This window comes from Nonomuraea sp. NPDC049750 (genome assembly GCF_040659625.1).
Classification (GTDB): Bacteria; Actinomycetota; Actinomycetes; order Streptosporangiales; family Streptosporangiaceae; genus Nonomuraea.
In genome coordinates this window covers 57672-114502 of record NZ_JBFANB010000035.1, presented here as the reverse complement: position 1 = coordinate 114502, position 56831 = coordinate 57672, and the positions used below count along the sequence as shown (strand labels likewise).

Sequence of the window (56831 nt, the reverse complement as noted above, 5' to 3'; positions counted from 1 at the left end):
GCGTGGTGTGCCCGCTTCCACGGCCACGCTGGTGCGGCGGTCCACGCGCCGAACCTGGCACGACGGCTGGAGCTCGCCGGCGCGGCCATGCTCCGCGAGCGCGCCTGGGCGGCGGGCCGGGCCCCCTGGCCGGAGTACGCGGACTACCTGGCGAACGGCCTGCTCACGATCCTCTATCCCACCTGGTGGGCCGCCGCCCTGGCGATCCGCGGTCCCGTCCCCGCCGAGGCCGCCCACTGGGCGTCGATCGAGCCGGCCACCCATCTCGGCGCGGCCTGCATGCGGCTGGCCAACGACATCAGGACGTTCGAGCGGGAAAAGGCCGAGGGTAAGCCCAACTCCATCAGCATCCTGGAGAACGCGGGCACAGGCACGGCGCGAGCGGTCACGCGGGTCTCCGAGCACATCGGCGAGCTCGACGCGGAGTTCAGAGCCGCGCTCGCCGACCTGCCCGCCGACCTGGCGGATATCGCGGAGGGGCAGCGCAGGAGCGTGTCGTTCAACGGCCGCTGGTACCTGGCCAGGGACACGCACGCGTACACCGTCCACGAACTGGCCGGAGATCTGGAGTCCCATGAGGGTCAGGTCCGCCGGGCGAGATGAGACGAGGCGATGACGGCGGCGCGGACCACGGCGACCGGCGTGTAAAGGTCCTTGTCGTGCCAGAGGGGCGGATGCTCCTCGCCTGACGACCGTGTCAGATACGCGTGACCGCGGTCCACGGCCCGCTCACATCGCGGGTCCGCCCGCCACCGGGTCAGCAGCAGGATCTGCATCGCGTAGGCGGTCTCCTCCGCGGTGCCCACCCAGCGGCCCCACGATCCGTCCGGCCGCTGGGTCTCCAGCACCCAGCCGACGGCCGCGTCCACCGCGCCCGCCGAGAGGTCGCCGCCGAATTCGTCCAGCGCCAGCGCACACGCCGCCGTGGCGTAGTAGCGCGAAGCGTGCCACCGGTCGGTCCAGCTCCCGTCCGGCTCCTGCCGCTCGCAGATCCAGGCCGCCACCTCGGCGATGGTCTCGTCATAGCGGACGGCGGCCGCGGGCACGCAGGTGACGTACTGGCCGAGGGCGTCGAGCACGTGCGCGTTGACGCTGACCGAGGTGCCCTGCTCTCCCTGCCAGGTGGAGAAGTGCGTGCCGGAGCGGAACGCCCCCAGGCAGTCCGGCTCGTACGGCATGCCGAGCAGCGCCAGGGCGTACAGAGCCACAGAGGTCGTGTCGGCGTCGGCGGGAAGCCCGGGGCCGGCGGTGGCGCCGGCGGGACCGATCGCCGCCCTGAGGTCGGCCGCCATCTCCGGCGGCACCTCGACGGGCACGCCCGCGCGGATCAACCAGCTGAGCACCCAGCCCCGCTCGAACACCGTGATGGGCAGCCCGACGGGCACCGGGCCACCGTGGCGCCTGGCCACCGCCTCAAGGTGCCCGCGGGACGGGTCGTGCACGTCGCGCGCGCCCCGCTCGCCCAGCCAGGCGGCGGTGGCCGCGGGTGAGGCCCCGACGGTGCCGATCGCCGTCGGCCGGGCCACGAGCGCCCCCTTGGCCGCCGGGCCGCCGATCTCCAGAGCGTGCAGCAACTTCTCCGGCACCTCGGCCCCCGACTCGATCCACGATCTGACCAGGTCGAGCGTGTCGTAGCTCATCCCGTCGGGCAGCGACAGCGGGCCGTGGCCCGCCAGGCTCTCCAGATGCCGATTGATGAGGGCGACCAGCGAGGGCACGATGTGCTCGATCGCCGGCATGTCGGGCAGCCGCAGGGGGCCGGCCAGCCAGTCGGCCAGAACGCGCAGGCCGCGCTCGGCGGCCTCCCCGAGGTTCTGCCCGTCCGTGCCGGACTCCCCGCGCAGCAGCGCGGACAGGATCGCCTCAGTGGCGCTCAGGGTCGGCACCAGCCCATACCCGTCCGGTGCCCCCCAGGCGCCGTCCTGCCGCTGGGCGGCGACCAGGTAATCGATCCGCTCCTGGTGACCGACCAGCCAGGGAACGAGCGTGACCAGCCGGCCGGTCTCATAGACCGAGGAAGAGACCTGACCCCAGGGCCGGAACATGAGATCCGTCAGCAGCTCCGCTGCCTCCCCGCCGCTCACGCCTGACGGCTCCGCTCGATCGGCAGCAGCTTCAGCATGAGTTTCTCCTTCGGTCGCACCGACGCTCCCGGCACCAAGGTGAGCCGCTGCGGGTTGGTCAGCGCCGGCCGGTACCTGCTCAGCAGGTTGGCGATCACCAGCGGCGCCTTGAGATAGAACAGGTGCTGGCCCAGGCATACGTGCGGGCCGGCGCCGAACGGGATCGAGGCGTAGCGATGCCGGCGCTCGGTCTGCTCGGGCGCCCAGCGCTCCGGGTCGAACTCCAGCGGCCGCTTCCAGAACTCCGCCAGCCGATGGGTCGTGTACGGGCTGACCAGCACCTGAGAGCCGGCCTTGATCCGGACCCCGCCGATCTCCGTGTCCGCCACGGCCTGGCGGGGGATGATCCAGCCCGGCGGGTACAGGCGCACCACCTCCTGCAGGACCATGCGGAGATATCTGAGCCCGGGCACGTGGGCCGGCCGGACCGGGCCGTCGCCGACCACCTGGCCGACCTCTTCCCGCAGCCTGGCGTACACGTCGGGATGATCGTGCAGCACCGACCACAGCCAGGTCAGCGAAACCGCCGTGGTCTCCGACGCCGCGCCGTAGACGCTGACCAGGTCGTCGCGGGCCTGCCGCGGATCCGCCGCGCCCGTCTCCTCCATCCTGACCCTGAGCAGCGCCGAGAGCACTTCGTTGGTGCGGGTCCCCTCGCTGAGAGCCCGTTCGATCAGGGGGTAGACGATCTCGTCGATCTTCTTCGTGGCCGCCAGGAAGGCCCGGTCCCCCGGCACTCTGACGGAGTAGGGCATGAAGGGGAGGAGCAGCCGGAAGCCGATCGAGGTGGCGCACGTGGCGAACTCGGGCAGGAGCCGCTCGGCGACGTCCCGGGGGATCCGCCCGCCGAACAGCACCTTGATGACGCTCTCGTTGACGATCGCCGTCATCTGTTGCGCGGCGTCGATCGGCCGTCCGCTTCGCGCGTGCTCGTCCAGCTCGGCGACGCGGCCGGCGATGATGTCGGCCAGGTCCTCGCCCAGCGAAGCCGTGTACCTCGCGGTGAACAGCGGCTGGAGGACCTTCCTGCTGGACTCCCAGCCCTCGCCCTCACCCAGGATGCTCTGGCCGGTCACGCGCCGCAGCGGCCGCCAGAACATGCCTTCGCGCACGAAGTTGGACCAGTCGGTCTTGAGTACCTGCTGGACGTGGTCGGGATGGGAGACCAGGTAGGGCTGGAACGGGCCGATGTTCAGCCGGACGATCCGCCCCCCGGCGTCGGTGCCCATCTTGGCCAGCTCGGTGACCGGGTCTCTCAGCAGCCGGGGGATGGTTCGGTGAAAGGGGAGGACTTGGGGTTCTTGTTCACCGGCTGGAAGCCCGGGCGCCACGCGATCCTCCAACTGCCCGTCTCACCTGACGGACATTTCACAACAAAAGTCAAAACTCTTGTGGAGTATCACATGATCTTGAAGGGGAATTCAAGATTGCACCTGGGTAGGAGCTCCCACTGGTTCTGGACGGTTTCCTGTGGTCAGGGGCGGGAGGCTTCGTCGAGGACGCGTAGTTCGCCGGCGGTCAGCGTGAGCGCGGCGGCCATGAGGAGCGGCTGGAGCTGCCTGACATCGCGGGCGCTGGAGATCGGCGCGGTGATCGTGGGCTGGGCGGCGAGCCAGGCCAGCGCCACCGCCGCCGGCTCGACGTCGTGCTCGGCGGCCACCTTGGTGAGGGCCTCGATCGTCCGCCGTCCGTGCTCCGTCTCCAGGTATTTGGCCGCCTGTCCCGCTCGCGGGCTGTCGACCGTGACCCCCGGGGCGTACTTGCCGGTCAGGAAGCCGCGGGCCAGCGAGGAGTAAGGGGTGCTGGACAGCCCCTCCGCGGCCACGACGTCGCGCAGCGCGCCCTCGTAGTCGCGCTCCATCAAGCTGTACTGCTGCTGCAGCGCGACATACCTGGGCAGACCCTCGTCGTCGGCCACCCGCAGCGCCTCCGCCAGCCGTTCGGCGCCGTAGTTGGAGGCGCCGATGTGGCGGATCTTGCCCTCCTCGATCAGCTGCCCGAACGTGGCCAGCGTGTCGGCCAGCGGGGTGTCCTTGTCGTCGACGTGCGCCCAGTAGAGATCGATCCGGTCGGTACGCAGCCGGCGCAGTGAGTTCTCGACGGCGGTGCGGATGGTCGCGGGCGCCAGGCCCTTCACACCCTCCAGCATGCCGACCTTGGTGGCCAGCACGATCGAGTCGCGGTTGCCGCGCTCCGCCATCCACTCACCGATGATCGTCTCGGAGGTGGACTCACCGGTGGCCCAGTAGGGGTAGACGTCGGCCGTGTCGATGAAGTTGCCGCCGCCCGCCACGTACGCGTCGAGCACCTCGAAGGACGCCGCCCGGTCGGCGGTCCAGCCGAAGACGTTGGTGCCCAGGCATATCGGGAACACGGACAGGTCCGTGGTGGAGATTGATCTCATCTGGCTATTATCCGCGCATCGAAAGGGGAGGCTCCGATGGCACCCCGGTTACGCGGCTGCCTGGTCGTCGGCGGCCTTCTCGCGGTGGGGGCGGTGGCCGTACTGCTCCATCGTGGTGGCGAGCCCGCCTCCCGGCCGGTTCCGTCGAGCGGCGCGCGGGCGGCCGAGGCGGTCGAAGTCGTCGAGGAGAAGCGGCTCGACGAGCGCAGGATGGAGCTGACGATCAGGTCGCCGGCGCTGGCCGGCACCACGAAGGTCCGGCTGCTGCTGCCCTCGGGATGGGAGTCGCGGCGCGACTGGCCGGTGCTCTGGCTGCTGCACGGCGGCCTCGACGACTACGCCTCGTGGACCGCCAAGACCGACGTCGACGCGTTCACCCGCAACTCCGGGTTGATGGTCGTCATGCCCGACGGCGGCAAGTGCGGCAGCTACTCCGACTGGTGGAACGGCGGCGACGGCGGCCCGCCGCGCTGGGCGACGTACCACCTCAAGGAGCTGCTGCCGCTGCTCGAATCCCGCTACCGCGCCGGGCGGGAGCGGGCCGTCGCCGGCTACTCGATGGGCGGTCAGGGCGCGATGCTGTACGCCGCCAAGGGGTACTTCAAGGCCGCGGCCTCCTTCAGCGGAGCCGTGCACATCCTCGAACCCGGCGTGCCGCAGGCCGTCATGGCGGGCACCACGATCGGCTGCTTCGGCACCGACTGGAAGCGCGTCTGGGGGGATCCGGCCGCGCAGCGCTCCGTCTGGCGCGCCCACAACCCCTACGACCAGGCCGGGAAGCTCAAGGGGGTCCAGCTGTACGTGGCCGCGGGCGCGGGTGACCTGGTCGAGGACCTGGCCAACCGGGCCGCGCGGGCGTTCGCGGGGCGGCTTGAGCGGCTGGGTGTGCCCGTACGGACGCACTTCTATCGCGGCGGGCACAACCACGAGTCCTGGCAGCGGGAGCTGCACCGGGCCTACCCGATGCTCAGCCGGGCCATCGGCGCCCAGTGAGGATGTCGTCGACTTCCGTGCTCTTACCAGGGGCTACAGGGTGACGCTAGGGTGCGGCTGTGGAGGTCGGTGACGCGCGGACGCGCATTCTGGACGCGGCGGAGGAACTGTTCGCCGGTGGCGGTTACGAGGCCACGCCGACCGCGGTCATCGCCAGGCTGGCCGCGGTGCCCAAGGGGCTGATCTTCCACTACTTCCCGCGCAAGATCGACGTCCTGGTGGCGCTCATCGACGAGCGCACGCTGGTCGAGGAGGGGCACGAGATCGACGCGGTGCCCGGCGACCCGGCGGGCACGCTGTCGCGGTTGGCCCGCAGGCTGCCGCTGCGCGCCTCGCCGGCGATGCGCCGCATCCTGTTCCGCGAGGCCGACACGCACGGCTCGGTCAAGGAGCGGCTCGGCCGGCTCAACGGCGAGCTGATCAGCCGGGCCAGGTTCGCGCTGGAGCTGGCGTTGCCGGGCGCCCGGGGTGACGCGGCCCGGCTGGAGGTGGCGGCGGCCACGTTCGCGGCCGTACTGCTCTACCAGGAGAACCTCTGCCAGCTAACCGGCCACCAGATCGACCCCGACGCGGTCGCGGAACTCATCGCCCACTCGCTCGTCTGACAGCTCGTCGAGGGCCGTCTTCAGGTGCGAGAGCAGCCCCCACACATCGTCCATCCGCTCGGGGCAGGCCACCACGCCGAAGTCGAGCATGCCGTCGTAGGAGAAGCAGGTGATGTTCACGCCGCCGCTCATGTCGGTCAGCACCGACAGCGGGTAGTACGACAGGACCCGTCCCCCGCACAGGTACAGCGGGAACTGCGGACCGGGCACATTGCTGATGATCAGGTTGATCGGCGGGAACGTCACCGAGGCCAGCCGGAAGATCGCCGGAGTCGCCAGGCTGGTGATGGGCGCGGGCAGCAGTGAGCACAGCTCGTTCACCCAGGCGGGCGGCGCCAGGGCGAAGCGCCGTTTGGCCGCGCTCATCGTCGCGCCGACGGCCCGCAGGCGTCGCACCGGGTCGGCGACGTTCGTGGGCATCGGGGCGATCATGGCGGAGATCTGGTTGCCCACCGTCTCCCCGGCGCCGGCCGTACGGACCGCGACGGGGACCGCGACGACCAGCGGCTCGTCGGGCAGCGCGTTCCGTTCCTCCAGCCACGACCGCAGCGCCGACGTGCACAGGGCCATGACGATGTCGTTGACGCTCATCCCGTTGGCCTTGGCCACGCTCTTGACGTCCTTGAGCGAGACCGACCCGAACGACAGATGGCGCCGCCCGCTGATCGGCCCGTTGAACGGCGTGCGCGGGACGGTCAGACCGGGCAGCTCGGGGCGCTGCGTGTTGTCACCGGCGACGAACCTGGCCGCCTTGGCGATCAGCCGCGAGCCGGGGAGGGCGGAGGCCAGGGGGATCGCGTCGAGGTCACCGGCGGCCTTGACCACCGAGCGGACGGCGCGCATGGGGTGGGTCGCGGTCTGTACGGCGGCGGCGGCCAGCATGCCGATCAGGCCGGGCGCCTGCCTTTCCGGGGTCATGCCCACCAGGCCGGGCGCCTGCCTTTCTGGGACCAGGTCCTGCGCCTTGCCCGGCGTCTGGCCGGTCTGGCCGGTCTGGCCGGTCTGGTGTGGTGCCTGGTCCGGCTGGTTCGCCTGGTGCGGTGTCCGGCCTGACCGGCAGTCGTGCGGCAGCGGGTCGCGGGCGTCGGGGGAGAGGTCGAGCAGGGTGGCGAGCGTCTCCGCGCCGGAGACGCCGTCGATGGCCGCGTGGTGCACCTTGGTGTAGACGGCGGCCAAGCCGTCGGCCAGCCCGTTGATCAGGTGCATCTCCCACAGCGGGTGTGTCCGGCCGAGCCGCCGGGCGTGGATCGCCGCCACCGTCTCGGCCAGCTGCCGCTCGCCGCCGGGCGCGCGCAGGGTCGTCTCGAACAGGTGGTTGCCGATGTCGAACTCGGTGTCGGGCACCCAGTAGGGCCGGTCCAGCCCGAACGGCACCTCCGCCAGCCGCAGGCTCAGCGCCGGCGACAGGTGCAGCCGCTCCAGCAGCAGGGCCGCGAGGTTGTCGCGGGTGACACGGCCCTCGGCGGGGTCGAGGATCGCCAGGCCCGCCACATTGGCGGCGGTGGTCGCGGATTCGACGTTGAGGAACTGGGCGTCGAGTGCGGTGAGCTGGCGCATCTGCTCTCCCTTTCTCACGGAATCTGGCCACCATCACATGCGAGGATTGCCGCGACGTTTCCGCGAGAGTCTTCCAGATGAATTCGGATGCGCTGTCCCATCATTTAGTAAATGCGCAGCTCACCCCCGATCGGTGACAATTCCCTATCCGTGGACAACGGAAACAGGATGCCGCACGACAGCGTCGAAGTGATATCCGAACGCGTGGTGCGGCGTCGTCAGCGGCTGCGTCTCGCCCGTCTCGTCGGTCGCCCTCGCCATCAGCTCGTACGGCCCCGGCCGCCGGGGGGTCCAGCCGATGTGCCACGGCAACCAGGCGCTGACCAGGTGCGGGCCGTGATGTGCGGCCAGCCGCCAGCTCAGTCCGCCGTCGACGCTGACCTCGACCCGGACGATCCGTCCCCGCCCTGACCACGACCTGCCGTGCAGGATGTGCGGCCGGCCGGCCACCAGGCGCGCATTCCAGGCCAGCTCGAAAGCGCTCTTCACCGGCTGGATCGTCACGTCGCGGTAAAAGACGGTGTTCCACGGGGAAGTGAGCTCCCGGGTCGCCACCTCGATATCACCCAGCCATTTGATCGACGCTATTCCCACCCAGCCCGGCACCACCAGGCGTACCGGAAAGCCGTGGTCGGGCGGGAGCGGCCGGCCGTTCATCTCGTACGCGACGAGCACGTCCGCCATGGCCTTGTCGACCGGGAGCGGCCGGCGTACGTGCCCGTAGCCCTCGAACGGCGCGTCGAGACCGCTCGGCAGCAGGTCCACGGCATCGGGCCGCAGTCCCGCGTGCCGGAGCAGGTAACTGAGCGGCACTCCGCGCCACCGCGCGACCCCGATGGCGCCCAGCCCCCACTGCGCGCCCGGGGCCGGGTTGTGCTGCTGCGTCGCGTACAGGCGTCGGCCGTTCCCGGCGCACTCGATCGCGGCGTCGATGGTGCGTGACGGCATGGCACGGAGCTGGCCGTAGTCGTACTCGCCCGGACATCGCAGCCCGGCCCCGTGGAGCCGCAGCCGCCAGGTCGGGGAGTCGATGCGGGGCGTGTACGTATGATTTCGCACGAAAAATCGGTCTATAGGGGTGTGGTATCCCTGCCCGGCCATGGCTTCCCACCGCATCTCGGCGCTGCCGTCGTGCACGGTGAACAGGTGGGCCGGCAGCGGTTTGACGATCGTCGCCAGAGCTTGCTCCATGGGCGCTACCTCCGCAGCATGTATTTCCTACTGGAAAACCATTTAATCGCCATGGCGGAGCCCGTGCCAGGCCGCATGGCCGCCGGGAGCTCGGCCAGGCCGGTGTACAGCGGGAGGGGTCAGGTCTCGCGTCGGGCGGTCGCCATGCGGGTGGCGGCGAGCGCGGCGGCCAGCGCCACTGCTGCGGCCAGGGCGAGGCTGACGCGCAGCCCGTACTCGAAGCCGGACGGAGCGGAGATCAGGGCACCGAAGACGGCTACGGCCAGGGCTCCGCCGATCTGGCGGGTGGTGTTGAACACGCCACTGGCGGTGCCGGTCCGGTGGGCGGCCACATGCTCCAGCAGCAGGGCGGTGGTCGGGGGCATCACCAGCGGACCCGCCAGCCCGACCGGGATCAGGAGCAGCGCCGTCACCCATACCGGCACCGATCCCGGCGCCAGGGCCAGCGCCACGGACCCGGCCGCGATCAACGTCAGGCCCGCGATGATCGGCACGCGCGGGCCGGTGCGTTCCGCGATCCGCGCCGAGAACGGGGTCAGGCAGGCACTGAGCAGCATCATCGGCAGGAACGCGATCCCGGCGGCCAGCGCGGACAGGCCGTGCTGTTGCTGGAAGTACAGGCTGAACAGGAACGGCAGCCCGTAGAAGCCGACCATGAACGCGAACGCGATCCCGGGGGCGATCACCACCGTCGCGGAGCGGAACAGCTCCAGCGGCACCATCGGATGGGCCACCTTGGCCTGCGCGATCACGAACGCGGCCAACGCCACCACCGCCACACCGAGCGACACGAGCACCCGAGGCGCGGTGAACCCGGCAGCCCCGGCCTCGATCGCCCCGTAGGTCAGCCCGCCCATGGCCAGGATCCCGGTGACCTGCCCGATCCAGTCGAACGGTGCCGTACGGGTCGGAGAATGCGGGGCGCGGGCCAGGAGCAGCAGGGTGAGTACGCCGACCGGCAGATTGATCCAGAAGATCATCCGCCAGGAGACCAGGCTCAGCACGCCGCCCAGCACGGGCCCCGCTGCCGCCGCCACGGCGCCGCCCATCGCCCACACCCCCACCGCGCGGGCGCGGCGGGCCGGGTCGGGGAAGGCGTGGCGGACCAGCGCCATCGAGGTCGGCATGGTGACCGCCGCGCCAATGCCCTGCGCCACGCGCGCGGCCACCAGCGCCGGCAGCGAGGGGGCCAGCCCGCAGGCCATCGAGGCGATCACGAACAGCACCAGTCCGCCCGCGAACGCGCGCCGGGCACCGATCCGATCCGACAGGGCGCCGGCCGACAGCAGCAGAGCGGCGAACATCAGGGTGTAGCCGTCCACGACCCACTGCAATCCGATGATGCCGCCACCGAGCGCGTCACGGATCGAGGGCAGCGCGACGTTCACGATCGCCGCGTCCAGGGTGATCACGAAGAACCCCAGGACGGCGGCGGCCAGCGTCGCCACCGCATGCCGCTCCGTGGCGTGCGCGTGCGCCTCCACGGTTGGTGACTGGTGCGGAGAGGCGTGCGCGTCCGTGGTCGGCGACCGGCGCGGAGAAGCGAAGAAGGGCATGACTGTACGTGGTCCTCATTGGAAGGGAGTGGATGCCGGGCTCTGCGGCCCGACCGCTCATCCACACAACCACGTATCCCTCCTGACCTGGGAGTCCTAGCTGTAAGGGGTGCGGGTGGGGACCCTTTAACACGATGGCGGCCTACGCTGGAGAGGTGCCGGCCGACACCGTTCGCGAGGACATTCGCAACTTCCTCACTAGCCGTCGCGCCAGCCTCACCCCGGAGGAAACCGGGCTGCCCGACATCGGCGGACGGCGCCGCGTCAGCGGCCTGCGGCGATCCGAGGTGGCACAGCTCGCCGCCATAAGCGTCGAGTACTACACCCGCCTGGAGCGCGGCAACGTCCACGGTGTCTCGGCCGACATCCTCGACAGTCTCGCGGCCGCGCTCCGCCTCGATGAAGTCGAACGCGCCCACCTGACCGCCCTCGTCCGCGCCGCCAACGCTCCCCGCCGCGCCACCGACCGCGACGGCGGCGCCTCACATGTCCGCCCTAGCCTCCAGCAGGTCCTCGACGCCATGACGGGCGCCGCCGCCTTCGTTCGCAACGCCCACCTCGACGTCCTCGCCACCAACCGGCTCGCCCGCGCCCTGTACCGCGAGGCCCTCGACACGGGAGAGCAGCCGCCGAACCTGGCCCGCTTCGTCTTCCGGGACCCCCGCGCCCGTCGTTTCTACCGCGACTGGGAGGGCATCGCCCACGACGCCGTCGGCAGCCTGCGCGTCGAAGCCGCCCGTACCCCCACCAACGCCGACCTCGCCGATCTCATCGACGAACTTGCCACCCACAGCGCGGAATTCGCCGGCCGCTGGGACGCCCACGACGTGGAGTATTACCGCAGTGGACGGCAGCTCTTCCACCACCCCGACGTCGGCGACCTCGACCTCGACTACGACGCCCTGGAAATCCCCGCCGACCCCGGCCTGACCATCGTCACCTACACCCTCGCCCTCAGCGCCCCCCACGCCGCCGCCTTTACCCGGCTCCAAGAATCCGCCGAACTACGCTGAAGTGGATTGGCGGACCTTGTCGCCCGGCTCTTGTCGCTTTTCACAGCGCGGTGCCGGTCTCCTCGGCCAACTTCTGTAGGAGCCGGCCTTGGAACGCTTCGTCGTGGACGGCGTGATGCGGCTGCAGCCGCCGGCGGTGGTACCAGTAGCCGCCGGTGGTCAGTGCCTCCGGTTCGTCGCTGGAGGCGAGCCATTCCTGCGTCTGGTGGCCGAGCTCGAGATCGTCCGGTGCGCTCGGCCCGCCCATCCTCGTCGGCACCCAGCCCGGATCCACGGCGTTGCTCAGCACCCCGGGAAGCAGGCGAGCTACGGCGGCCGCGAGCGTGGTGACGAACAGCTTGCTGTCGGAGTACGAGCCGGTGCTCTGGCCTCGCCAGTCGACTCCGGTGAGCGACGGGCGCCCGTCGAAATGCGAGCTGCTGCTCAGGTACACCAGCCGACGCGGCCCACGCACCAGGGCCGTGAGCAGATACGGTGCGATGATGTTGACCGGCATGACCGCCGGTCCGCTCGACACACCGGCGTTGTGGATGACCGCGTCGAGTGGCCCCGTGTCGAGTGGCCCCATGTCGTTCGGCCCCGTGTCGTTCGGCCCCGTGTCATTCAGCTCCGCCGCGATGCGCCGTACGGCGTCACGCTCGCGGAAATCGCCCACCACTAGGTGCGCCCCTCGCTCGACCAGCGCGTCGAGGCCAGCCGCGCGCTCCCGGTTGCGGGCGTGCACCACCACGTCGTGTCCCAAGGACAACAACGAATCCGCCGCGGCACGTCCAAGGCCGTCCGCGGAACCGGTCACCAAGATCCGACTCAAGAGTGCACCCCCGTGTTCGTGGTCGCCCGTCCGGCGTTCAACCCGAGAAGACCTGCTTCGCAGTCGTGATCGCCGTCATGGCCTTCGGCCAGCCGGCGTAGAAGGCGAGGTGGGTGATCGCCTCGATGAGCTCAGTCTCGGTGACGCCGTTCTCCTTCGCGCGCCCGAGGTGGAAGCGGAGCTGATCGGCATCGCCGCCGGCGACGAGGGCGGCGACAGTGATCAGGCTGCGGTCGCGGGCGGCCAGCTCGGTGCGGTTCCAGACGTCCTCGAACAGGACGTCATCGGTGAGCTCGGCGAGCTTTGGTGCGAAATCGCCGATCATGCGGCGTCCGCCGCCGATCTGCTGGGATTGCTCGGTCATCGAAGATCCTTTCGCTAGCTGTCCTTCGGCCCTGTGGCGCGGCGGCCGCTGCGGCACCAGAACTGAGACCGGAACCGGAACCCGGAACCGGAACCCGAGACCCGAGACCCGAGATCCGGAACTAAGACCCGACCCGGAACCCGGAATCGAGACCCAGGACCGAGATCGGGATCGCTGGTGCACCTCGGTACTGCCGCGGCCGGACTGGGGAAGAAGACCGGTTTACCTGGTCAGTGGCTGCGGGCGCGGTTGTACTGCTCGCCGGTGACCGGCTCGTTCCAAGTGGTTTCGGTGGTGCCATCGCCCGCGCCTTCCCACATGGCGAGGTGCTCCATGAAGCGGTCGGGGGTGGCGCCGTGCCAGTGCTCCTCGTTCGGAGGGCAGCGTACGGTCTGGCCGGGATGGGCTTCGAAGACGGTGCCGTCGCGGGTGCCGATCAGTGCGACGCCGGACACGACGTGCAGGGTTTGGCCCAGCACGTGGGAGTGCCAGTGGGTACGGGCGCCGGGGGAGAAACGGACCATGTTGGCACGCATCCGGGACGGCTCCTGGCCCGCGTAGATCACGTCGAACCAGACGTCGCCGGTGAACCAGTCCGCAGGAGCCTTGGTGGTGGCCTGCTGCTTGACGAATTCCATGGTGTCTCTCTCAGACAAACGAGGTTATGAGATGTGTCAGGTGTGGGCGGGGCCGGAGCCCAGCTCGCGGGCGGCGTCGACCTGCGCGAGCTGTCTGCTGCCCTTGGCCTCGAGGGCTGCCGGGCTACCTTGCGGTCATCCGTTTCGCCCACCCAGGCGGCCTGTACGTAGGGTTGTGGCCCCCTCCTGCCTCCGCCCCAGACGCCGACAGATGGGATCCACACCATCCAGGTAACCGGCTTTACGCCCAGGCAAACAGGTTCTGCCGAAGGGCGTACCGGCAGTACACCTCTCTCGCCTGGCGCGGGTTTCCGCAGGTCGGCCGCCAGGCGAACGTGGCCACCTGGGGTCGGCGGGCCGGGCGTCCGCCGAGGTCAACGGAGCGACGGCAAGTTTTGGGCATGGCATGGGGCCTCGACATCTCGACCTTCATAGGCAGGCTCCTAGCGTGGATCTGAGGTACACAGCGAGGGGGCCGCGATGTTCATCCAGATCATTCAGGGACAGGTCGGGGACGTCGGTGAGATGCGGGCGGCGTTGGATCGGTGGCACGCCGAGCTCGCGCCAGGGGTGGACGGCTGGCTCGGCACGACCGCCGGTGTGACGGACGACGGCATATTCGTAAACACGGTGCGTTTCGAGTCGCAGGAGGTGGCGCGGCGCAACAGCGAGCGGCCGGAGCAGGGTCAGTGGTGGGCCGAGACCCAGAAGCTCTTCAGTGGCGAGGTCACCTTCCACGACTGCGCCGAGGCGTACACGTATCTGAAGGGCGGGTCCGATGCGGCGGGGTTCGTCCAGGTGATGCAGGGACAGGTCCGGGACTTCCGGCGGATGCGGGAGATCACCGCCCAGAGCGAGCGGGACATGGCCGCATTCCGGCCCGACCTCATCGGCGGGTTCGCCGCGCTGCACCGGGACGGCGGATACACCGAGGTCGCGTACTTCACCTCTGAGCAGGCGGCCAGGGACGGCGAGGGCAAGGAGCTCCCGCCGGAGATGCGAGAGCTCTTCGAGCAGTGGAAGGACCTATTCGACGGCGAACTCACCTACTTCGACCTGCGCGACCCGTGGCTGTATTCGCCTCCTCAGACCGCCTGAGATTCCCGCAGGGCGGGGCTGATGGGCTGCTTGCGCGGGCCCTCCGGGTCCGCCGTTCAGGGCCGCTCTCGGGGTCCGCTCTTCGGGTCTGCTCTCACGGTTCGCTGTTCGGGGACGCTGATGGGCGAGGTCGAGCTCAGGGTGAAGGATCGGGTGCTCGGTTGGGGACGAGGGAGTCGAAGGTCTCGCCGCTGTTGAGGTGCTGAATGAGGGACTCCAAGCCCTGCCGGTCCCCATTGGCTCGGAGCCAGCGGTCTACTTGGCAGGCGGCCTTGGCGTACGTGTTCGTATCCTTGCTGGCCGTACTCAGCCACTCGTCTAAAGAGACCGGCAGCGGCGCGGTCGGTAGGACCAGACAGCGGTCGCCGGTCGTTCGCGGGGCGAGGTAGCGCGGGTCGTCGGAGACGACCACGGCGAGGCCCTCGTCGAACCACTGCGGGACCTCTGCCCCGGAGGTGAGGCGGGTGTGGAGCTCGACGTGGGACATCTCGTGTGAAGCGATCACCGTGTCGAGGCCGCGAGGCGACAGCATTACGGAGCGGTTCAGAACGGCGATGCCGCGTTCCTTGTGGCCGCCGATGTGCTGGTAGCACTCCTCGGTGGCGCAGATGAGCAGGCTGGGCGAGCTCTTTCTGCCGGCGTAGAAGGTGTCGACCTTCTTCGTGGCGGCGTCGACCGTCTGGCTGACCTGTGAACGTTGCTGGGGCGATAGGTCGCGCTCGATGTAGACGCCTGGGTGGAGCTCTGTCAGGCCATAGCAGCCGGGGCACGTCGTGGCGGCCACGGAGGGGTAGGCCACCGCCACGCCGGCGATGGCGGCGATGAGCAGCACGGCCAGCGCTGCGAGAGCCCGGGTCCAGATCTTGCGGGCTCTCGATCGCTTGGGCGCCGGTGACATGATCGCCGTCCTTTCGTGGGGTGAAGGTGGGACTACTTTCGCGTAATCCGTTGGTGGCCACATCCACCTGTGGGTGGTCATTCTCCGGGTGGACTGCCCCCGTCTTGTGATGACTTCTCGGCCACCGGAGGAGTGGGTCAGGGACGGCCCGCCGTTCACGTTCGTCACCGACGGTTTTGAGGGCGTGTTGGCGTGTCACTGATGGTGTTGGGAGTGCGTTGGCGCGGGTTCGGGCGGTGGCTGGAGGTCGGGGCGTCGCGATCGGTGGCGGGGCCGATGTGGGACGGCGGTTTTTACGTGCCGGGCTCCGTCGACGGCCTGCGGATCTGTCTGGCGCCCGTGCCGCTGACGGAAGGGACCGGGATGTTCGAGATCGGGAGCGAGGTCGACGACCTGCGGATCTGTCTGGCGCCCGTGCCGCTGACGGAAGGGACCGGGATGTTCGAGATCGGGAGCGAGCAGGTCCGGCCGCACCGGACTCGGGTGCTGGAGTCTCCGTTCGCCACGCACCTGAGGTTCGAGGTGGCGAAGAAGTCGCGCGGCGCGGCGGCTCAGGGGGTGTCTTGAAGAGATCACCGCGCCTGAGCCCGTTCCACGCGGGCGATCGAGCGATGGCCGCGCCGTCGGCCGACGAAAGCGAGCAGGCGACGGTCGCGCCTGTTGGCTGAGGAAGGTGAGCGGGCGATGGTCGCGCCTACCGGCCGAGGAAGGCGAGCAGGCGCTCCAGTGGCCAGGTGTTGATGACGTCATCCGTGGTCAGCCAGGCGCGCTGGGCGATCCCGATGCCGAACCGCTGGTTGGCCAGGTGGGGGATGGCGTGTGAATCGCTGTCGATCGAGAACTTCACCCCGTGGTGTTTGGCCAGGCGGACCAGGTCCGCGGGCAGGTCCGAGCGGTCGGGGAAGGAGTCGATCTCCATGGCCGTCCCGGTGCGGCCGGCCGCGCGGAAGACGGCGTCCCAGTCGGCGTCCACCTGCGGGCGCTTGCCGATCTTGCGGGTGGTCGGGTGGCCGATGATGTCCACGTACGGGTTTTCGCAGGCGGCGATGAAGCGGCGGGTCATCTCGTCGCGGGACATGCCGAAGTGCGAGTGGACCGAGGCGACGCACACGTCGAATTCGCGGAGGATCTCGCCGGGCCAGTCGACGGAGCCGTCGGGGGCGATGTTGAGCTCGGTGCCGTGCAGGAGCCGCATGTCGGGATATTTCTGTTGCAGCTCCGCGACCTGCTGCCGCTGCTCCAGTGCCTTGTCCAGGGTCATCCGCTGCATGGCCAGGTCGGGGGCGTGGTCGGTGATGGCGTAGTAGAGGTAGCCGCGGGCGTGTCCCGCCGCGACCATGTCGGCCAGCGAGGCGATGCCGTCCGTCAGGTTGGTGTGCGTGTGCAGGTCGCCCTTGAGGTCGGGGAGCTGGAGGAGATCCGGCAGCTCGTGGCGGAGCGCGGCCTTCACCTCGCCGCCGTCCTCGCGCATGGGCGGGGGTACGAACTGCATGCCGAGCGCGGCGTAGATGTCCTCCTCGGACTCCGAGGCGATCACCGTCTCACCCTCGAACAGTCCGTATTCGGAGAGTTTCCAGCCCTTCTTCACCGCCATCTCCCGGATGGCGACGTTGTGCTCCTTCGAGCCGGTGAAGTATTGCATCGCCGCGCCCCACGACTGGGCGGGCACCACGCGCAGGTCCACCTGAAGGCCCGACGTCGTGCGGATCGACGTCTTCTTGTCGCCCGCCGCGATGATCTCCGCGACATAGGGCTGGGCGCGGAAGTCCTCCATGATGGACTCGGGCGCCACAGCCAGGATGTCGATGTCGCCGATCGTGTCCTTCATCCGCCGCAGTGACCCGGCGTAGGCCAGCCGCTCGGCCTTTAGCGAGGCCATCACCTGCTCGGCCAGGGACATCGCGACGCCGATGTGCACCCGGCGGCCCGACTGCTCGAGCTGCTCGATGCCCTTGAGGAGGTTGGCGAGGGTCTTGGGGCCGAGCCCCTTGACGCCGTCGAGCCGCCCGGCGGTGATCGCCTCGCCGAGCGCCACGGGCGAGTCGATGCCGTAGTCCTCGAAAAGCATGATCGCCGTCTTCGGCCCCAGCGTCGGCACGCGGGTCAGCCGCCGCACCCCTTCGGGCACCCGCCCGCGCAGGTCGTCGAGCTGGCGGAAGCTCCCGCGCTGCAGGAACTCCTCCATCTTCTTGGCGATCGCCTCGCCCACGCCCGGCACGCTCCGCACGTCGGCCACCGAGATGTCCTCGGGGAACCCGGCGATCGCCTTAGCGGCCTTCTGGTAGCTCCGCACCCGGAACGCGTCGCCACCGGTCAGCGCGAACAGCTCCGCGTATTCGGAGAGCGCCGCCGCCGCATCATCGTTAGCCCTAGCCATGGAGCCAGCTTAGGGATCCCCTCCGACAAACGGCGACGGCGATGCGGGCGCCGACGATCGCGAGCGACTCGGCGGCCGCCCGCTCCCACCCAGGCAGGCCGTACGAGCTAAAGGCCGTACGAGCTAAAGGCCGTACGAGCTAAAGGCTGTACGAGCTACATGCGCACTTCGCGCGGCCGGTAAGGCTCCGCGAGGGAGGCCAGGTCCTTGTCGGAAAGCGACACGGACATCGCGCCGAGCGCGTCGTCCACGTGGCCCGGCTTGGTGGCGCCCACGATGGGGGCCGTGACGGCCGGCTGCTGGAGCAGCCAGGCCAGGGCGATCTGGGCGGCCGGCAGCTCGTGCTCGCGCGCGAGCTCCGCCACCCGGTCAAGGATGAGCCGGTCGTTGTCGGGGTCGTAGAGGGCGTCGATGCGCGCGTCGGAGCCGGTCCTGGTCGTCGACTGGGCCGCGCCCGCGCGGGCCAGCACGCCGCGTGCCAGCGGGCTCCACGGGATCACGCCCACGCCCTGGTCAGCGCAGAGCGGGAGCATCTCCCGCTCCTCCTCCCGGTAGAGCAGGTTGTAGTGGTTCTGCATGGACACGAACCTGGTCCAGCCGTTCTCCCGCGCCACGTGCTGCGCCTTGGCGAACTGCCACGCCCACATCGACGAGGCCCCGATGTAGCGGACCTTGCCCGCCTTGACCACGTCGTGCAGCGCCTCCATGGTCTCCTCGATGGGCGTCTCGTCGTCCCATCGGTGGATCTGGTAGAGGTCCACGTAGTCGGTGCCCAGCCGGCGCAGCGAGGAGTCGATCGCGTCGAAGATGTGCTTGCGCGACAGGCCCCGGTCGTTGCCCCCCTTGCCCATCGGGAAATAGACCTTGGTGGCCAGTACGTAGTCCTCGCGCCTGGGGAAGATCTTGCGCAGCAGGTTCCCGGTCACGACCTCGCTCTCGCCGGCGCTGTAAACGTCGGCCGTGTCGAAGAACGTGACCCCGCCGTCGGCGGCCCGGCGGACGAGCGGTTCGGCCTGGTCCTCGGGCAGCGCCCACTCCTGCCTGGCCGGATCTCCGAAGCTCATCATGCCGAGGCAGATGCGCGAGACCCGCAGGCCGGTGTCACCAAGTCGTCTGTAATCCATAGCCGCAACCCTATGACGACGTCACGCGGCCTAAGTCAGGCGGGTGCGGGCAGAAAGTTCTGCTCGAAGCCGACATTGCGCTTTACAGAACGCGGTACATCGGGTCGATTGGAGAGGGACAACGGACGGTTCGGTGCTCGTGACGCAGCGCAACGGGGGACAAGTGAATGGATTAGGAAGCGAGCCGGCTCCCCGGCTACGTCTTCTCGGCGACATTCCCTCGTCTCCCCTGGACATGGCCTGGCTGACCTTGATGGCGGGGCTGCTCACCGTGACGGTTCCGGTGCAGGCAGAGCTCGCCGGCTCGGGATTCTCATCGGCCGCCTCGGTGGCCTTGCTCCTCCTGCTGGCCGTGCACGCCCGGTTCGTGCTGGGGACGCTGGCCGGCAGGCCCGGGGGGTGGTGGCTGGTCGGCGTGCAGGCCTGGCTGACGTTCGTGCCGCTGGCCCTGTTCGGGGCGGCGTGGACGCCGATGTGCGGGCTGCTGGCCGGCGCGCTGCTGGTGGTGGCCGGGCGCATCAGGTCGGCCACGCTGGTGGCGCTGGCCGTGTGCTGTGGGCCGGTCCTGCTCGCGGCTCCTCATGAGGGGCTCGCCGACCGGGGGTGGGCGCTGGCCGCCCCGGTGCTCGGCCTGATGGAGTACGCCCTGGTGAGCCTGGCCGCGCGGGCGCAGTGGCTGGCCTCCGCCAGAACCGACGCCATCCGTACGACCGTGGCGCTCGAACGCCGCCGCTTCAGCAGGGACCTGCACGACCTGGTGGGCCACCGGCTCACCGCCCTGGTCCTGAAGACGCAGCTCATCGATCGGCTGGTGGACGAGGAGAACGAGAAGGCCAAGCTGGAGGTCGGCGAGACCCTCGAACTGCTGCGCACCCTGGCGGGAGACGTACGGGCCGTCGCCCACGGCGGGCGGCGCTCCTCGCTAGAGGTGGAGATGAGCTCGGCGCGCGCCCTGCTGGAGTCGGTGGGAGTGCGGTGCCAGATCCGGGTGGCGTGCCCCGACCTGCCCGGCGACGTCGCCGACGCGCTCACGCACGCCCTGCGCGAAGGCGTGACCAACGTGCTGCGCCACGCGGAGGCGCGACAATGTGCCATCCAGCTGCTCGAACGCGACGAACTGGTCCGGCTGTCGATCAAGAACGACGGCGTCCACCCGGTACGCAGGACGGGAGAGTCGGGCCAAGGGCTGATGAACCTGACCGAGCGAATGGCCGATGTGGGCGGCTGGCTGGAGATCACCGCGGTCCGCACCGGGCAATTCACCTTCTCGGTATATGTGCCCCAGATAAACAAACGTGTGAAATTCACAAATGGCTATGAGGTAAGCACGCCTCGGTAATGTCGTGTGTTACTAGACGCCTTGCCCGTGCGTTGCCATTCTCTTAATGACAACGCACGGGAGGTCGCGCCGGATGGACCAGTATGAGCTGTACTGCCTCGCGGATGGTCGTTTCTACGACACCCTCGAGCACAGCACCGCCGAGGACGCCGACTTTCCCATCGCGCACCGGCCGGTCCCCGAGGGATGGCTGCACGAGGCGACGGAGACCTGGTGTTACTACGCGCCGGGCGGCGTGGCGCCCCTGCCCTCCCAGGGCTGGAAGATTCACGTCTCGGCCCGCGTGGACGACGCGGAACGGGCCTTGGCCGCCGTCTGGGATTATTGCCTGCCCCGCGGGATCGCGTTCAAGTTCCTGCGCGGCCTGCCGGTCCTGGTCATGCTCAATTCCAAGGCCGCCTCCAGGGCGTCGAGCGGCAAACTGGTCACCATTTATCCCAGGGACGAGAGTCAGCTCGAACTCGTTCTCAAAGAGCTGCACGAACTCCTGCGCGACGTACGCGGCCCGTACATCCTGAGCGACCTGCGCTACGGCGAGGGACCGCTGTTCGTCCGCTACGGGGGCTTCGCCGAGCGGCACTGCCTGTCCGGCGGTGAGCGGGTGCTGGCCGTCGAGGACGGCGGCGGACAGCTCGTGCCCGACGTGCGGGGCGCCACGTTCTCGGTGCCGTCCTGGACCACGCTGCCCGAGTTCCTCGAGCCCCATCTCGCCGCGCGCAACGCCGTGACCACGACCGGCCTGCCGTACGCGATCGAGGACGTGCTGCACTTCTCCAACGGCGGCGGTGTCTACCTCGCCCGCGACCAGCGAACCGGCGACCGGGTCGTGCTGAAGGAGGCCAGGCCGTACGCCGGGCTCGACAACGCGGGACGGGACGCGGTGGCGCGGCTGACGCACGAGCGCGACATACTGAGCCGCCTGGCCGGGTTACCCGCCGCGCCGGAGCTGCTCGGCTACTTCACCCTCGGTGAGCATCACTTCCTGGTGCAGGAGTTCGTCGACGGGACCACGCTGCAACGCCGCCTGGTGCACAGATACCCGCTGACCCGCGCGACGTGCACGCCGGACGACCTCGCCGGCTACACCGACTGGGCCCTCGACACCCTGGACCGGGTGGACCGGGCGCTGGCGTCGCTGCACGAGCGCGGCGTGGTCTTCGGCGACCTGCATCCCGACAACATCCTGCTGACCGAGAGCGGCCGGGTCGTGCTCATCGACTACGAGGTGGCCACGCTCGCCGAGGAGGGCGGCCGCGCCGCGCTGGCCCACCCGGCGTACGCGGCGCCGGCCGACCGGCGGGGCACCGACGTCGACAGGTACGCGATGGCCTGCCTGCGCCTCGGGCTGTTCGCCCCGCAGTGCACCATCATGCTGCCCTTGCACCGGGCCAAGGTCGCGCACCTCGGCGAGATCGTGGCGGACACCTTCACCCGCGAGATCGCACCGGCCGTGTCCACGATAGCGGGCGACGACCGCGACGAGGGCGAGATGCGCGCCCTGCCGATGCCCGGCAGCGCCACCTGGCCCGAATTACGCGCCGCGATGTGCCGGGCCATCACGACATCCGCGACGCCCGGACGCGACGACCGGCTCTTCCCCGGCGACGTGGCCCAGTTCCAGCCGGGCGGCGGCCTGAACCTCGCCTACGGCGCCGCCGGCGTCCTGTACGCCCTGGCCGCGACCGGAGCCGGCCGCTTCCCCGAGTATGAGAGCTGGCTGCTCGCGCGGGCCAAGCGCCCGGTGTCCGGCTCCGGCCTCGGCTTCTACGACGGCCTGCACGGCATCGCCTACACCCTTGACCTGCTCGGCCACCGGCAGGACGCGCTCGACGTGGTCGAGATCAGTCTGCGCGAGAAATGGGACGGCCTGGAATCGGCCCTCTTCTCCGGCCTGTCCGGCATCGGGCTGAACCTCTTCCACCTGGGCGAGCCCGAACTGGAGCGCAGCGCGCTGCGAGCGGTCGACATCTGCGCGGACCGGCTCGGCGGCGCCGACGACGTCCCTGAGCTCAGTGGCGGCACGAATCCGCGGGCCGGGCTCATGTACGGCTCCTGCGGACCCGCCCTGCTGTTCCTGCACGCCTACGAGCGCACCGGTGACTCGGCGCTGCTCGACCTGGCCGCCGTCGCGCTCCGGCAGGACCTGCGCCGCTGTCGCGCGGCCGAGGACGGCTCACTCCAGGTGAACCAGGGCTGGCGGCTGCTGCCGTACCTGGACGAGGGGTCCGTCGGGATCGGCCTGGTGCTCGCCCGCTACCTGACGCACCGGGAGGACGAGGAGTTCGCCACCGCGCTGCGTGAGCTGCGGCTGGTCGCGCGGTCGGGGTTCTTCGTCCAGCCGGGGCTGTTCACCGGGCGCGCGGGCATCGTCGCCGCGCTCGGCTGCGGGCTCGACTTTGACGGCGGGTCCGAGGCCCAGGTAAAGGGCATGCGCTGGCACGCGTTGCCGTACGGCGGAGGTCTGGCCTTCCCCGGCGACCAGTTGCTGCGCCTCTCCATGGATTTCGCGACCGGAACGGCAGGCGTCCTGTTCGCCCTCGGCACAGTGATGGGCGAACAGCCGGGACGCCTGCCCTTCCTCGAGGCCGCCGCCGACCGGCGGCCTGTCTCCAACCAGTCCCAGAAGGAGGTGTAAACCATGGTACTTCTCGACCTGCAGGGTCTCGAGACCCCGGCCGGCAGCGATGTCGCCAGTGGCGGCAGCACCCTGACCGCTCTGACGTGTCAGTCAGGCCACCCGAGCAACCTCAGTGTCGCACTTTGTCACTGATCACATTAGCGCCGATCCCCGCGTCGCTTACGGCGGCGCGGGGATTGGTCACTGGCATTTCCTCTGTCGCGCCAGATGAAGGAGGCGCCAGATGAAGGAGACGGTCGTGCGGGCCGGAGACCGGCTGGTGATGGACGCGGTACGGCGAAGCGGCCCATGGCCCGCCGTCCTCGCGGTCACGGCGATCGGGGGCGCGGCCGCCGAGCTGGCATTGCCCTACGCGGTCGGCCGTACCGTCGACGGCTTCGTCTCCGCCCGGCCCGAGACCGCGTCCTGGCTGACGGCCTGCGCGGTGATCGTGGCCGCGATCATGCTCTGCGAGAGCGCCGGGGTCTGGGCACGCGGCGCGAGCAGCGCGTACGCGGCCGCCCGGCTGCGCCTGTCGGTGCTGCGTCACGTCCTGGGCGTCGGCCCCGCCGCGACCCGCCGTTTCCCCGAAGGCGAGCTGGTCACCCGCGCCGGCCTGAACACCGAAGAGGCCGGTCGGGCGCCCGAATCCGTGACCGGCGCGCTGGCGCTGCTCGTCCCCACGCTCGGCGCCCTGGTGGCGCTCACGCTCATCGACCCCGTGCTGACCGCGACGCTGGTCGCCGGGATCGCGCTCATCCTGCTCGTCCTGCGGGCCTTTCTCCGGGCCACGACCACGATCGCGGGCGGCTACCAGGAGGTACAGGGCGAGATCGCCGCCCGGCTGGTGGACGCGCTCGGCGGCGCCCGGACGATCGCCGCCGCCGGGACCGCCGACCGCGAGACGCGCCGGGTCCTGGCGCCCATGGACCGGCTACGGGCCCACGGCATGGCGCTGTGGCGGGCGAACGCCTCGGCCGGCGTCCAGGCGGGCCTCGTCGTGCCGCTGGTGGAGGCGGCCGTACTCGCCGTGGGCGGACTCCGGCTGGCCGCCGGCGAGCTCACGATCGGCGAACTGTACGCGGCGGCGAGGTACGCGGTCCTGGGCGCGGCACTGAGCACCGCGCTCGGCCACATCGGCGGCCTGGCCAGGGCGCGCGCGGCGGCCGAACGCGTCGCCGAAGTCCTCGGCCTGCCCGCCACCCGGTACGGCACCTCGAGACCACCTGCCGGGCTCGGCAGCGTGGCGTTTCGGGGGGTCACGATGCCCGGTCTGGCCGTGGACGACCTGGTGATCGCCGGTGGGTCGGTCACGGCCGTGGTGGGGCGTTCGGGATCCGGCAAGTCGCTGCTGGCCGCGCTGGCGGCGCGGCTGGCGGACCCCGCCGGGGGAACGGTGCTGCTCGACGGCGTACCGCTGCCGGAGCTGGACCGCGCCGAGCTGAGACGGGCCATCGGGTACGCCTTCGAACGGCCGGTCCTGGTCGGCGACACCGTCGGCGCGGCCATCGGGCTCGGAGCGGATGACCAGGGGGTCGTACCCGCGGCGGCGACGGCGGCGTGCGCCGACGGGTTCATCCGCCGCCTGCCCGGCGGGTACGCGACCCCCATGGCCGACACCCCGCTGTCCGGCGGCGAACGGCAGCGGATCGGCCTGGCCAGGGCGTTCGCGCAGGGAGAACGCCTGCTGGTGCTCGACGACGCCACCTCCAGCCTCGACACCGTCACCGAACGCCAGGTCGGCAACGCCCTCACCGCAGACCCCCGGGGGCGGACCCGGCTCATCGTGGCCCACCGACTCACCACGGCCTCCCGCGCCGACCGGGTTGTCTGGCTGGAGGACGGCAGGGTGCTCGGCCACGCGCCGCACCACGAACTGTGGGCGAACCCGCACTACCGGGCCGTCTTCCAGGGGCCCCAGGAATCCCGCGGACCCCGGGGAGACGTCTCATGAAGCGGTTGCTCTGGCAGGCGTTGCGGCGGCGGCCGTACGCGCTGGTGCGTCTCTGTCTGTGGTCGGTGCTGGAGGCGGCGCCCGCGTTCCTCATCGGGCACGCCGTCGCCCGCGCCATCGAGGACGGCTTCGCGGCGGGCCGTCCCGCCCTTGGGCTGGTCTGGCTGGCGGCGCTCGGCTGTGCGTGGCTGGTCGCCGCCGTCGCCGCCCGCCAGATCATTCTCGCCGTGGCGGCGGTCGCGGAGCCGTTCCGGGACGACCTGCTCGCTCACGTGGTCGGCGGAGCCATGCGCCGGGCCGCCCGATCGGTGACCGCCCGCCCGGACACCGCCGCCGTCACCCGGGCCGGTCTCCAGGTGGAGCTGGCCAGGGACGCTTTCGCGGCGGTGATCACCACTGTGCGCGGGTTCGCGTTCACCGTGGTCAGCGTGGTGCTGGGGCTGCTCACGCTGGCTCCGCAGGCGGCGGTGCTGGTGCTGCCGCCGTTCGTCGCCGGGCTGGGGCTGTTCCTGGTGTCCCTGCCGGCTCTGGCGCGGCGGCAGCGGGCGTTCCTGATGGCCGACGAACTGCTCGCCGAGTCGATGACCGGCATGGCCGGGGGGCTGCGCGACATCGTGGCCTGCGGGGCGGAGGACCGCGTGGGCGCGGCGCTGGCCGAGCGGGTCGAGGCGCAGGCGTCGGCGGCGCGCGCGCTGGCCCGCGTGACCGCCGCGCGCACGATCGCCCTCGCCGTCGGCGCCTGGCTGCCTGTGGTGCTCCTCCTGACCGGTACGCCCTGGTTGCTCAGCGGCGGCATGGGCGCGGGCGTCGTCGTGGGCGCCCTGGCCTACGTCACCCAGTCGCTGGCCCCCGCCCTGAACGGCCTCGTTCACGGCCTCGGCGTCAGCGGCGTCAGCCTGGTGGCCACCCTCCGCCGCATCGCCGCCTCCGGCCTCCCAGCTCTGGTCCCGGCGCCGATCCCGCCCGTGGTCCTGGGATCGATCCCCACGACCGGCTCAGCGCGGTCGTCTGAGGGATCGGGGGCAGGGCCGGGGCGGGCGTCCGAGGCCCCGACGGGCAGCGTGCGGTTGAGAGGAGTCACGTTCGCCTACGGGCCGCACTCCGAGGCGGTGATCGACGGTCTCGATCTCGACATCCCCGAGGGCGATCACCTGGCGGTCGTCGGCCCGAGCGGCGCCGGTAAGTCCACCCTGGCGGCCCTGGTCAGCGGCCTTCTCCCGCCGGACGCGGGTGACGTCCGGATCGGCGGAGTGCCCGCCGCCGACGTGCCTCCCGCCGCGCGGGTGCTGATCCCCCAGGAGGCGTACGTCTTCCGCGGCTCGCCGCACGAGAACCTCACCTACCTGAGCGACGCGTCGCCCCACCAGGTCGAGGCCGCCGTAACCGCGCTCGGCGCCACCGGCCTGCTGGCGGACATGGAGCCTGAGCTCGACCCCGGCGCCCTGTCCGCCGGACAGCGTCAGCTGATCGCCCTCGTACGCGCCTACCTGGCCCCGGCCCGCCTGGTCATCCTGGACGAGGCCACCTGCCACCTCGACCCCGCAGCCGAGGCGCGGGTGGAGGCCGCGTTCGCGGAGCGGGGTGGCACGCTGATCGTCGTCGCCCACCGCCTCACCTCGGCCACGCGCGCCCGCCGCATCCTGCTCATGGACGCCGGCCAGGCCATGGTCGGCACGCATGACGAGCTGATGCGCCTCTCACCCACCTACGCCGACCTGGCCGGCCACTGGCAACCGGAGCCCGTGTCATGAAATATCCGGACGCAGAGCGTCTGTCCCTCGTCGAGGAGCTGCACGGCTACCTCGTCACCGACCCCTACCGCCGCCTGGAGGACGACGCCCATCCGGCCACCCGAGGCTGGCAGGCCGAGCAGGACCGGCTCTGGCGGCACCACGCCGCCGGCCTGCCCCTCCGCGAGCACTTCCAGAAGCGCCTGACCGAGCTCAGCGTCACAGGGATGACCACCCCGCCGGTATGGCGCGGCGACCGGCGCTTCCACCTGTCCCAGTCCGCGGGCCAGGAGCATCCGGTGCTGTACTGCGACGACCGGGCCGTCCTCGATCCCATGGAGCTCGACGCCACCGGTCTCACCACGCTGGACGACTGGCAGCCCGACTGGGAGGGGCGGCTGCTGGCGTACCAGCTGTCGAGGAGCGGGGACGAGCGGGCGGACCTGTACGTCATGGACGTCGCCACCGGCGAGATCGTCGACGGCCCGATCGGCGGCTGCCGCTACTCACCGGTCGCCTGGCTGCCCGGCGGCAGGGAGTTCTTCTACGTCCGCTTCCATCAGGGCGTACACCTGCACAGGCGAGACGGCGGCGACGTCCAGGTCTTCACGCGCGGCGCGCTCTCGTACGGCCTGCAGATCAGCGCGGACGGCCGCTGGCTGGTGATCTCGGCGGGCACCCCCGCCCGGAACGACCTCTACCTCGCCGACCTGTCCGCCGGCCCGCCCGAGCACCTCGATCTGAAGGTGATCCAGGAAGGGGTGGCGGCGCGCGCCGCGGCGGCGATGGGCCCGGACGGCCGCCTGTACATCCTCACCGACCAGGACGCGCCCCGCCGCCGGCTCTGCGTCGCCGACCCGGCCACCCCCGCCGCGTGGCAGGAGCTTGTACCCGAGGACCCCGCGGCCGTCCTCGGGACGTTCACGCTGCTCGACGGCGGCCGGCTGCTGATCGCCAGGACCCGCCACGCGGTCGGCGAGCTCGCGGTCCACGACGCCGCCACGGGTGAGCGCACCGGCACCGTGCCGCTGCCCGGCAGCGGCTCCATCGCCTCGCTGACCGCGCGCCCCGGCGGCGGCCACGAGGCGTGGTTCGTCTACACGGACGCGGTCACCCCGGCGGAGGTCTGGCGCCACGACGCCCGCCAGGGAACGACGACCCGCTGGTCACCGGCCGCGAGCGGCGCGGCGGTGGGGGCTTCGCGGGTGGAGAGTCACCAGCTCGAGTACGTCTCCGCAGACGGGACCCGGGTCCGCATGGTGGTCGTGGCGGGCCCGCACCCCGGCGGCCCCCGTCCGACGATTCTGACCGGTTACGGCGGGTTCGGGATGTCGCTCACTCCCGGGTACGCGGCCGACTCCCTGGCCTGGGTCGAGGCGGGCGGCGTGCTGGCCGTGGCCAACCTGCGCGGCGGCGGCGAGGAAGGCGAGGCGTGGCACCGCGACGGCATGCTGGACCGCAAGCAGAACGTCTTCCAGGACTTCACCGCCGCCGCCGAGAAGCTGATCGCCGACGGGTGGACGACGCCCGGACAGCTGGCGGTCTGGGGCGAGTCGAACGGCGGCCTGCTCGTGGGGGCGGCGATGACGCGGCGGCCGGAGCTGTTCGCCGCCGTCGTGTGTTCCGCGGGGCTGCTGGACATGGTGCGGTACGAGCGGTCGGGGCTCGGGGCCGCCTGGACCGGTGAGTACGGCTCCGCGGACCTTCCCGAGCAGTTGGGCTGGCTGCTCGGCTATTCGCCCTACCACCACGTACGCCAGGGGACCGACTACCCGGCGACGCTGTTCACGGTCTCCGGCGCCGACTCGCGGGTGGATCCGATGCACGCGCGCAAGATGTGCGCGGCCCTGCAATGGGCGACGGCGGGAGAGCGGCCGATCCTGCTGCGCCACGAGCGCGACGTCGGCCACGGGGCCAGGGCGATCAGCAGATCGATCGCTCTGGCCGCCGACGTGCTCGCCTTCGCCGCCGCCCACACGGGCCTGGAACCGATGCCCTGAGCCCTCCCCACGCGCACCGCCCTGGAACCGACGCCCTAAGTCGCCGGGTCCTCAGCGGGCGGGGTCAGATCCAGCCGGACTCGCGGGCGATGCGGATCGCGTCGATCCGGCTGCGCGCCCCCAGCTTCGCCGTACTCCGGTGGAGGTAATTTCGGACCGTTCCTTCCGCGAGGAACAGCGACGCGGCGATCTCCGACACCGTGGCCCCTTCGGCCGCGGCCCCGATCACGTCCAGCTCCCGCTCCGTCAGCGGCGCCTCCGGTGGGCTCATCGCGGCGATCGCCAGCTCGGAGTCGATGACCCGCTCCCCGGCGGCCACCCTCCGGATGGCGTCGCCGAGCCGGCCGGGCGGCGCGTCCTTGGCCATGAACCCCCGCACGTGCACGTCCAGGGCCCGCTTCAACAGCCCGGGAGTGCCGACGCCGGTGAGGATGAGCACGCCGCACTCCGGGAGCTTGTCGTGCAGCTCACCGGCGGCCTCCAGCCCGTCCTTGCCGGGCAGCGCGACGTCGAGCACGGCGACGTCGGGCCGGACCGTCTGGGCGACGTGGAGGATGCGATCACCCCGGTCGACCTCCGCGACGATCTCGATATCCTCCTCATAGGCCAGCAATGCCACGATCGCTCCTCGCACCAGATGCATGTCTTCAGCGAGCAAGGTTCGGATCACTGTTGTCCTCACGGTCAGCCAGCAAGCCTGCCAGTTTACAAGTCTGACGTATCCGGCATCCGCTGCAAAGCGGTCAGCGGCATACCAAGCGGCCGCTACAGGGGGAACCGCGGGGTGATCATCGTCACGCCGGGCACGCTGCCGATCGAGGAAAGGGCCTTGCCCGCGTCTGCGAGCCCGATGGTCCGGGTGACGAGCTGGTCGGGGTGCAGGATCCCGGCCCTGATCATCTCCATCATCGGCGCGTAGTCGTGCGCGGCCATGCCGTGGCTGCCGAGCAGCCGCAGCTCGTGCCCGATCACCCGGTCCATCGGCACCGGGGTCGCCGCGCCGGGCAGCAGCCCGACCTGTACGTGCCGGCCGCGGCGGCGCAGGCTCTCGACGGAGGCCGCGCAGGTCTGGGGGCTGCCCAGCGCGTCGATCGACAGATGCGCCCCGCCCCTGGTCAGCTCCCTGACCTGGGCGCCCGCGTCACCGGCCGAGCCGTCGACGAAGTGTGTGGCGCCCGCCTGCTCGGCGAGCTGGAGCGCGTCGGTGTTGATGTCGACGGCCACCACGCGCGCTCCGGCCGCGGTGGCGATCATGATGGCGGACAGGCCGACCCCGCCGCAGCCGTGCACGGCCACCCACTCGCCCGGCCGTACGGCCCCCACCTGCGTGATGGCGCGGAAAGCGGTGGCGAAGCGGCAGCCGAGCCCGGCCGCCGTCACGTAGGCCATCTCCTCGGGGACCGGGATCAGGTTCACGTCGGCGTGGTCGATCGCCACGTATTCGGCGTAGGAGCCCCAGTGGGTGAAGCCGGGCTGGGTCTGCCGCTCGCACACCTGCTGCTGGCCGGCGGCGCAGGCCGTACAGGATCCGCAGGCGCACACGAACGGGACGGTGATCCTGGCGCCGGGCAGCCAGCCGCGCACCTCGGCGCCGACCGCCTCCACGACGCCCGCGAGCTCGTGCCCCGGCACGTGGGGCAGGACGCGGATGTCGGGGTCGTGGCCCTGCCAGCCGTGCCAGTCGCTGCGGCACAGGCCCGTCGCCTCGACCCTGATCACCGCCCCGTGCGGCGCCGGGGAGGGGTCGGGCAGCTCGCGCAGGTCGAGCTCCCCACCGAACAGGTCAAACGCAACGGCTCGCATCTCATGAGCTTAGGGTCAACTGCCGCAGCTTGCGCAAGGCTTGGTGCGAGGGTGAACCTGGTTCGGCCGTGTAGATGACCAGGCGCAGGTCCTCGCGGTCCGGCACGGCCAGGACCTGGCAGGTCACGTCGATGACGCCGAGGTCCGGGAGGTCGAGGCGCTTGGTGTTGTGCCGGCGGACCGCCACCTCGTGCCTGGCCCAGATCTCGGCGAACTCGGGACTCAACGCGAGCAGCTCCGCGACCAGCGCCTGGAGGCCCTGGTCATCCGGGTAACGACCCGCCGCGACGCGGAGGTCGGCCACGGAGCCGCGGGCGAAGCGGCTCCTCTCCTCGTCCTCGAAGTACCCGCCGACGTCGGAGGAGCGGAACACCCAGCGGATGACGTTGAGATCGTCGGGCGAGCGTGCGTCGAGATCGCCCATGACCACGCCGGCGAGCGGGTTCCAGGCCAGGATGTCGTACTTGGCGTCGACCACATAGGCGGGCACCTCCTCCAGGAAGGAGATGAGGTGCAGGATGGCCTCGGGTACGTCGGCCCTGATGCGCGGCGTCTCCAGCGCCTGGCCGGCCAGGTTGAACAGGTGGCCGCGCTCGTCCTGGCTGAGCATGAGCGCCCTGGCCAGCGCGTTGAGCACCTGGCGCGACGGATGGGGCCCGCGGCCCTGCTCCAGCCGGATGTAGTAGTCGATCGACATCCCCGCGAGCTGCGCGACCTCCTGCCTGCGCAGGCCCGGCGTGCGACGGCGTCCGGCCTCGGGCAGCGCCACGTCACGGGGCGTGACGCGGGCGCGCCTGCTGCGGAGGAACTCGGCGAGTTTGGTGCGGTCCATCCCACTATCTTCGGGCAGATCGTGGCCCCTTGGGTGGTACCGCCGATCCCAGCCTAAGGAGGTCTCTCACGCTGCGGCCCGATCCGCGCGAGCGTTGAGCCATGACGACAACTGCCCTCATCACAGGTGCCAACAAGGGAATCGGCTTCGAGATCGCGCGGCTGCTCGGCGAGCGCGGCGTCACCGCCATCGTGGGGGCGCGCGACGAGGAGCGCGGCCGGGCCGCCGCCGAGCGGATCGGCCAGCCGTACGTGCGGCTCGACGTGACCGACGCCGACAGCGTGCAGGCCGCCGCCAAGTGGATCGAGCAGGAGTACGGCACGCTCGACATCCTGGTGAACAACGCTGGGGTCATGGTCTGGGCGGAGGACCCGCGCCCCAGCGCCAGCAGCGCTGACGAGCTCAGGCAGGTGTACGAGACCAACGTGTTCGGTGTGGTCACCGTGACCAACGCGATGCTGCCGCTGCTGCGCCGGGCCGAGGCGGCCAGGATCGTGAACATGTCGAGCGAGCTCGGCTCCCTGTCCATGGTGATGGACCCGGACAGCCGCCTTTGGGAGCGCAACCTCATGGCCTACAACTCCTCCAAGAGCGCGCTCAACATGATCACCGTCTCCTATGCCAAGGAGCTATGGGACACCTCGATCAAGGTGAACGCCGTCACCCCGGGTTACTGCGCCACCGACCTCAACGGGCACTCCGGCCACCGCACACCCGAGCAGGGCGCGACGATCGCCGTACGGATGGCCACCCTCGACGCCGACGGCCCGACCGGCGCCTTCCTGGACGAAGACGGCCCGCTGACTTGGTGAGGTGTGGAAGGGAGATGTCCGGACAGTAAGGAGGCTATGGGACAAGATTTGGACAAAGAGCGGTTTTCCGAAGCGGAGTACACCCGCTTCGGAGAGCGTCTCCACGAGCAGCTGGACGTGCTGCGCGAGCTGCTCGACAGGCCGGGCTTCGGCGAGGGGCCGACGACCATCGGCGCGGAGCTGGAGCTGTTCCTCATCGACGAGGCGGGCCGCCCGCTGCCGCGCAACGCCGAGGTGCGCGACGCGCTCGGCGACCCCCGCGTGGTCCTGGAGCTCGGCCGTTTCAACCTGGAGGTCAACCTGACTCCGCTGCCGCTGGAGGGGCGGCCGTTCGAGCAGCTGGGCGCGGAGGTGCAGGAGACTCTGACGAGCGTGGACCGGGCGGTCGAGGGCGGCGGCGCGGTGCCCATCGGGATTCTGCCCACCTTGAGCGCCGACGACTTCACCAAGGAGGCGATCAGCGACCAGAACCGCTACCGGGCGATGAGCCGAGGGCTGCGGCGGCTGCGGCTGGAGCCGTTCCTGGTCAAGATCGACGACCTGGAGCTGGCGGTCGAGGACGTCATCCTGGAGAGCGCCAACACCTCGTGGCAGGTGCACATCCGCACGCCGCCGGACCGGTTCGCCCGGCTGTTCAACGCGGCGCAGCTGGCCACCGGGCCGGTGCTGGCGGCCTGCGGCAACTCGCCGTTCTTCCTCGGCAGGCAGCTGCGGGAGGAGACCAGGATCGCGTTGATGGAGGAGGCGGCCGACGACCGGGACCTGGAACGGCGCTATCGGAAGGACGGCCGGGTCACGTTCGGGTCTGATTGGGTGCGCGAGGGGGCTTACGAGCTGTTCGAGCGGTACGTACGGGACTATGACCCTGTCCTGCCCGACATGACGGACAACCCCGACCCGCTGGACGTGCCCGAGCTGCGGCTGCACCAGGGCACGATCTGGCACTGGAACCGGCCCGTCTACGACCCGTCAGACGGCGGCCACCTGCGGATCGAGATGCGCGCCCTGCCCGCGGGACCGTCCTGCGCGGACATGGCGGCCAACACCGCGTTCCTCATCGGGCTGACGATGTCGCAGGCGGAGCGGGACCTCACCGAGTACGCGTTCGCCGAGGCGTACCAGAACTTTTACCGGGCCGCCATGCACGGGCTCGACGCAAAGCTGTCCTGGCCCGGCCGGGACGGCGATTTCGCGGCCGCCGACCTCGTGCTCGAGCTGCTGCCCGAGGCCAGGGAGGGGCTGCTCGCGGCCGGGGTCGCGCCGTCGGACGCCGACGGCGCGCTCGACGTCATCAGGCAGCGGACCCGGCTGCGCCGTACCGGAGCGGCGTGGCAGCGCGAAACGCTGGCCGAGTTCGGTGGCGACGCGGAGCGGCTGGTACGGCGGTATCACGAGCTCGCCCTTTCCGGTCAACCCGTACATACCTGGAGCTAGCCGAACTTTCCCGCCCGCCGATCCGTCGAATACACGAGACATCGACGGAAAAGCGAGGGAAGTATGGCTGCACCGGGGATCGTTCCGATCGACAAGACGCCCTTCACCTTACGCAGGGCTACGGGCACCTTGGCCGAGGGGGCGGCCAAGCTGGCCAGCGGCATCGGCGCCGTCTCTGTAGAGGCGGTGCTGGCCCACGCCAACCGGACCGGCGTACACAAGGGGGCGACGGGGGCGCTGGGCTCGATGAACCCCAAACCGGTCGACTGGTACGCCTTCGACGCCAAGGACCAGGACACGACCGACTGGTATCCGCAGGGCCTGACCTGCGGCGAGGACTCCGGCTCGGCGGGGGTCCCGGTGTTCGTGGCCAGCTGGTACTTCAAGCCAGAGGCGCCCGTGGTCGAACGCGGGATCAGGGTGAGCTTCCTCAGCCCGCAGACGCTGAAGTACCAGCACGCGCTCCTCGTCGAGGCCAAGCCCGACGGGTCGTACGGGGCGATCAACATCCACGCGGGCGGCGTGGCCTGGCACGGCGACCTGCTCTACGTGGCCGACACGAGCAAGGGGCTGCGGGTCTTCGACCTCAACCACCTGCTCGACCTGCGTACCGCCCAGAACGACCTGGGTGATCCGACGCGCATCGGCCGCCAGGGCGGCAAGTACCACGCGTTCGGCTACCGCTATGTCATCCCGCAGAGCGACTCCTGGCGCCTCGCCACGACCGGCGCCCTCTTCTCGTTCGCCTCCATCGACCGCAGCACCACCCCGCACACCCTCGTCTGCGGCGAATACCACGAGAACGACGCCAACGGCCGCGTCGCCCGATGGGACCTGGAGCTCAGCGGCGGCGTCCCCAGGGACGCCTACGTCATGGGTCTGCCGAAGATCCAGGGTGCGCTCTCCAGCGGCGGCAAGTGGTACATGAGCCAGGCGGCCGACGGCAACACCAACGGCAAGCTGCACGTCAGCACCGAGGGTAAGCTCGTCACCCGCCCGTATCCCATCGGGCCGGAGGACCTGACCGTGCAGGACGGCAGACTGTGGAGCGTCACCGAGTTCAGGAACAAGCGGGTGATCTTCGCGGTCAATCTGTGAGGTGCTGGTACAGCAGTTCGCGGTAGCGGCGGTCGAAGTCGTCGTAGCGGGCGCGCAGCCGGGGGCCGGGCCAATCACCGGGCAGCAGTTCTTCAGGCAGCAGCGGGTCGGCCAGCAGGTGGCGTACCACCGCCGCCGACACCAGGAACCCCTCGGTCAGGCCCTCGGCCCGGTCGAGCGCGCTCTCCAGCCGGCGCGCCTCGCCCGCCCAGCCGTCGAGGTCCCACAGCAGCGGCGTGGGGTCGTCGTGCGGGCGGCCGTCGATCAGCGTGCACTGCGCGGTGACGCTCTCCGGCCAGCGCCGCAGCAGGTTGGCCGGGCGCAGCCAGGTGCCCTCACGGAGCTCGGCCAGGCGTAGCGCGATCATCGTGTGCCGGAAGGCGGCCCGGTCGGCCGGGGCGCGGCGCTCGGCCGTCACGACCGCGATCTCCCAGGTGCCGTCCCACGATCTGGTGTGCGGGTCGCGGCTCTCGTCCTGCCTGCCCTGACGCTCGATGAGGCGGTCGGACAGCGTGTAGCGGCCGCTGGACTGGACCAGGTCGCCGGCCGCCACCATGCGTGACAGCGCCACCCGCACGGTCCCCTCGGCGATGCCGAACAGCGCGCCGATGCGCACCAGGTGACGGGCGGCCAGCCGGGGCGGATGGCTGCCGAGCAGCGCGCTCAGCACAGCCGACCTCGCACTGAGATTGTTACGCTCTTCCATCGCGTGTCGAGTATATGTAATGTCCGGGGTATGGGGCGCTATCTCATCGAATCGATCGACGGCAGCGACCGTTACGCGACCGAGCGCTATCAGGGCGCCGCGGGGCGTAACTGGTGGAGCTGCGATCCGACGCTGCAACTGCTCATGCGGCGCCACCTGGGCGACGGCTTCGCCTGGGCCACGCCGTACCTGGACAAGCTGGGCGCGCTGATGGGCGGCACGGTGGCCGAGTGCGCGGAGGAGACCGATCGGCACCCGCCACGGCTGGAGAAGTACGACAAGTGGGGCAGGGACGTCAGCGAGGTCGTGATGCCGCCCTCCTTCCACACGGCCAGGAACGCCCTCATGACCAACAACTTCACCGCACCGGCGTTCGCCGACGAGGCTCGGGCGAACGGCGCGAATCCCGCCGCACTCGCCGCTGCCTGGACGTACCTGCTCGACCAGGCCGACATCGGGATGGGCTGCGCGCTCGGAACGGGCGGGGACATGGTGGTCTCCCTGGCCGAACGGCACGCACCTGAGGACGTACGTGACCGGGTGCGGGCGATCTTCGCCAACGGCTTCTACTCCGGTGAGGCCGCTCAAATGTTCACGGAGCGGACCGGCGGCTCCGACCTGGCCGCCCTGGAGGCCACGGCGGTGCCGGACGGCGACTCCTGGCTGCTGTCCGGGCTCAAGTGGTTCGCCTCGAACGCCAACGGCTCCGCCTTCGTCGTGCTCGCCCGGCTTCCCGAGGGTGACGTGGCGCCGTTCCTGGTGCTGTGGGAGCGCCGTGACGGCTCGCGCAACGGGGTGCGGATCAGGCGGCTGAAGGACAAGCTCGGCACTCGCTCCGTCGCGTCGGCCGAGGTGGAGCTCGCCGACGCGGAGGCGTTCCTGCTGGCTGGGAGCGGCTCCGGCTCGGGGCTCGGCACGATGATGAAGCTCACCAACGCCTCCCGGCTCGGCGTGGCGATGATGGGTGCCGGCGTGGCCAGACGCGCCCTGGTCGAGTCGCTCTGCTACGCGCGCTCTCGCGAGGCGTTCGGCCGGCCGCTCATCGAACAGCCGCTGATGCGCCGCAAGCTGGCCGAGCTGATCGTCGAGGTCGAGGCGGCCCAGGCGCTCGTCTTCGACGGCCTCGTCGGACCGCGCCTGCGCATCGTGCCCGCCCTGATCAAGCTGCGGGCGGCCCGGCTCGGCGTCACGGCGGCCAGCGACGCGATCGAGGTGCACGGCGGCAACGGCTACATCGAGCAGTGGCCGGTGGCCAGGCTGCTGCGCGACGCCCAGGTCAATCCGATCTGGGAGGGCGGCGACAACATCCTGTGCCTCGACGTACGGCGGGCGATGCTGCGCGAGAACGCCCACGAGCCCTTCCTCGACCGGCTCGTCTCCGCCGTCGACCCCGCTTCGTCCGTCGACCCTGAGACAGCGTCTCTCGTCCGCGGCCGCATCGAGGACCTGCGAAAGGCGATCACCGCCTGGTCCTCCCTGGACCCCGTCGCGGCGGAGGCGCAGCTGTTCGCGCTGGCCACGTACATGGCGGATGTCTACGCGGCGGCGCTACTGCTGGAGCAGGCGGCATGGGAGGCGCGGGAGTTCGGCACCGACCGCAAGGCGCTGGTGGCCCGGCTCTACGCCGACGCGCACCTCGTCGATCATGGTCCGTTGCGGGGGATCGACCGTCCGGCAGAGGGCTTGGACCGCTTTGACGATCTTCTTGCGGGCGCTCTCACACTCTGATGGGGACAGGGCCTTCGGTGCCCTGTTCCGCCGCTGTTCCAGCCCACGAGGTGAGTACTCGGGCGGATCGCCATGCTGCCCACATCTCGGAGGTTGAAATGCGCGACACTCGGAAGGTCCAAACTGCTGTTCTCGGGTTACCCGGCTCGCACCAGCCGATCATGATGCCGTTCGAGCGGGTCGACGCCGAATTGCTTCGGCGGAAGTACAGCGCGAAGCGGTTCTTCTGCGGAGAGTGGCTGGGCGGCTGCGGTAAGGAGCTGTACACGCGCATCGGTCCGGTGCGGGTGCCGCACTTCGCCCACCACCCGGAGAGCAGTGATGGGCCCGTGAACTGCCGACGGTCTAGCACTGATGAGCAGAGCGCCGACCATCTGTACATCCGGCAGGAGCTCACCGACTGGTTGAGGCGGTGTGGCCACCAAGTCAAGGCGGTGCACCTGGAGGGCTCGGTCCCCCGGGAGGGAGGCTCATGCACCGGTATGACGATCGAAATGGCCAAGGGCGGTCTGATCGCCGTTGCGCTCCGCAATGACCTGCGCGAAGACTCGAACGGCAAATGGCCTCAGCGGGATGCCCAACTCCGGCGATCACACAGGAGCGTCGAGTGGCTTTTCGCTCCGTCGGTTCCCATGGTCCGGCACATGACCAAGCGCCAGGGGCATGCGTTCGTTGTCGGCTGTGAAACCGACGGGTTCCAGCGCATCGTCAAAATCGGAACGAAGGTCGGTGGCAAGATCCCGCTGTGGGCGAATCTCCAGGACTGCACGATTGACGAACGCGGGCGCGTCCGGACCCCGCACCTGGCCGAGCTTCCTCGGAACCGAACGACGCAGGCTCCCTACTGGCCATCGACGGCCGAGCCAGCGAACACAAGGGCCGCGTCAATCGAGAAGCCAAAGCAGGGGGCAGCGGTGCCTCATCCCCTTGCCGCGGTCGGATTCGCTGTGCACGAGGAGTCGCTCACCCTCATTCCCCGTTCGGGAAGGACGATGACACATCGCGAGATCGATGCCGATATCGCGTGTACGGACTTCGTTCTACCCACGACATCGGTCCGCGTGATCATCGCGGAAGCGGACTCGGCGCCAGTCATCGGTCGCTCTCACATAGTCGCTGGTCCTGCACTCTTGTCCGCAACGTCCCCCATGGGATCCACCGAGATCGTGTGGAAGCTCCAGGTACAAGACCTTGTCCTCATTCCTGCTGACGACGCGGATCAGGTGGATGAGGAATCGAAGGAACCTGCCCAGACCAATTCGGATGCATGGGCAAGGACGCAGGCCATTCTGGCGACGCTGGAGTACGCAGAGACGCAGCGGGATGCCGACACCTGGGCCGGCCTGTACGAGGAGGTCGAAGCCCTTATGGAGCGGCTGGGCGCGACGGAGCGGAGCGAGGCGGACCAACGGCTCAATCGACAGCGGAACATCGTCCGAGAAGCCGAGATTGAACGGGAGCGCAGCAGCGAGCCGGCCAAGATGCGCTCCGGCAAGCCCCCGAAAGCGATCCCATTGCCAGCGCCCGCATCGGCCCGTTCCAAACCGCGAGCGTCCAAGGCGGCCCACGTGGACAGAAACCAGGTGGCCATCCTTTTCGGCATGATCGAGCAAGCGGTCTCGCAGAGAAAGCTCCGAGAAGCCAGGGAGGTGTGCCAGGCGTTGGAGCGATTCCTGGACGGGCTGCCGTCAGCTGAGTATCAAGAGGAGCTCGACCGGCTCACCAAGCGCAAACGACGACTCGGTTTGCGCTAAATCGGGAGAGGCGAGCCAGGGGTTTCCGAAAGGCTGTTAGGGACCTCGATCAACCAGCCTGACCGCGCAGAAGAAGGTCCCACAGATGTACGGCCTGCGCGGTCCGTACCCGCTCCGTTTCGTGAACTACAACGCCGCCGTCGTGAGAAGACTCCAGACGGCGGATGAACATCAGCCCGCCCGCCTCGCAGAGCTCAAACTGAATGTTCCCGCAACAGCAGGTGTGGCGGCGTACGCGCACCCTGGCTGTACGCGAAGTGGGAAGATCCCACTCGATTTGCTTGTGGACAGCACCGAGTGGCGCGAGATGCACCCCGTGAAATTCCGGCGGAATCGACATGTCAGCCCTTCATGGTTGCGGCGGCATGGTTGTCCGGGATGGTGACGCACCCCGTGGCCATGCCGCCGCGTCGCACGACGCCGGTCCCTCCCGAACGGCTTCGTACGAGGTCATCGGATGGAAGGCGCGACGGCGGGGATGCCCCCGGAGCGGTCTACGCCGCCGCGTCGTTCACGGAGTCGGCCGCCCGACCTCGGCGAGCACTCGCTCGACCCGGTCCGCCGCCGCGAGGACGTCGTCCACCGGGCTGATCGGCGCGCCAGGGGAACCAGTACCAGAGCGTAACCGGCGTCCATGGCGTGTCCTTCCCGTAGGGCGCCCCGGTGTTGTACGCCCAGAGGGGGTGAGGGAGGCGGCCAGATGGTCGCCCAAAACCGCCTCCCTCGGTCCCGGCCGATTGCTCAACGGCGCCCGATGAGGCGGCGTCCAGGGGAAGAGAAGACGGCCGGGAGTTGTGGCTCGCGGCCCCTGGCGGCCAGGGGCTCCACCGTGGGACTGCGAGTTGTAGGCGGCGCGGGCTGGGCAAGGCCCGTGCCGGAGTGCGCGGTCGGCCATGGATGAGCTGTCCCCGACCGGCCGCGCCAAGACGCGGCGTAGCATCCCCGACTGCGCACGGGGTCGCCTGCCTGGCCACGTCTCGTCTTGTCACCCGAGCCCCCTCTGGAGCCCGGGAAGAGCATCTTGAACACTGCCGCCTTCGGAGCGCCGCCCCACAACAAGATGCGGTAGACGGTCCGCCTGCCAATCAGGCGGCGCCACGCCATCCATGAGCTGCCAAAGCTCGTCTGGGTCATCTGCCTGGAGGATGATGCTGTGATCGGATTCCCCCATGTAGATGGCGATGTAGCGGCGCCAGTAGAGGGAGTACATCAGAAAGAACCAGCCGCAGGCGCGGCGCTGAAGGTCTGCTACCTGCCTCCTCGCTGCCGTGTCAGCGGCGATTTCGGCCTCACTGGCCAGCATGGGCTCCTCCTTGGTAACAGGGACGTTCTGATGGCGCAGGCCGACCGAAGCAACCGCTCGGCCTGCGCCGAAGGCGCGATACGGCGGGGACGACTACACCGGGCCGCTCGCGCTCGGCGTGGTAGCACAGCGCTTCGGGCTTGTATCTCCGCGGCTGTTGGCTGCCAGGCCGTGCTCAACTTCTCCGGGGGACGTCGGCCAGGTCTGATGTCTCCTCAGCGCGGTCATTGGTGCTCCGAATGGCGTCCGGGCTGTGGATGTCCCAGTCGGCCGTGAAGGTGGCCGTACGGAGAGGGCCACGTACGAACAGCAGCCGTGCCCCAATCGCGTTGAGCTGTTCCCGCTGCCGAGCGGCGACGTGTTTCTCGCCCAGATGGTGTGCGGTGGGCAGGACCACCCCGTAGGCGCCCGACAGGAGCAGGACGTCCAGCAGGCCGGCGAATGCCGGGGCGTCCACCAACGCGGTTCCTCGATCGGTGAAGATTCCGCAGAGCCGCAATTCGTGCTGGTCGCAGTATTGGGCGAGGGTCACCGTCAGCGCTGCCTGCCGCTCAGGCGTCGAGCGGTGTAGCCGCAGGTACCCGTAGACGATCGGATGATCCACATCCTGTTGTTCGGTGAGTGTCCACAAGGTAGCCGTCCTTACCGTGGTCAGGGTTCTTGGCTCGCCCTTCGAGCATGGCCAGCTCCGGCCCGGCCGGATACGACCGGCTGTCGCACTTACGTTGCACTTCCGTAGTCACTCGATGTCTCTGCGTGCTTCCATGGGCCGTGGAAGGGAGGAGCGACGTGACGACCGTGCATGAGTGGACCGGCCTTGAAGCGCGTGCACTTCGTCTTGCCTTGCGGATGAGCGTGCGGGTGTTCGCCCAGCACCTCGGAGTGGCTCCCCGCACCGTGGCGAAGTGGGACCATCTCGGGTCCGCAACCCGGCCCCGCCCTGACACCCAGGCCATCCTGGACACCGCGCTCGCCCGCGCGGACTCTGCGACCGACCCACTTGCGGTTCGAGACCCTGCTCCTGGAACTCGGTCAGAACACCGGCCAAGGTCTACGAGTCACCCGCGTAGGCCCACGGGCCTGGGACTACGAGACGTGGACCGACGACCTCGACCGCGCTGTGGTCGCACTCAGTCGCCAGAGCTTCAGCTACGCCACTGACCTGTTGAACCGATGGCTCACCCGCTACGATCCCCACGCTCTCGACGACAAGGGTCTGTACCTGTTCGCCCGATCGACGACACTGCTCGGTGACCTCCAACGTGACCAAGGCGCAGTGGCCGGCCCTCTGTCCGCTCGCCGCTCCTACCTCAACGCGCGCTCGATCTATAGCCAGCTCGACATCCCCCGCCGCATCGCCCAACTCGACCTGTCGCTGGCGGTCGTGGCCGAGATGTCGGACCGGTTGGACGAAGCCGCCAAGGAGTATGAGGTGCTGGCGGTGGACGACCGCCTCTCACCTCGTGACCGGACACGTGCCCGGCTGTGGGTCGGCACCGCCTTGAGCAAGAACGACAAGAACGACTACGCCGCTCGCCTGATGACGACCGCCATCCGCGAGTTCGAGAACCTCGGCGAGCCCGAGGATTGGTCCGTCGCGCACCAGAAACTGGCCCTGGCACACCGTGGCGCGGGAAACCTCTCGGAGGCGCTGCGCCTGATCGACCTCGCCCGCGCCACCGCCGTTACCGACGTGCCCATGCAACGGGTACGCCTGGAGACGGCTTACGGGCACATCCTGCTTTCCGACCGGGCAACCGTGGATGATGGGCTGATGATCCTCGACCGTGCCGCGTGCGAGGCCGCACGGCATGGGCTCGCGCACCAACTGCGCAGCATCGAGGGCATCCAGCGGTCCATCCAGGGGGAGACCCGCCTCCCTCTGTCACGGCGATCAGGGAGCAGCAGAGTGAGCGTCAAGCAGCAGGTCATCACCGACGAGCAGTGGCGGCACGCGCGCGCGATCTGGGATTACCACCAGATGCACCACGACCTGCGCCGGTGTGATGTGGCCATCGGCCTGGGCAGCCACGACCTGGGGGTCGCGCGCGCGGCAGCCGAGCTTTATCGCGCCGACTGGTTCCCGCTGCTTGTCTTCTCTGGAGCCACCAGTCCCACCACCGCGGCCCGCTTCCCTCGTGGTGAGGCAGTCCATTATCGCGAGTACGCGCTCGAATCCGGCGTGCCCGACAAGAGCGTCCTCCTGGAGCCGAAGGCGACCAACACCGGGCAGAACATCAGCCTGTCCCGGGAAGTGCTGGCGGACGCCGGAGTCCAGCCCAGTTCGGTCCTGCTGATCTCCAAGCCGTACATGGAGCGTCGGTCCTACGCCACCGCACGAAAGGTTTGGCCCGAGATCGAGGTGGTGTGCGCCTCCGAGTCGCTGGAGCTGGACGACTACGTCAGTTCGATCGGCGACCCGAAATTGGTCATCGACATGCTCGTCGGCGACCTCCAGCGCGTGATCGAGTATCCGAAGCTCGGCTACGCCATCGAGCAGCCCGTCCCAGGAGAGGTCCATGACGCCTACCAGGCTCTTCTCCGCGCCGGATTCGACAGCAGGCTCCTATCGTCCTGACCTCCCGTACGGCGAGGTGTGCGCGATCCACCAGCCCAACCTCTTCGCCCGGCTCTCGACCTTGGCCAAGTTGTTCACTGCGGACTACTGGATCGTCCTGGACGACGTACAGTTCGCCCGCAGGGATTACCAGCATCGTGCGCGCCTCGCCTCGCTCGACGACTCAGGACAGACACAGTGGCTTTCCATCGCTACGCATCTGCCACACGGCCGCTCCACTACCATCCGCGGAGCGCGTCTGGCCGATCCCGTCCGTTGCCGACGCCGTGTCGCCCAGCTTCTTGCCGACCACTATCGGCACGGTGCTCACTGGGCGGCGTTCAAGAGACGCCTCGAACCCGTGCTCGCCGAGTTCGAGAGAACCGACCGACTGGTCGACGTGACGGAGGTGTCCACACGCTTGCTGTTGGAGGAGGTGGGGTGGCCGGGGCAGATCCTGCATAGTAGCGATCTGCTCGTACGGGGTGAGAGGTCGCAGAGACTGGCCGACCTCGCTTGGCTGACCGGTGCGACGACCTATCTCTGCGGTACCGGGGGAATGCGATATCTGGATCCGGCTGTGTTCCGCGTCCATTCGATCGACGTCCTCTCCTTTCGGACTCCCAGATCGGGCATCTGGGCATCCGCTCGAGAAGTGAGCGCCGTACATGCTCTGATGCTCGTCGGGCCGTGGGCTATGAGGCGGGAACTGGAGATTCTGCGCGGACGAGTTCTGACGGAGGATCCGTGACCTGGCTTAAGCGCAGACAAGTTCCTGGTTGCTTGCGTCCCGCGCATCCGGAGTGACGGCGCCGCCCGCGTCAGGAGTGGATCTAGCTCTGCGCGACCTCAGGAGCGTGTACGGCCAGTGATCTCAGGGCCCTCCGATGATCAGCAACTCACCCATTCAGGCGTCGAGGATCCAGTTGCCGTGGAAGCCGAGCGGGACGCGCACGGGCAGGTGGACACGGGCCACGGGCGGTCCTGTGAAGTCCTGGGCCGACAGGATCACCAGGTCGGAGGCGCCCCGCTCGGGATCGGCGACGTAGGCCATCAGGTAGCCGTCGTCCTCCTCGCCGCCGCCGGACGGGTTGGCGACGAACGCCGCCTCCCCGACGGCGGCGTCGCGGGCGAAACCGTGCACCTCCGTCATGCCACGCCGCAGGTCGTGCTTGACGAGCGCGTTGGTGAACGCCTCGTCGGGGTGCGGGCCGTCGAGTGTGAACGGTACGCCGTACACCGGGCTGACCGCAGAGTAGCCGTAGCGGTGCGGGCGCGAGGCGAACGCGTCGTTCACGCGGGGAAAGTCCTGAGCCCGGTCGTCGATGCGGCGCTGGTCCACCCTGCCGCTCGCCGGATCGATGGTCCAGCGGTCGAGTGTGGGCGCGACCGCACCCGGGTCGGCGACGTCGACCGGCCCTTCGGACCTGATCAGGTCGACCGTGATCGTGGAGCCGTCGTCGTAGGCATTGAGTACGTGGCTGAGATAGAAGGACTCGACCGGCAGCCAGCGGATGTCACCGCCCGTCCGGGGCAGCACGCCGACGCGCGCCTGGTGCCCGGGATCCCACTGGAACAGCATCTTCGTCATGCTGAACGTCAGCGGGATGTCGAACACGAGGACGTAGTTCTCCGACAGCGCGAAGTCGTGCAGGAACGGGGTGTCGCCGGACAGCGGGATGTCCGTCACCCGGGTCACCATGCCGGCGGGGTTGGTGACGATGTACTGCGCGAACGACCGCCCGATCACATAGGCCAGGGAGTGCAGGTCGCCGGTGCGCGGGTCCACCTTGGAGTGCGCGTTGGCGCTGGAGCCCTCGGGCGTGGCGGCCATCGGGCACGCTCCGATCGTGTCCAGCTCGTAGCCGAGCTCGTGCGGCAGCCCGCCGGCCTCGACGAGGGCGAGCGTGCGGCCGGCGTGGCCGATCACGTGGACGTTCGGGGACGGAGGCAGGAACGCGGGCGGCTCCTCGCCGCGCCGTAGCCGGTCCAGGGCGTCGGCGACCTGTGTCGAGCGGACCCAGCGGTTGCGGTACCACTCGGCGCGGCCGTCCCGGATGCGGACGCCGTGCACCATACCGGCGCCGAAGGCGTAGAAGTGGGTGGCGGGATCCTCCACGCCCAGCGGGTTGGGGCCCATCCGGAGATAGCGGCCCTCCAGATCTGCGGGCAGACGGCCGGTCACGGGCAAGTCGTAGGCGGTGACTTCCTCCTTGACCGGGGCGAAGTGGCCTTCGAAGTAGCGGCTGCGTCGGTCTTCGGTCTGCATGGTCCTCTCCTGCTGTGGTACGGCGTACGACCGGAACGGTACCCTGCGTATAGGTGGTGACCAGCGGTTCAGTGAGCAGCAATCAGCCCTGTACTAGGACACGATTCATCGCTCTCACCGCTTCCACCAGGCAGGTGACGGCGTCCTTCGCGGGGGGACAGCCATACCCTCTGTACTAGGACAGCGGCCGCTTCCGGCGTGAGGAGACGATCGACCATGGACCGGTACGGCACCGCGCCGCCGTACCTGCGGATCGTCAGTGAGATCAAGCGGCGCGTCGAGACCGGCGAGCTGCGGGCCGGCGACCGCGTTCCCTCCACCAGGCAGGTCGCCGAGCAGTGGGGGGTGGCCCGCGCCACCGCCGCTAAAGCGCTGAACACGCTGCGGCAGGAGGGAGTGGTGGTGGCCATCTCCCGCGTCGGCACCGTCGTGGCGGAGCCCGCGCCCGGCACCTTCCCGCCTCCCAGGGTGCCGAGTGCCCCAGAACGGAAGCCCGCCCACGACGGCAAGCGGGAGCGGATGGTCCGTACGGCGATCGCCATCGCGGACGCCCAGGGGTTCGACGCGGTGTCCATCCGCGGCGTCGCGACCGCGCTCGGCATCCCCACCATGTCGCTGTACGGGCTCGTGCGCGGCAAGGAGGAGCTGGCCGCGCTCATGGCCGACACCGCGTTCGGCGAGCTGGAACTTCCGGCGATGCCCCCGGCGAGCTGGCGGACGCGGCTCGAACTCGCGGCCCGCCTGCAGTGGCGACTCTACCTGCGGCACCCCTGGCTGCCCCGGCTCGTCTCGCTCACCCACCCGCAGCCCACGCCCAACATGCTTCGGTACGGGGACTGGGGGATGGGCGTCGTGCGCGAGCTGGGGATCGATCCGGATACCGGCAGGTTCGTGTGGTGGGCGGTGACCAACTACGTCCGGGGGACGGCCACGAACCTGGAGCCGCAGGCCGAATCGGAGCGGCACACGGGCTTGTCCGCTGGGGAGTGGTACTCCGTCCACATGCCGAGGTTCCGTGCCGGCCTGCCCTCCAGCGGCCTCCCCGCGCGCGTGGCGCCCGCGGGTGATCAGTCGGCCTTCGACCTGGCCGGTTTCTTCGAGAACGGCCTGCAGCTCCTGCTGGACGGGGTCGCCGTGCTGATCGGCCGGCAGCGCCTTCCGTAGGAACGCGCTGGGTTACTCGGCGAGGGCGTCAAGCGCAGGTCTTCTTTGGCGGACTGCAGAAGGTGATCTCGGGGTAGCTCGCTGAGGACTTGTTCAACAGGGGCTGAGGCTTGCCGCGCAGGTGCTGGTCGAAGAAGGCCGTGACGTACTTGCGGGTGATGTCCATGGCGCGGGCGCCGCGTATGTCGGCGCCGACGTCGATACCGAGTTGGTCGACCAGCACGCCCAGGTCGGTGAAGGACAGGTGCACGGCTCCGTCCATGAGCAGCCAGCGCTTCCAGCCGGTCAGTCCCGTCCAGACATGCTCCCACGAGGCGGCCTCACCCTTGCCCGGCGCGTAGGTCGCGGGTTTGCCCAGGAAGAGGAATGGCCGGGACAACCCGGATGCGGGGACCGTGCTCTCCACGGTTCCGTCCATGTCGATGCCGGCGCGCAGCCGGGAGTCCTCCAGCAGGGCCGTGACGGCGCTCGCGCCGCCGGCCGATTGACCGGCCATGGCGATCTTCGACGTATCGATCAGGCCGGCGCCTTTCCACTTCGGGTGCTTGCCGGTCAGCTGGTCGAGCACGAAGGACACATCCGCAGCCCGGCTCTTCTCCAGCTTCACCCACCAGCCCTGCCCCTTGGTGATCTCGCACGTGACACAGGTGGTGACCCGTCCGTCCGGGAAGGTCGTGGCGACGTTCTCGTAGGTGTGGTCGACGGCGGCCACCACGTACCCCCGGCTCGCCAGTTCCTCGGCGAGGCCCGTGAGCTCGCTGCGGGGCTTGCTGTGTCCGGGAGAGAGCACCACGAGGGGCAGGCTGTGTTCACGCCCGGCGGGACGGGCGTCGGTGAAGGCGTTGGTGCGCGTCTTGCTCAGCGTGTCGGACGGGATGGTGGTGATCTTTCCGTCCTTGAGCAGCAGCTCGGACTCCTTCGCCGTCATGTACTGCGCTCGCTTGCGGCCTGGCGATTTGGCCGGGTACCACAGCGAGACCATGAGCTCGCGGTACTTGACGGTGGGAACCCAGGGGTCGGGGCGCGAGGTGTCCTTCAGGTACAGGGATGTGGTGCCGACCGGCTGGGAGCCGGTCGGTGCGGGCAGGAACGGCGTGACCGTCTGGGACGCCGCGGCCGGCAGGGCCTGGACGAGTCCGGTGGCGGCCAGGACGGTGACGAGCCCGGTGATGATGGCCAGCCGGTCACGGCGCCGGGGTTCGCGCAGCTCGCCATGGCCGTCGTCCGGCGTGGTCCGGTTCGGGGAGTCGATCATGTGGACGGACTATACCCTGAGGATATATTCGCGGTGCATAAAGGAGCGAATCTGGCCCCTCACCCCGTTCTCGGCGGTTCCCTCATGTGGCGACGTACCGGTCGCTCGTCTGCCCGCGCAGATGGCCGGGCGGCAGCTTGCGACCGTAGGCGACCAGGAGGAGGTCCTGCGCGGAGCCGATCAAGGGTGTGCCGGTGCCGAAGGACCAGCCGAGGTCGTCGGCGCGAAGCTGGACGCCGTTGAGGTCGGCGCCGAAGAAGCGCGCCGTTCTGGAGCTGATGGCGTCCAGGAGGATGCGTACGCGGTCGTCGGGGATACGGCGGTCGATGCCCAGAGCGACGGTGATGTCCAGGCCGTGGATCACGTCATGGCCCAATCCCGCCGTGGGACCGCCGACCGGAGGCTTCCAGGGGTTGCGGGCGTTGTCGCGGATCGCGCTGATCAGCTGGGCGGTGGACAGGATGGCGGCGTCCTGGTGGGCCAGCCGATCGGCCATCCGGTTGATGTCGCCGCGGGCCTTGAGGAGCTCGAGCGCCAGATGGGGAAGCCGGTAGCGGAAACCCATCGACATGTGGGCCGCGACCTCCCGTACACGCCATCCGGCGCACAGGCTCGGCGCCTCCCACTGGGCGGGTGACAGCTCGGCCAGCATCGCCGCCAGCTCTGTGCGCTCGGCGGCGATGGCGGTGCTGATGTCCATATTCACGCCTCCCGCTCTGTCAGGCGGGCGGCGGCGGTCAGGATGGCGCCCAGCTGCACCGCGACCACCCTGCGCGGCTCGATCGGCGGGCCGGGGGAGTCGGTCTCGGCCTGTTCGTACCACTGGTCGAAGCGTTCGGCGAGCAGGTGGCGTTGGCGCCGGATGGCCGGTGTGACGTTGCCGGCGGCCACTTCGGCGTCCAGCATGCGCAGGAACACCCCCACCAGGCGCAGCCGCAGCATGTGCGTTGTCTGACAGTGGGAGTACTCTTCGGCGACCGTGGCCGGCCGATCGAGCTCGGGCAGAGTTTCCTCTTCGAGGTCGGCGATCTTGCGGAAGGTCTCCAGGGTGCTTTCGGTCGAGCGGCGGAACGGGGAGCGCACCGTCAGGTCGCTGGTGACGGCCCGCATGCCCGCCTGTAGCGTCTCGATCAGCTCGCGTCGCGCCGCCGCCGCTTTGGTGGCCACCTCTAGGTAGGTGCGGTCGGTCGCGCTCCGGTCGGCCACCCGCTGGTCGGTCCACGAGGGCACCTCGGTGATCAGGTGGAGCGCGCCGAACCTGGCGGCGTAGTCGGCGCTGCTGCCGCCGGCGCCGAAGGCCGCGCCCACCCGCGCCCCGCCCAGCGTCAGGAAGACGGCGGGCGCGATCGGTTCGGCGCCAGGTAGTTCCGGCTCGCCGTGGTGCGGCGGGAGGCCCTCCATGCCGGGCAGGCCCGCCAGCCGTTCGGCCAGGACGGTGTCGCGGCGGTTGAGGTAGAAGAACGCGCCCTGGTACTCGGCGTTGTGCAGGGAGCAGACCAGCGACGGGCGTACCTCGTCCATCAGGCGCATGAGCGCGGCCGTCTCCGGCAGTGGCCGGTCGAAACGGTAGTCGCCGCTGACGAGCGGGAAGGTCCACTCGACCTGGTCGGCCAGGTCGGGGCGGTAGAAGTGCTCGGCATAGGCGCGGCGGTCGCCCGGTTCGCCGTACCAGCCCTCGTTCAGCCGGGCGCCATCCGGGTCGGCGCAGGCGACCAGGTGCCAGCGGTAGCCCAGCAGTCCTGGGTCCTGGCACAGCAGCCTGACCAGCGTGAGGACGGTCAGCGCGCCGACCGGCTCGTTGGGGTGCGGCCCGGCGATGACCACCGCGTCCGCCGGCCCGGTGCCGATGGTGAGGGCGTGCAGCGGCTCGCCGAGCCTTGAGGCGCCGATGCGGCGCAGCCGTATCAGGTCGGGATGGGCGGCGGTGAGCTCCTCCAGCTCGGCCCGCAGCGCGTCGACGGTGGGGAACGCCGGGTAGCCGGGAACCCGGCTCATGTACTCCGCAACATTCATAATGAGATTACGGTAATAATAAGATTATGAGAATGACAAGGGCGGAGGCCAAGGAACGCAACCGGCGGGCCCTGCTGGCGGCCGCGCACCAGATCGTCGCCAGAGACGGTCACCGGGCCAAGCTGGAGGAGATCGCCGAACAGGCCGGGCTGACCACCGGCGCTGTCTACTCGCTGTTCGGCAGCAAGAACGGCCTGCTGATCGCCCTGGTCACCGACTACCTCGGCCCGCACTACGACGGCATCGAACAGGCCGTCACCCCCCGCCTTGACCTGGTCGAAGCCGTGGAGGTCTTCGCCCGCCACTACCACCGCTTGTGCGAGGAGCCGGACGCGCTGGGCGACCTGTCGTTCGAGATCAGCCTGCAGGACCTGGCACTACGCGACCCCGAGCTACGGCCCAAGCTCGCCGCCTCCGTACGAGAGCACGAACAACGCCTGGCCGCCCTGTTGACCGGCAGACCGCACGACGGGGCGGCCCTCACCGCTCAGCAGGCGCACCGCCTGGCCACCGCGCTGCGCGCCCTGCTGGTCGGCCTCAGCCAAGGCGTCATCCTCGGCCTGACCCCCACGGCCCCGGAGCAGTACTTCGCCGACACGGCCCGCGCCCTGGTCGCCGACGACGTGCTCGGGCCGCCCTGACCTCCTCGACCGTCTGGGGGACTAAAATCCAGATACGGGTGGCCGTATCCGGCGCTGGCGTGACCTCCTGTGCCGCCGTACGCTCACGTTCCGGCGACCACCCATCACGGAGGCAGCCATGACCGTACGCATGGAGCGAGAAGGCCAGGTCACGACCGTAATACTGAGCAGGCCGGAGGTCCGCAACGCGGTCGACCGCAAGACCGCCGACGCGTTGGTGGACGCGTTCAGGGCGTTCGAGGAGTCCGACGCCGCGGTGGCCGTGCTGTGGGGCGAGGGCGGCACGTTCTGCGCGGGCGCCGACCTGAAGACGCTCGACAACCACGTCGGCGAGGACGGCGACGGGCCGATGGGCCCGACCAGGATGCGCCTGTCCAAGCCGGTCATCGCCGCTGTCGCCGGGCACGCCGTCGCGGGCGGGCTGGAGCTGGCGCTCTGGTGCGACCTGCGGGTGGCCGAGGAGGACGCGGTGTTCGGGGTGTTCTGCCGCCGCTTCGGCGTGCCGCTCATCGACGGCGGCACCGTACGGCTCCCGCGGCTCATCGGCACCTCCCGGGCCATGGACCTGATCCTCACCGGCCGTCCGGTCGGCGCCCGCGAGGCGTACGAGATGGGCCTGGCCAACCGCGTCGTCCCCACCGGCACGGCCAGGCGCCAGGCGGAGGAGCTGGCCCGCGAGATCGCCGGCTTCCCGCAGACCTGCCTGCGCGGCGACCGGCTGTCGGCGCTGGAGCAGGACGGGCTGCCGGAGCGGGAGGCGATGCGGAACGAGCTGCGCCACGGGCTGGTGTCCCTGCCCGACGCGGTCGGCGGCGCGGCCCGCTTCGCGGCGGGCGCGGGCCGCCACGGCGCGTTCTAGCGACCCCGGTGATCACCCCAGTACAGGGAAGTTCGCACGAATCACCCCGTACGGGTCGCGGGCCCGCTTGAGGTCGCGCAGCCGGGCCAGCGTGCTCGCGGGGAAGGCGGACGCGGCGCGTTCGCCCTGAGTCAGCATCGTGTACGTCTTACGCCCGCTCGTGTGCGGCACGAGCGCCTTCGTCAGGTCGGTGACGCGCTCGGCCGTGTCCGGCGACGGCCGGCCGAACATGTAGACCGAGTACGGCTCGGCCAGATGCCCTACGGCGCCGCCACCCTCGGCGGGCCGGGCCAGCGCTCCGCCCAGGTGCCGGACCTGCACGCTGATCAGCGGATCGATCGGCGCGCCGAGCAGCACGTCCGCCACGCCCTCCAGCCCCGTGAGCAGCTCGAACCGGCCCGATCCCGGGCTCGGGTCCGTGGGTTCGGCGCATATCGAGCCCAGCTCGGCCACCGGCGTCGGTCGCCGGGTGTCGCTGATCAGCCCGCCGATCCGGTCGAAGCGGCGCAGCAGGGCGCCGGGGTGCTCGCCGAGGAAGGTGACGTCGACGGCGACGTACCCCACCGGAGCGCCGGGGAACTTCAGCAGGTCGAACCAGAGCGTCAGCTCCTCCGGCGCCTCGGCGGTGGTCTCGGCGAAGGCGTCGAACACCTCCCGAGCCCGCTCGACCGGCCACATCATCCGCCCGCCGAACAGCTCAGGGGCCGGGTGCAGGCCGAACTCCAGCGAGGTGACCAAGGCGAAGTCGCCGCCACCGCCCCGCAGCCCCCAGAACAGCTCCTGATCCGACTCCGCGGTCACCCTGACGCGGTCCCCGGCGGCGTCGACCGCCTCGAAGGCCCGCACGCTGTCGGCCGCGAAGCCGTACTTGCGCCCGAACCAGCTCAAACCACCGCCAAGGGTGTAGCCGGTCACGCTCACCACCGGCGAGCTGCCCGCCAGGCCCGTGAGGCCGAGCGGGCCCGCGGCCGCCAGCACCTCGCCCCACTTCACGCCCGCGCCGACCCACGCGACGCCGTCCTCGACTCTCACGCCGCCAAGACGTGTGGTCTTGAGCAGGATCGTCCCGTCGGTGTCGCCGGAGGCGCCGTGGCCGCTCGGCTGGGCGGTGACCGCCAGGCCGTTGAGCCGCGCGTAGCTCACCACGGCGGCCACGTCGTCGGCGTCGGCCGCCTCGACCACCGCGCGCACCGGCTGGTCCACCGCCAGGTTCCAGGGCTTGCGGGCCGCGTCGAAGCCCGCGTCGCCGGGGAGCAGCAGGTTGCCGTTCACTTTGATGTCATTCATGGGACCAAGTGTGCGTTTTACCATTTGAGGGGGATTTGGGGTTGACTTGGGGTTTGTGGATGTCCGTCTGTTCGGCCGGCTTGAGGTCGACTCCGCCGATGGTGTTCGGCTCGATCTCGGCACGCGTAAGCAGCGGGCCGTGCTCGCCGTGCTGGCCCTCTCACCAGGGCGCGTAGTACCGCTCGACCGGCTGATCGAGGAGCTGTGGGCCGGGGAGGCGCCGGCCAAGGCGACGGCGACCCTCCAGGCGTACATCTCCCACCTGCGCCGGGTGCTGGAACCCGGCAGGAAGCCGCGTACGCCGCCCCGCCTGCTGCTCACCCGCGAGCCCGGCTACCTGCTCGACATCGCGCCGGGACAGGTCGACGCGGGCCGCTTCACCGCGCTGGCCGAGGACGGGCGGCGGGTGCTGCGGGGCGGCAGGTACGCCGAGGCGCTGGAAGTGCTCGACCGGGGGCTCGGGCTGTGGCGGGGCGAACTGCTGGGGGAGTTCGCCGACCTGGAGTTCGCGCGGCGGGCCGTACACCGGCTGGAGGAGCTGCGGCTGGGAGCCGCCGAGGACCGGGTCGAGGCGCGGCTGGCGCTCGGCGAGGCCGGGCTGCCGGATCTGGAGGCGCTGGTCGAGGCCCATCCCTATCGGGAGCGGGCCTGGGCGCTGCTGGTGCTGGCGCTCTACCGGGCGGGCCGGCAGGCGGACGCGCTCGGGGCGCTGCGCCGGGTCCGGTCGCTGCTTGACGGGGAGCTGGGCATCGAGCCGGGACCGGAGCTGAAGCGGCTGGAACAGGCGGTGTTCGACCAGTCGCCCGACCTGATGACCCTCACCGCACCCGGCCTCACCGCCCCGACCGCCTTCACCGCTCCCGTTCCCGACGACCGCTTCGCGGGGCGGCGCGCGTCGGCGGACGACTCGGTCAGCGGTCGAGGCACGGGCGCTCAGCGGCTGATCGCGCGGGACGGACAGTTGCACCTGGTCGAGGAGCTGCTGGCCGAGGCCCGCCGGGGGAGGGGCGGGCTGCTGCTGGTGACCGGCGAGGCGGGCATCGGCAAGACCAGCCTGGCGCGTGCCGCCACCGAGGTGGCCGCCGCGCGTGGCTTCCAGACGGTCTGGGGGCGCTGCCTGGACGACGAGACGGCCCCGCCCTTCTGGCCCTGGACCCAGGCCGGGCTGATCCCCGCGCAACCGCAGGCCGAGCTGTTCGACCTGTACGACGACGTGGTGTCGCGGCTGCGCGGTGGCCCGCTCCTGCTGGTGCTGGAGGACGTGCACTGGGCCGACGTCTCGTCACTGCGGCTGCTCGGCCACGTCGCCGGCGAGCTCGCCCGTACCTCCACCCTCGTCCTGGTCACGCTCAGGCCCGAGCCGGGCGACCACCCCGAGCAGCTGCGCGAGACGCTGGGCGCGCTGGCGCGGGAGAGCCACCGGGTGCCGCTGGCCCCGTTCGACGCCGGCGAGGTGCTCGACTACCTGCGTCTGCGCCATGTGGACGCGGATCCGGTGGCGATGCTCGACCGCTCGGGCGGCAACCCGTTCTACCTGACCGAGCTGCTCCTGCTGCCGGAGAGCGAGCGGGACCTGGTCCCGGCCGGTGCCCGCGACGTCATCGACCGGCGGCTCGCCCGGCTGCCCGCCGCCACGCAGGACCTGCTCAGAGCGGCCGCGGTGGCCGGCCGCGAGGTGACCGTCGACCTGCTGGCCGCGCTCACCGAGCGGCCGGTCGAGGAGGTCATGACCCTCGCCGAGCCCGCCCTTGCCGTCGGCCTGCTGACTGAGGACGCGCGGCCCGCCGACTACCGCTTCTCGCACGCCCTGGTACGCCAGGCGCTGGACGCGGGCCTCACCCGGCTGGCCAGAGCCCGGCTGCACCTGAGGGCCGGTACGTACCTGGAGACCATGCCCGGCGCCGACCCCGCGCAGCTCGCCGGCCACTTCGCCGCGGCCGCGAAGCTGGGCGGCGCGGACCGGGCTGTGGCCTATGCCGTCGCCGCGGCCCGGGAGGCGGTGGCCCGTCACGGCTACACCGAGTCGGTCACGTTCTGGGAGCTGGCGGTCGCGCACTTGCCGCCCGGCGACTCGGCCGATCGCTGCCACCTGCTGACCGAGCTCGGTCAGGCCCGACGTACCGTGGGCGACGCCGACGGCGCCATGCGCGACCTGACAGAGGCGATCGCGGCGGCCAAACGGCTCGGCGACCGCGACGCGCTGGTGACGGCGGTATCGGCGTTCGGCGGGCTGTCGGTGTGGAACTGGCGGCCGTACGGCGTGGTGGATGAGCAGATGGTGTCGGTCCTGGAGGACCTGCTGGCGGGCCCGCTCGACGACCACGCCAGGGCCACGCTGCTGGGCACGCTCGGTGTCGAGCTGCACTACGGACCCCGCCGCGCCGAGGGCGAACTGCTCGCCGCGGACGCCGTGGAGCTGGCCCGCGCCCTGGGCGACCCGGCGCTGCTGGCCAGGACGCTGAACAACTACCTGATCTCCGGGTTCGTCATGGGGAACAACCCGGCCCGGCTGCGCGCCGCCGACGAGATGCTGGCCATTCCAGGGCTGACCAGGGAGGCCCGGCTGGTGGCCGGCGGCCTGCGGATGTCCTGCCTGCTCCGCGCGGGGGACCTGGCCGAGTGGGAGCGCGAACTCGCCCGCTGCGAGCGGGTCCTGGAGGAGGTACGCCGCCCCGAGCTGGAAGCCATGGTCCGGGTCGCGCAGACGGGCGGACACACCCTGCACGGCCGCTGGGCCGAGGCGGAGGCGCTGGTGGCCGACTTCCCGGACCTCAAGTACGGTGCCAGCCCGTGGGGCGCGGAGGCCCGCCGGCTGGCCACGCTCTACACGTGCAGACGCGGCCAGGGCAGGGTGGCCGAGATCATCGACGACCTCATCGCCGCGAGCGACCTCCCGCAGATGATCCCGATGCGGCCGCTCGCCATTCTGGCCGCCCTCGACGTGGGCAAGGAGGAACTGGCCAGGGCGCTGATCGCGCGCTGGGGCACGGAGCTGCGGGACGACTGGTCGGGGGGTTTCCTCTTCCCGGCCTGGGGCCTCATCGCCGCCCGGCTCGGCACCCCGGACCCGGAAGAGCTGTACGAGCGGCTGCTGCCGGTAGCCGACCAGTTCATCGTCATGGGCATGGGCAGCGGCGCCTGGGGCTCGGTCCGCGACGTCCTCGCGGCGCTGGCCGTACGGCTGGGGCGTACCGAGGAGGCGGACGAGCACCGGCGGGTGGCGATCGCCACGTACCGGCGGCTCGGCCTGACCTATTGGGAAACGGCCTATTGGGAGGCGCGGAGCCGAAGCTGATCTGTCGGAGGCGCCCCGTATCGTGACCCTCATGCCTGACATCGAGGTCGCAGGGCGTGAAGTCCGCGTCACCAATCCCGACAAGGTGGTGTTCCCCGCCAGCGGGCACACCAAGCTCGACCTGATCCGCTACTACCAGGCGGTGGGCGAGGGCGCGCTGCGCGGCGTCCGCGGGCGGCCGATGGTGCTCAAGCGGTTCGTGCACGGGATCGAGGAGGAGGCGTTCTTCCAGAAGCGCGCGCCCGCCAAGCGGCCCGACTGGATCCAGGTGGCCGAGCTCCGCTACCGCTCCGGGCGCAGTGCCGAGGAGGTCGTCGCGACGGAGACGGCCCACATCGTGTGGGCGGTCAACCTGGGGTGCGTCGACCTCAACCCGCACCCGGTGCTGGCCGCCGACCTGGCCCACCCCGACGAGCTGCGCATCGACCTCGACCCGGTGCCGGGCGTGCGCTGGGGCGACGTGCTGCGCACGGCGCAGGTCTCCCGCGAGGTGCTGGCCGACCACGGCCTGACCGCCTGGCCGAAGACGTCGGGATCACGGGGCTTTCATGTGTACGCCCGCATCGAGCCGCGCTGGACGTTCGCCGAGGTGCGCCGGGCGGCCGAGGCGGTGGCCCGGGAGGTGGAGCGGCGCGCCCCCGAGGTGGCCACCAGCCGGTGGTGGAAGGAGCAGCGGCACGGCGTGTTCGTCGACTACAACCAGAACGCCTATGACCGTACGGTCGCCTCCGCCTACTCGGTCAGGCCGGTCGCCGACGCGCGCGTCTCCACACCGCTGACCTGGGACGAGGTGCCAGGCTGCCGGCCGGGCGACCACACGATCGACACGGTCCCCAAGAGGTTCGCCGAGCTGGGCGACCCGTGGGCGGACATGGACCTGCACGCGGGCGGCCTGGAGTCGCTGCTGGAGCTGGCCGAGTCGCAGGGGCCTGCCCCCGAGCGGGAGGACCTTCCCGTCGTCGAGATCGCCAGGGCGCAGCACAAGGACGAGGCGCTGGCCGGGTTCGAGCGGTGGAAGGCCAGGCACGCCGAGGTCGCCGGCCACCTCCAGCCTGCCGATGTGCTGGTCGACGGCATGCGCGGGCGCAGCAGCGTGTGGTATCGCATCCGGGTCAACCTCCAGCACGTCCCGGAGGCCCAGCGACCGGCCCAGGAGCCGCTGGAGGTCGATTACGACCCCTGGACCGTTTAAGGGCGGGTCAGGCGCGGGCCGGTCGAGCGCGGGCCGGTCGAGCGCGGGCCGGTCGAGCGCGGGTCGGTCGAGTGTGGGCGGGTCAGGCGCGGGTCGGGCGGGCGCGGGCGGGTCAGGCGCGGGTCGGGCGCTCGTAGCCGTCGTCTCCGCCGTAGACGTGCGAGTTCGGGTCGAGGTCCGGCTGGGTGGCCGGGCTGGTCGGCGAGGCGGTGTGCTCCACGGCGAAGTCGTCCGACGGCTCGGGCGGTGCGGGGAAGAGGTGGTCGCGCCAGGTGATCCGCCCCAGCGGCGTGGCGTCCGTGGTGTGCCAGCCGGCCCGCTGGGCGGCCCACCTGCCGCCGGGATAGCGCACCGGCAGTAGCAGGCGGCGCAGCCTCTTGGCCTGCAGCCAGGGTCTGACCACCGCGTCCATGCCGATCACCTCGGGCCCGCCATAT

Annotated in this window: 48 protein-coding genes (2 of these 48 cut by a window edge); 24 read left to right on the top strand and 24 right to left on the bottom strand. The window is 70.4% G+C overall.

What is annotated here, in order from left to right; all coding sequences use genetic code 11:
- Nucleotides 1-603: the 3' portion of a terpene synthase family protein gene (locus AB0J16_RS50160; protein WP_358553503.1), read on the top strand. 462 nt of this gene lie to the left of the window's left edge; only the last 603 of its 1065 coding nucleotides appear in the window; its start codon lies beyond the left edge, outside the window; it ends in the stop codon at nucleotides 601-603.
- Here the strand turns inward: AB0J16_RS50160 and AB0J16_RS50155 are convergent.
- From AB0J16_RS50155 to AB0J16_RS50145, 3 genes are all read right to left on the bottom strand, one after another.
- A complete protein-coding gene (locus AB0J16_RS50155; RefSeq protein ID WP_358553501.1) occupies nucleotides 582-2084 on the bottom strand; it encodes a prenyltransferase/squalene oxidase repeat-containing protein in 1503 nt (500 codons plus the stop codon). The genes AB0J16_RS50160 and AB0J16_RS50155 overlap by 22 nt on opposite strands.
- The gene (locus AB0J16_RS50150) at nucleotides 2081-3454 is read right to left on the bottom strand and encodes a cytochrome P450 (protein ID WP_358553499.1); all 1374 of its coding nucleotides are present in this window, start codon (nucleotides 3452-3454) and stop codon (nucleotides 2081-2083) included. The genes AB0J16_RS50155 and AB0J16_RS50150 overlap by 4 nt, the downstream gene beginning before the upstream one ends.
- 143 nt (nucleotides 3455-3597) lie before the next feature.
- The gene (locus AB0J16_RS50145; protein WP_358553497.1) at nucleotides 3598-4527 is read right to left on the bottom strand and encodes an aldo/keto reductase; all 930 of its coding nucleotides are present in this window, start codon (nucleotides 4525-4527) and stop codon (nucleotides 3598-3600) included.
- Nucleotides 4528-4563: 36 nt separating this feature from the next.
- On the opposite strand from AB0J16_RS50145, the gene AB0J16_RS50140 reads away from it, so the two are divergent.
- Nucleotides 4564-5520 carry an alpha/beta hydrolase family protein gene (locus AB0J16_RS50140; protein WP_358553495.1) on the top strand — a complete coding sequence of 319 codons (957 nt, stop codon included), beginning with the start codon at nucleotides 4564-4566 and terminating at the stop codon, nucleotides 5518-5520.
- 59 nt (nucleotides 5521-5579) lie between these two features.
- Nucleotides 5580-6125 (top strand): helix-turn-helix domain-containing protein, encoded by a 546-nt coding sequence (locus AB0J16_RS50135; protein WP_358553493.1) that lies wholly within the window; start codon nucleotides 5580-5582, stop codon nucleotides 6123-6125.
- Here AB0J16_RS50135 and AB0J16_RS50130 read toward each other — a convergent pair.
- From AB0J16_RS50130 to AB0J16_RS50120, 3 genes are all read right to left on the bottom strand, one after another.
- Nucleotides 6063-7682: a wax ester/triacylglycerol synthase family O-acyltransferase gene (locus tag AB0J16_RS50130; RefSeq protein ID WP_358553491.1), complete on the bottom strand. Its 1620-nt coding sequence runs from the start codon at nucleotides 7680-7682 to the stop codon at nucleotides 6063-6065. The two genes, AB0J16_RS50135 and AB0J16_RS50130, sit on opposite strands and share 63 nt — an antisense overlap.
- Nucleotides 7683-7826: 144 nt before the next feature.
- A complete protein-coding gene (locus tag AB0J16_RS50125; RefSeq protein WP_358553489.1) occupies nucleotides 7827-8873 on the bottom strand; it encodes a sulfite oxidase in 1047 nt (348 codons plus the stop codon).
- Between the two features lie 119 nt (nucleotides 8874-8992).
- Complete coding sequence (locus tag AB0J16_RS50120; RefSeq protein ID WP_358553487.1) at nucleotides 8993-10429, bottom strand: MFS transporter; 1437 nt, start codon at nucleotides 10427-10429, stop codon at nucleotides 8993-8995.
- Between the two features lie 134 nt (nucleotides 10430-10563).
- Here AB0J16_RS50120 and AB0J16_RS50115 point away from each other — a divergent pair, with 134 nt between their 5' ends.
- Nucleotides 10564-11442: a helix-turn-helix transcriptional regulator gene (locus AB0J16_RS50115; protein WP_358553485.1), complete on the top strand. Its 879-nt coding sequence runs from the start codon at nucleotides 10564-10566 to the stop codon at nucleotides 11440-11442.
- A 40-nt stretch (nucleotides 11443-11482) separates the two neighbouring features.
- Here AB0J16_RS50115 and AB0J16_RS50110 read toward each other — a convergent pair whose 3' ends face one another.
- The 3 genes from AB0J16_RS50110 to AB0J16_RS50100 all read right to left on the bottom strand — a co-directional run bounded on the left by AB0J16_RS50110 (nucleotide 11483) and on the right by AB0J16_RS50100 (nucleotide 13255).
- A complete protein-coding gene (locus AB0J16_RS50110) occupies nucleotides 11483-12238 on the bottom strand; it encodes an SDR family NAD(P)-dependent oxidoreductase (protein ID WP_358553513.1) in 756 nt (251 codons plus the stop codon).
- Nucleotides 12239-12290: 52 nt separating this feature from the next.
- A complete protein-coding gene (locus AB0J16_RS50105) occupies nucleotides 12291-12617 on the bottom strand; it encodes a carboxymuconolactone decarboxylase family protein (protein WP_358553483.1) in 327 nt (108 codons plus the stop codon).
- Between the two features lie 230 nt (nucleotides 12618-12847).
- Nucleotides 12848-13255: a cupin domain-containing protein gene (locus AB0J16_RS50100; protein WP_358553481.1), complete on the bottom strand. Its 408-nt coding sequence runs from the start codon at nucleotides 13253-13255 to the stop codon at nucleotides 12848-12850.
- A gap of 480 nt (nucleotides 13256-13735) precedes the next feature.
- On the opposite strand from AB0J16_RS50100, the gene AB0J16_RS50095 reads away from it, so the two are divergent.
- Entirely contained in the window at nucleotides 13736-14353 is a 618-nt protein-coding gene (locus AB0J16_RS50095; RefSeq protein WP_358553479.1) for a hypothetical protein, read from the top strand.
- Nucleotides 14354-14489: 136 nt separating this feature from the next.
- Here AB0J16_RS50095 and AB0J16_RS50090 read toward each other — a convergent pair whose 3' ends face one another.
- Nucleotides 14490-15251, bottom strand: coding sequence for a hypothetical protein (locus AB0J16_RS50090; protein WP_358553477.1), 762 nt, complete (start codon nucleotides 15249-15251; stop codon nucleotides 14490-14492).
- Between the two features lie 201 nt (nucleotides 15252-15452).
- Here AB0J16_RS50090 and AB0J16_RS50085 point away from each other — a divergent pair, with 201 nt between their 5' ends.
- Nucleotides 15453-15818 (top strand): hypothetical protein, encoded by a 366-nt coding sequence (locus tag AB0J16_RS50085; protein WP_358553475.1) that lies wholly within the window; start codon nucleotides 15453-15455, stop codon nucleotides 15816-15818.
- 127 nt (nucleotides 15819-15945) lie between these two features.
- Here the strand turns inward: AB0J16_RS50085 and polX are convergent, their stop codons facing one another.
- Together polX and AB0J16_RS50075 are read right to left on the bottom strand one after the other, a co-directional pair.
- Nucleotides 15946-17628, bottom strand: coding sequence for a DNA polymerase/3'-5' exonuclease PolX (polX, locus tag AB0J16_RS50080; RefSeq protein WP_358553473.1), 1683 nt, complete (start codon nucleotides 17626-17628; stop codon nucleotides 15946-15948).
- Between the two features lie 155 nt (nucleotides 17629-17783).
- Complete coding sequence (locus AB0J16_RS50075) at nucleotides 17784-18752, bottom strand: aldo/keto reductase (RefSeq protein ID WP_358553471.1); 969 nt, start codon at nucleotides 18750-18752, stop codon at nucleotides 17784-17786.
- Nucleotides 18753-18915: 163 nt separating this feature from the next.
- Here AB0J16_RS50075 and AB0J16_RS50070 point away from each other — a divergent pair, with 163 nt between their 5' ends.
- The 6 genes from AB0J16_RS50070 (at nucleotide 18916) to AB0J16_RS50045 (ending at nucleotide 28392) form a co-directional block, all read left to right on the top strand.
- Nucleotides 18916-20091 carry a histidine kinase gene (locus AB0J16_RS50070; RefSeq protein WP_358553469.1) on the top strand — a complete coding sequence of 392 codons (1176 nt, stop codon included), beginning with the start codon at nucleotides 18916-18918 and terminating at the stop codon, nucleotides 20089-20091.
- A 73-nt stretch (nucleotides 20092-20164) separates the two neighbouring features.
- Complete coding sequence (gene lanKC / locus AB0J16_RS50065; protein ID WP_358553467.1) at nucleotides 20165-22726, top strand: class III lanthionine synthetase LanKC; 2562 nt, start codon at nucleotides 20165-20167, stop codon at nucleotides 22724-22726.
- Nucleotides 22727-22729: 3 nt separating this feature from the next.
- On the top strand, nucleotides 22730-22861 hold the full coding sequence (locus AB0J16_RS50060; protein ID WP_357642972.1) for a SapB/AmfS family lanthipeptide: 132 nt from the start codon (nucleotides 22730-22732) through the stop codon (nucleotides 22859-22861).
- 91 nt (nucleotides 22862-22952) lie between these two features.
- A complete protein-coding gene (locus AB0J16_RS50055; RefSeq protein ID WP_358553465.1) occupies nucleotides 22953-24662 on the top strand; it encodes an ABC transporter ATP-binding protein in 1710 nt (569 codons plus the stop codon).
- The gene (locus tag AB0J16_RS50050) at nucleotides 24659-26413 is read left to right on the top strand and encodes an ABC transporter ATP-binding protein (RefSeq protein ID WP_358553463.1); all 1755 of its coding nucleotides are present in this window, start codon (nucleotides 24659-24661) and stop codon (nucleotides 26411-26413) included. Before AB0J16_RS50055 ends, AB0J16_RS50050 begins: the two co-directional genes overlap by 4 nt.
- On the top strand, nucleotides 26410-28392 hold the full coding sequence (locus AB0J16_RS50045) for a prolyl oligopeptidase family serine peptidase (protein WP_358553461.1): 1983 nt from the start codon (nucleotides 26410-26412) through the stop codon (nucleotides 28390-28392). Before AB0J16_RS50050 ends, AB0J16_RS50045 begins: the two co-directional genes overlap by 4 nt.
- 64 nt (nucleotides 28393-28456) lie before the next feature.
- On the opposite strand, the gene AB0J16_RS50040 is transcribed toward AB0J16_RS50045, so the two are convergent.
- The 3 genes from AB0J16_RS50040 to AB0J16_RS50030 form a co-directional block, all read right to left on the bottom strand.
- Nucleotides 28457-29062 (bottom strand): response regulator transcription factor, encoded by a 606-nt coding sequence (locus AB0J16_RS50040; protein ID WP_225289753.1) that lies wholly within the window; start codon nucleotides 29060-29062, stop codon nucleotides 28457-28459.
- 95 nt (nucleotides 29063-29157) lie between these two features.
- Complete coding sequence (locus tag AB0J16_RS50035; protein ID WP_225289754.1) at nucleotides 29158-30195, bottom strand: zinc-dependent alcohol dehydrogenase family protein; 1038 nt, start codon at nucleotides 30193-30195, stop codon at nucleotides 29158-29160.
- 1 nt (nucleotide 30196) lies between these two features.
- Nucleotides 30197-31027 (bottom strand): helix-turn-helix transcriptional regulator, encoded by an 831-nt coding sequence (locus AB0J16_RS50030; protein ID WP_358553459.1) that lies wholly within the window; start codon nucleotides 31025-31027, stop codon nucleotides 30197-30199.
- 101 nt (nucleotides 31028-31128) lie between these two features.
- Here AB0J16_RS50030 and AB0J16_RS50025 point away from each other — a divergent pair, with 101 nt between their 5' ends.
- From AB0J16_RS50025 to AB0J16_RS50015, 3 genes are all read left to right on the top strand, one after another.
- Entirely contained in the window at nucleotides 31129-31839 is a 711-nt protein-coding gene (locus AB0J16_RS50025; RefSeq protein ID WP_358553457.1) for an SDR family oxidoreductase, read from the top strand.
- A gap of 36 nt (nucleotides 31840-31875) precedes the next feature.
- Nucleotides 31876-33273, top strand: a complete 1398-nt coding sequence (locus AB0J16_RS50020) for a glutamate--cysteine ligase (RefSeq protein WP_358553455.1) — start codon at nucleotides 31876-31878, stop codon at nucleotides 33271-33273.
- Nucleotides 33274-33336: 63 nt separating this feature from the next.
- Nucleotides 33337-34371, top strand: a complete 1035-nt coding sequence (locus AB0J16_RS50015; RefSeq protein ID WP_358553453.1) for a hypothetical protein — start codon at nucleotides 33337-33339, stop codon at nucleotides 34369-34371.
- Here AB0J16_RS50015 and AB0J16_RS50010 read toward each other — a convergent pair.
- A complete protein-coding gene (locus AB0J16_RS50010; protein ID WP_358553451.1) occupies nucleotides 34361-35077 on the bottom strand; it encodes a PaaX family transcriptional regulator C-terminal domain-containing protein in 717 nt (238 codons plus the stop codon). The genes AB0J16_RS50015 and AB0J16_RS50010 overlap by 11 nt on opposite strands.
- A 30-nt stretch (nucleotides 35078-35107) precedes the next feature.
- Between AB0J16_RS50010 and AB0J16_RS50005 the strand changes: the two genes are divergently transcribed.
- The gene (locus tag AB0J16_RS50005; RefSeq protein ID WP_358553449.1) at nucleotides 35108-36805 is read left to right on the top strand and encodes an acyl-CoA dehydrogenase family protein; all 1698 of its coding nucleotides are present in this window, start codon (nucleotides 35108-35110) and stop codon (nucleotides 36803-36805) included.
- A gap of 161 nt (nucleotides 36806-36966) precedes the next feature.
- Entirely contained in the window at nucleotides 36967-38559 is a 1593-nt protein-coding gene (locus tag AB0J16_RS50000) for a competence protein CoiA family protein (RefSeq protein ID WP_358553447.1), read from the top strand.
- A 985-nt stretch (nucleotides 38560-39544) separates the two neighbouring features.
- Here AB0J16_RS50000 and AB0J16_RS49995 read toward each other — a convergent pair.
- A complete protein-coding gene (locus tag AB0J16_RS49995; protein ID WP_358553445.1) occupies nucleotides 39545-39862 on the bottom strand; it encodes a hypothetical protein in 318 nt (105 codons plus the stop codon).
- Nucleotides 39863-40037: 175 nt separating this feature from the next.
- Nucleotides 40038-40493 (bottom strand): hypothetical protein, encoded by a 456-nt coding sequence (locus AB0J16_RS49990; protein WP_358553443.1) that lies wholly within the window; start codon nucleotides 40491-40493, stop codon nucleotides 40038-40040.
- Between the two features lie 369 nt (nucleotides 40494-40862).
- Here AB0J16_RS49990 and AB0J16_RS49985 point away from each other — a divergent pair, with 369 nt between their 5' ends.
- A complete protein-coding gene (locus tag AB0J16_RS49985; protein ID WP_358553441.1) occupies nucleotides 40863-42440 on the top strand; it encodes a YdcF family protein in 1578 nt (525 codons plus the stop codon).
- A complete protein-coding gene (locus AB0J16_RS49980) occupies nucleotides 42382-43170 on the top strand; it encodes a WbqC family protein (protein WP_358553439.1) in 789 nt (262 codons plus the stop codon). The genes AB0J16_RS49985 and AB0J16_RS49980 overlap by 59 nt, the downstream gene beginning before the upstream one ends.
- 156 nt (nucleotides 43171-43326) lie before the next feature.
- Here AB0J16_RS49980 and AB0J16_RS49975 read toward each other — a convergent pair whose 3' ends face one another.
- The gene (locus AB0J16_RS49975) at nucleotides 43327-44688 is read right to left on the bottom strand and encodes a carotenoid oxygenase family protein (protein ID WP_358553437.1); all 1362 of its coding nucleotides are present in this window, start codon (nucleotides 44686-44688) and stop codon (nucleotides 43327-43329) included.
- A gap of 216 nt (nucleotides 44689-44904) precedes the next feature.
- Here AB0J16_RS49975 and AB0J16_RS49970 point away from each other — a divergent pair, with 216 nt between their 5' ends.
- Nucleotides 44905-45852, top strand: a complete 948-nt coding sequence (locus AB0J16_RS49970) for a GntR family transcriptional regulator (RefSeq protein ID WP_358553435.1) — start codon at nucleotides 44905-44907, stop codon at nucleotides 45850-45852.
- A gap of 28 nt (nucleotides 45853-45880) precedes the next feature.
- On the opposite strand, the gene AB0J16_RS49965 is transcribed toward AB0J16_RS49970, so the two are convergent.
- From AB0J16_RS49965 to AB0J16_RS49955, 3 genes are all read right to left on the bottom strand, one after another.
- Nucleotides 45881-47107: an alpha/beta hydrolase gene (locus AB0J16_RS49965; protein WP_358553433.1), complete on the bottom strand. Its 1227-nt coding sequence runs from the start codon at nucleotides 47105-47107 to the stop codon at nucleotides 45881-45883.
- A gap of 82 nt (nucleotides 47108-47189) precedes the next feature.
- Nucleotides 47190-47807: a maleylpyruvate isomerase family mycothiol-dependent enzyme gene (locus AB0J16_RS49960; RefSeq protein ID WP_358553431.1), complete on the bottom strand. Its 618-nt coding sequence runs from the start codon at nucleotides 47805-47807 to the stop codon at nucleotides 47190-47192.
- A gap of 2 nt (nucleotides 47808-47809) precedes the next feature.
- Complete coding sequence (locus AB0J16_RS49955; protein WP_358553429.1) at nucleotides 47810-49120, bottom strand: M14 family zinc carboxypeptidase; 1311 nt, start codon at nucleotides 49118-49120, stop codon at nucleotides 47810-47812.
- Between the two features lie 32 nt (nucleotides 49121-49152).
- Between AB0J16_RS49955 and AB0J16_RS49950 the strand changes: the two genes are divergently transcribed.
- On the top strand, nucleotides 49153-49761 hold the full coding sequence (locus tag AB0J16_RS49950; RefSeq protein ID WP_358553427.1) for a TetR/AcrR family transcriptional regulator: 609 nt from the start codon (nucleotides 49153-49155) through the stop codon (nucleotides 49759-49761).
- 118 nt (nucleotides 49762-49879) lie between these two features.
- Nucleotides 49880-50620, top strand: coding sequence for a crotonase/enoyl-CoA hydratase family protein (locus AB0J16_RS49945; RefSeq protein ID WP_358553425.1), 741 nt, complete (start codon nucleotides 49880-49882; stop codon nucleotides 50618-50620).
- 12 nt (nucleotides 50621-50632) lie between these two features.
- Here AB0J16_RS49945 and AB0J16_RS49940 read toward each other — a convergent pair whose 3' ends face one another.
- The gene (locus AB0J16_RS49940) at nucleotides 50633-51907 is read right to left on the bottom strand and encodes an FAD-binding oxidoreductase (RefSeq protein WP_358553423.1); all 1275 of its coding nucleotides are present in this window, start codon (nucleotides 51905-51907) and stop codon (nucleotides 50633-50635) included.
- Between the two features lie 55 nt (nucleotides 51908-51962).
- Between AB0J16_RS49940 and AB0J16_RS49935 the strand changes: the two genes are divergently transcribed.
- Complete coding sequence (locus tag AB0J16_RS49935) at nucleotides 51963-55202, top strand: BTAD domain-containing putative transcriptional regulator (RefSeq protein ID WP_358553421.1); 3240 nt, start codon at nucleotides 51963-51965, stop codon at nucleotides 55200-55202.
- A gap of 31 nt (nucleotides 55203-55233) precedes the next feature.
- Nucleotides 55234-56394, top strand: coding sequence for a non-homologous end-joining DNA ligase (gene ligD / locus AB0J16_RS49930; protein WP_358553419.1), 1161 nt, complete (start codon nucleotides 55234-55236; stop codon nucleotides 56392-56394).
- Nucleotides 56395-56506: 112 nt separating this feature from the next.
- Here the strand turns inward: ligD and AB0J16_RS49925 are convergent, their stop codons facing one another.
- On the bottom strand, nucleotides 56507-56831 hold the final stretch of the coding sequence (locus AB0J16_RS49925) for an NAD(P)H-binding protein (protein WP_358553417.1). Its footprint extends 575 nt past the window's final position; 325 of the gene's 900 nt are visible here — the last part of the coding sequence; the start codon falls outside the window, past its right edge; it ends in the stop codon at nucleotides 56507-56509.

Excerpts from the sequence above, each read along its gene's own strand:
- AB0J16_RS49965 (WP_358553433.1), bottom strand. The coding sequence starts at position 47,107 with ATGATCGACTCCCCGAACCGGACCACGCCGGACGACGGCCATGGCGAG.
- AB0J16_RS49960 (WP_358553431.1), bottom strand. The coding sequence starts at position 47,807 with ATGGACATCAGCACCGCCATCGCCGCCGAGCGCACAGAGCTGGCGGCG.
- AB0J16_RS50105 (WP_358553483.1), bottom strand. The coding sequence starts at position 12,617 with ATGACCGAGCAATCCCAGCAGATCGGCGGCGGACGCCGCATGATCGGC.
- AB0J16_RS50130 (WP_358553491.1), bottom strand. The coding sequence starts at position 7,682 with ATGCGCCAGCTCACCGCACTCGACGCCCAGTTCCTCAACGTCGAATCC.
- AB0J16_RS50115 (WP_358553485.1), top strand. The coding sequence starts at position 10,564 with ATGGCGGCCTACGCTGGAGAGGTGCCGGCCGACACCGTTCGCGAGGAC.
- AB0J16_RS50145 (WP_358553497.1), bottom strand. The coding sequence starts at position 4,527 with ATGAGATCAATCTCCACCACGGACCTGTCCGTGTTCCCGATATGCCTG.
- AB0J16_RS50005 (WP_358553449.1), top strand. The coding sequence starts at position 35,108 with ATGGGGCGCTATCTCATCGAATCGATCGACGGCAGCGACCGTTACGCG.
- AB0J16_RS49980 (WP_358553439.1), top strand. The coding sequence starts at position 42,382 with ATGACGCCTACCAGGCTCTTCTCCGCGCCGGATTCGACAGCAGGCTCC.
- AB0J16_RS50120 (WP_358553487.1), bottom strand. The coding sequence starts at position 10,429 with ATGCCCTTCTTCGCTTCTCCGCGCCGGTCGCCGACCACGGACGCGCAC.
- AB0J16_RS50020 (WP_358553455.1), top strand. The coding sequence starts at position 31,876 with ATGGGACAAGATTTGGACAAAGAGCGGTTTTCCGAAGCGGAGTACACC.
- AB0J16_RS50090 (WP_358553477.1), bottom strand. The coding sequence starts at position 15,251 with ATGTCACCGGCGCCCAAGCGATCGAGAGCCCGCAAGATCTGGACCCGG.
- AB0J16_RS50045 (WP_358553461.1), top strand. The coding sequence starts at position 26,410 with ATGAAATATCCGGACGCAGAGCGTCTGTCCCTCGTCGAGGAGCTGCAC.
- lanKC (WP_358553467.1), top strand. The coding sequence starts at position 20,165 with ATGGACCAGTATGAGCTGTACTGCCTCGCGGATGGTCGTTTCTACGAC.
- AB0J16_RS49945 (WP_358553425.1), top strand. The coding sequence starts at position 49,880 with ATGACCGTACGCATGGAGCGAGAAGGCCAGGTCACGACCGTAATACTG.
- AB0J16_RS50075 (WP_358553471.1), bottom strand. The coding sequence starts at position 18,752 with ATGGATTACAGACGACTTGGTGACACCGGCCTGCGGGTCTCGCGCATC.
- AB0J16_RS50035 (WP_225289754.1), bottom strand. The coding sequence starts at position 30,195 with ATGCGAGCCGTTGCGTTTGACCTGTTCGGTGGGGAGCTCGACCTGCGC.
- AB0J16_RS50010 (WP_358553451.1), bottom strand. The coding sequence starts at position 35,077 with ATGGAAGAGCGTAACAATCTCAGTGCGAGGTCGGCTGTGCTGAGCGCG.
- AB0J16_RS49975 (WP_358553437.1), bottom strand. The coding sequence starts at position 44,688 with ATGCAGACCGAAGACCGACGCAGCCGCTACTTCGAAGGCCACTTCGCC.
- AB0J16_RS49970 (WP_358553435.1), top strand. The coding sequence starts at position 44,905 with ATGGACCGGTACGGCACCGCGCCGCCGTACCTGCGGATCGTCAGTGAG.
- AB0J16_RS50085 (WP_358553475.1), top strand. The coding sequence starts at position 15,453 with ATGGTGTTGGGAGTGCGTTGGCGCGGGTTCGGGCGGTGGCTGGAGGTC.
- AB0J16_RS49950 (WP_358553427.1), top strand. The coding sequence starts at position 49,153 with ATGACAAGGGCGGAGGCCAAGGAACGCAACCGGCGGGCCCTGCTGGCG.
- AB0J16_RS49955 (WP_358553429.1), bottom strand. The coding sequence starts at position 49,120 with ATGAATGTTGCGGAGTACATGAGCCGGGTTCCCGGCTACCCGGCGTTC.
- AB0J16_RS50000 (WP_358553447.1), top strand. The coding sequence starts at position 36,967 with ATGATGCCGTTCGAGCGGGTCGACGCCGAATTGCTTCGGCGGAAGTAC.
- AB0J16_RS50140 (WP_358553495.1), top strand. The coding sequence starts at position 4,564 with ATGGCACCCCGGTTACGCGGCTGCCTGGTCGTCGGCGGCCTTCTCGCG.
- AB0J16_RS50015 (WP_358553453.1), top strand. The coding sequence starts at position 33,337 with ATGGCTGCACCGGGGATCGTTCCGATCGACAAGACGCCCTTCACCTTA.
- AB0J16_RS50050 (WP_358553463.1), top strand. The coding sequence starts at position 24,659 with ATGAAGCGGTTGCTCTGGCAGGCGTTGCGGCGGCGGCCGTACGCGCTG.
- AB0J16_RS49940 (WP_358553423.1), bottom strand. The coding sequence starts at position 51,907 with ATGAATGACATCAAAGTGAACGGCAACCTGCTGCTCCCCGGCGACGCG.
- polX (WP_358553473.1), bottom strand. The coding sequence starts at position 17,628 with ATGGCTAGGGCTAACGATGATGCGGCGGCGGCGCTCTCCGAATACGCG.
- ligD (WP_358553419.1), top strand. The coding sequence starts at position 55,234 with ATGCCTGACATCGAGGTCGCAGGGCGTGAAGTCCGCGTCACCAATCCC.
- AB0J16_RS50095 (WP_358553479.1), top strand. The coding sequence starts at position 13,736 with ATGTTCATCCAGATCATTCAGGGACAGGTCGGGGACGTCGGTGAGATG.
- AB0J16_RS50030 (WP_358553459.1), bottom strand. The coding sequence starts at position 31,027 with ATGGACCGCACCAAACTCGCCGAGTTCCTCCGCAGCAGGCGCGCCCGC.
- AB0J16_RS50100 (WP_358553481.1), bottom strand. The coding sequence starts at position 13,255 with ATGGAATTCGTCAAGCAGCAGGCCACCACCAAGGCTCCTGCGGACTGG.
- AB0J16_RS50025 (WP_358553457.1), top strand. The coding sequence starts at position 31,129 with ATGACGACAACTGCCCTCATCACAGGTGCCAACAAGGGAATCGGCTTC.
- AB0J16_RS50125 (WP_358553489.1), bottom strand. The coding sequence starts at position 8,873 with ATGGAGCAAGCTCTGGCGACGATCGTCAAACCGCTGCCGGCCCACCTG.
- AB0J16_RS50060 (WP_357642972.1), top strand. The coding sequence starts at position 22,730 with ATGGTACTTCTCGACCTGCAGGGTCTCGAGACCCCGGCCGGCAGCGAT.
- AB0J16_RS50055 (WP_358553465.1), top strand. The coding sequence starts at position 22,953 with ATGAAGGAGACGGTCGTGCGGGCCGGAGACCGGCTGGTGATGGACGCG.
- AB0J16_RS49995 (WP_358553445.1), bottom strand. The coding sequence starts at position 39,862 with ATGCTGGCCAGTGAGGCCGAAATCGCCGCTGACACGGCAGCGAGGAGG.